We start from the raw sequence: 42,499 nt of genomic DNA, 5'->3' as shown, positions 1-42,499 counted from the left end.
ATGGTCTTGACCAGGCTGAAGATCGTCATCCTTGCTCCCAACGTTGGCTTTGACCAGTGCGTCGAGAGGCGAGACTGTCGCATCTCTAACTGGCCCAACTGTCGCATTACTAAATAGCCCTTACACATATATATCGCATAAGATAGATTATGGAACGTGCAGCCTAATGAAATAGCCTCTCAGACCGCTGAAGATGCGGCTATCGCCGATTGGCGTTACGATTTAGATATCAATGTGTTCGCTGGCGAAGTTACGATTTCGGTAGAGTATGAATTCGAGATTTCCCGATGTACAACTGTCGAGATGTCTTGCCTGAGGCTGCGCGTCCAATTCGGCATTACACACATCAGGTTTGATTGAGAACAGTCAGCATGCCTCCGAAATCGATCAAGGAACCCTTCTCTTGCAAGAGCACAATCCGGGACTCCACCAGTTCCTTTAACTGACTACTCGTTGACTTGAACCCAAGCCCGCGCGCGACCGCATTCACCGCCTGATCTACGGTGGCCCCGAGGCTCGTTCTGATGACTGTGATAAGCCCTTCGTCAATTTCCATCGGCGGCAGCATTTCGATCCGACGCAGGCTGAGAGACGTGACGCCGCTACGATCTCTGAGCGTGATGTCCTTGTCCGGCCAAAGCAGAAACCCTCCGTCGCGCACGATCTCCTGAGAATTCTGGGCGATCGTGATCGCCGCGCCGACATGGGCATCGATCCGGTTTCCCGCCCGCTGAAGACCCCAGGCCGACCTGATGCGGGTGACGACCTCGTCCTGATGCACTGGTCCTTCTGCTCCGACCGTTTGCTTTACCAGCGCGATCACCACGCCGATCGGCGCTTCGTGAAGTTCGCCTACGATATTCGGTCGCAGCACGGCCTCCTGATACAAGGTTGCGCTCGAAATTTCGTCGACGATAACCGGCTGCAGACCAATCTCTGTAACGTCCGCACGTTCGATAGTGACGACCTCGACCGGTACCGCTCGCCTCGACAGGTGTTCCTCTGTTCCCGACCTGACGTCGGCCTTGGCCCGCTCGATGGCGGCAACGAGGCGTTCAAGTTCCGCTTTGGGCCTTTGGAACCAGTCTGCACTCCAGATGCGATAGATATTCCAGCCATGATCCTCGAGGACCGCCTGTCGAAGCCGGTCTCGGTCACGAGCCGAACGCGAGTCATGGTATGCGGCGCCGTCGCATTCGATCCCCAGAATATATCTGCCCGGTATCTGCTCGTCGGCCACCGCCAGATCTATGAAGAACCCGGCGATTCCAACCTGCGGATGGACCTGATAGCCCCTCTCCTTAAGCGCAGCCATGACCTGTTCTTCAAAGACGCTGTCCATGCCACGGTCGGTGCGCTGGGTCATCGAAAGCCTGCCCGTCCGAGCGTAATGGAGAAACAGTTTGAATGCGAAGACGCCTTTGCCTTTTCCACGTTCGAGATCGATGTCCTCGTCGGTGATCGAAGCGTATACCTCGCAGCGCCGCTTCGCGCGGCTGATAAGAACATTGAGACGACGTTCGCCTCCCTCGGCTCCCAACGGCCCGAAGCGCATGCTCATTGGCGCGCCACTTGGCCCCTTGGCATAGGCGACGGAAATGAGGATGACGTCGCGCTCGTCGCCCTGAACGTTTTCAAGGTTCTTGATGAAGAAAGGCTCGCTCGGATGCGAGTGGAAGAACTCCTCGGTTTCTGGGTTGAGGCGTCGCAGCAGTTCCAACTGGTCCTGGATCTCTCGACGCTGCTTGATGGAGAATGCCGCGACGCCGAGCGACAGGCTCGGCGATTGAAGCGCATGCCGTATGATCGCTTCGGCGACGACCTTAGCCTCTACCTTGTTGACGCCATCCTCGAAGACGCCGCCAGGCACATGCTGAAAGCGGAGGCCCATGCCCGCCTCGGCCGTATAAGGACTCGGTACAATGAAAAGCTTGTTATCATAGAACTGGCTGTTTGAGACCGCGATCAGAGACTGATGGCGGCTTCGGTAGTGCCATCGGAGCATCTTTTCCGGAAGGCCTCGGGCGGAAAAGAGTCCCAGGATACTTTCAATATCTGACACCTGAGCGCCGTCCTGGGCGTCGTCGTCATCCGACGTGCTGGAGGTCATTTTCGAGAAGAAACGGGTCGGCGGCAACTGACGCTCGTCCCCAACCACGACCACCTGTTTAGCGCGGGCTACCGCTCCCAACGCGTCTACCGGCTGAATTTGACTGGCTTCGTCCATGACGAGGAGATCGAACTGCAGAAGACCGGGCGGCAGGAACTGTGCTATGGAAAGCGGGCTCATCATGAAGACTGGCTTAAGGGCCTGTATCGCTACGGACGCGCGCTGCATGAGCTGGCGGATCGGCATGTGACCGCGACGGCGCGCCATCTCTCCCCTAAGGACTCCGACAGGACCGATCCCACTGACGGCAGGAATTCGTTTGTGGTGAGCGCGGACGACCTCAAGACGGGATAGCGCCATTCTGCTCCGGTCCAATGTCGCGAATTCGTTCACGAGTCGCCCGTGCACCTCGCCGTCGAAACGAGATAATTCGGGGTCGGCGGAATGCTGATGTCTGAGGATCCCTTCGTAGATCGCCATCTCCACATATGGCACGACGTCATCCGGCTTCACCCGCCCATCTTCGAGGCGTTCAACAACAAGACCGACGCCGGCGTTCGCAGCGTCTTCCGCTCTTCCGCGATAGGCGGCCCATTTGGATAGGTGCTCCTCGGTCTCGACCCATTTCGCGAGCTTTTGCGCGACCGTCGCAAGCTCCGTCTGTCCGATTTCGTGCGCGCCGAACACAATCGACACATCCGCCTTCAGGAAGCCGAGCAAAGCTTGGAGATCGTGTTGAAGGATCGCTCCTCTCGCCAATGCATCGCGAGCTTTCACAGCCACCGCGGGGCGGTCGGATACGCGCGAGCTTAGCAGGCGGATGTCGGAGTTGTGTGAAATCCACTCAGTCGTGCGAGACAGCAGCGACCAGTCCGACTCCGTCCCCTTCCAAAGCGGACCGAAGGAAGCCCGGCCGAGGGAGTCCAGCCGCTCCAGCGTGGATTTCAGGCCGCGCGCCAATGCGAGCAGCTTCAATAGCGCAAGACGGTGTGCGTTGGTTTCCGGAACAGAGCGGACCAGCGTCAGGAAGACCTTGTGGGCATCGGCGATTTCGCGGGCGAATTGCGATGTCTGTGTAAGCGAGACGCCATCTGGGCCTGGAGCGTCCGAAAACAAAACTGACGCCTTCTCACCAAGATCCTTCCATAGACTGAGCAGAAGACGTCGCGACTCGTCCAGCAGCGCCCTCACCTGCTCACAACGGCCCGCTACCGACGTCCTGTCGGAGAGACGGCCGGCTATCAACCGTGCTTCGACACCGACACCGCGCAGGCTTCGCATCCAAAGTACGAGGTTTTCAAGCGGCTTCGGGTCCGACTTTTCTCCGCGCCAGTCCGCTCCGAAAGCAGATCTGCCGAGGCTGTCGCCGTCCTTGATCGCAGCGCGGGCGCTCTTGCCCTTCTGAAGAAGATCAAGGATTCGAACAGTTTCGTCGGGCGAAGTCTCGTTGGGCATCACGCTGCGCAGAAGCGCCTTTGCCTTGCGCCACTCACCGCTCATGAACCTGAAGAGACGCTTGCCATGGACGGCGACCGCTGCCCGCACCTGCATAAGGTCGATATCCCAGGCCTGCTCAGAGATCTTGCCTTCAAGCTCGGCACGAATACGCCGAAAGTCTCCCACGGCCTCAGCGAGATCGGAGGCCTGGTCAAGGCCTCGTTCCCAGATGGCGGCAACGAAGGCGTCGGGGCTCGCGTCCGGGGCTTCGGCTACGCGCTGTCCGATGACGATGAGCCGATCAATCGATGCCAAGGTCGGAGAAGCATTGACGCCGAGCAGGGTACGCAACGCGCCCGCGCCCGCCAGGAAGCGCGGCAGCACAGACGCAAGCTGTTCGATCGTGGCAAACCCGCTTTGTGAGAAGTCTGCAGAAAGACGGACGAATTGCGTGGCAATCGGCTCCGGATCAGATTCCCATGCGGACGGCGTCATGCGGGCCGCGACTTCGGCCGCGTATGTCGAGAATTCGGCGCCGCCAACGACAAGATCGCGTACCCGATCCAGTTCGGTCGCCCATGCGTCGTTTGCCAATGCCTCCGAAGATATCTCCGAAGGACACGAGGCGACCCTTTCCGCGGTCGACGCGATGTCCATAAAGTTTGCCAGCGAGTGAGGCGATGATAGTTCGAGCGTCTGCGATACGTCATCCATCTGGCTGCGCAATTCAGCCAGTTCCGTGGCCGCCGTTTTCAATCTCGTCGTCAGACGTTCAAGATCGAGCGGGGTAACTCCGGTAAGCCCGACGCCGTACCACGGATGGTGCTTTGGCAGGCCGATGTCCTTGATGCGTTCAGCAAGTTCCGTCAGCAGCGCCTTCGCCCGCTCGCGCACCTCTGGCGTCCAGTCCGCAGCAACCGGCAGCTCGATATCCGATGGAGCCATGCCCTCGCGACGCAGCCTTGCAAGGTGTCCCATGACTTGGAACGGGGAAAGCGAGTAGGGTTGATACACGCGGTGAATGCGTGCCGGATGGGCGTTAAGTAAATCGCGTGCGTCCGTGAGGCGCTGGTCGAGCGCACTGCCGGATTCCCCTTTGGGCGTGCCGAGCTCCCAAGTATGCTGCAGCTCTGCGAGGACGGCGCGCTTGTTCGCCTTGTTACTATGGAGTTCGAGGCAGGCTTCACCGACGCTCGCCTGGTCAAGGCGTCGTTTCACGACCTCGAGCGCCGCCATCTTTTCGGCTACGAACAGCACCGTCTTGCCGTCGGCGACCGCCGACGCGATAATGTTGGCGATTGTCTGGGATTTTCCCGTGCCCGGCGGGCCTTGAATGACGAGGTCCCTCCCTCGCCTGACTTCGTGGATCGCGGCCGTCTGCGAACTGTCGGCATCGACGATATGCGTCATCTCGGAAGGCGAAATGTGCTCGTCGATCTTGACGTCCTCGCCAAGCAGCTGTTCGCCGCCCTCGAAGCCATCGGAAACCAAACCGGTGATGAGTGGCAGCTCGGTGAACTTGGCATCCTTAGGCCAGAGCGTGGGATCAAGGTCTCTGTACATGAGGAATTTGGCGAAGCTGAAGAAACCGAGCACGATGTCGTCGGGTTGGACGGACCAGTTTGGCTTCATCGAGATGCACGCCGCCACCTTCGCGGCGTAGTCCTCGAATGTGAAGTCGTCGCTCGCCTCGAACGCCGGCATTGAGATCTGATGGACACGGTCGAGAAAGGCCTCGAGGGAGAGGTTTGAAGCGAGGTCCTCCTGGCGTGCTCGAAGCTTGAAGCGCTCGGCTGCGCTGCCACGCTCCAACGACACCGGCACGAGGATGAGCGGTGCGTAGCGGACGTTCTCCGCATTGTTGGGATCGATCCACTTCAGAGTGCCCAGCCCGAGGAACAGGATATTCACCCCCTGCTCTTCCTCTAATGTCCGGGCATCGAAGTAAAGGTCCAGCAGACGCTTCTGGAGAGCATTTGGCGTCATGCGGGTCTGGAGCTTGGTGTCGCCATGACGGACAAGCCGACCGTCGCCGTCGCGCTCATCATCGTCCGGGAGCGCGAGTTCGATCAGTTCGTCACCGTCGCCGTCATCCTTGGATTCCCGCCCCTTCGCCCCCGCCAGGAAAGTCATGGTCCTTCCATCGGTCACAAGGATCCGAAACACTTCGGACGACTTCTCGTCGACAACGTCGATGGTTTTCGCACTTTTCGAAAAGCGGGGAACGTTCAAAAGGCGGTTGCGCGCAGAAAGGTCAAGTAGTTCGGTTCTGGCCTTTTCGATCTTGGCTTCTACGGACAGATTACTTTGAAAGATAGACGTTTCATTTTGCTCAGATGCGCCGTCTGCCATGTCGATCATATTCTCGCTCCCTGCTAACCTTTAGATGCAGTAAATTGATCAATCAGTCTAGCAGGACGTGTAGTCATGTTAGGTCAGTTGGCTCTTCCCGGAGAGCGATTCGTGCGGCCGGTGCCGCCGGTTGGCAGCAATGTTCGGGCGGCGAACGACATTGGAATGGACTCCCGGACGCTCCCTGCTGGCGCTGGCGGCGCGCAGTATGGGCGGACCGCTGATGCGGCGAGCCGCCAGGAGGCCACTCTCGGAAGTTTGAGACCAGACCTATGTGTTGCTTTGACGGGATTTGATGGAAAGCAAGCACGTGGGGCTCGCCGCGGCTATTCCTCAAGTGTCGAGATGACTTTCGATGGTCTTTGCAGCTCCGAGGCGGCGGCGGTTGCCACTGCATCGGCGGGACCGCCGGAAACATGAACGGTCGGCGTTGCAAACTGGATGCCTTTTTCCGCGAATGTCTTCTTGAGCATGGCAAGGGCCTTTCGGCGAACGCCGAACTGTTCGCCGGGTTTCGTCATGAACTTCAGCCGTATCTGCACACCATAATCCGCCATCTGCTCGATCCCTTGCATTTTCAAGGGCTCGATGATGTTGGGCCCGAGCTCGGCATCCTCCAGAAGCTCAACGCCGATGCGCTTGATGGTCTTGCGCACCTCCTCGAGGTCGCTGTCATAGTTCAGGGTGAGCGTAATGATGTCGATGACCCAGTCGCGGCTCAGGTTTTGCACCGCGCCGAGTTCGCCGAAGGGAACGATGGTGACCGGGCCGCGGTGATGGCGCAAGCGGATCGATCGCAGCGAGAAACCTTCGACCGTCCCCTTATATTTCGCCGCCTGGATGTATTCGCCGATGCGAAAGGCATCGTCGAACAGATAGAAGACGCCGGAGATGATGTCCTTGACGAGTGTTTGGGCACCGAAGCCGACGGCTATGCCGACGACCCCGGCGCCCGCCAGCAGCGGTCCGATCTGAATGCCAACGGCATCCAGGATCATCAGGAAGCCGACAGCGCCGATCGCCAGGAACAGCACATTGCGAAGAATGGGAAGGAGGGTATTCAACCGCTGACGCCGACGCGCGTCGGGGCCATCCTGATGTCCCCCCTGCTCGCTTCGCGATGCCACCGCCATCTGGCTGTCGATCAACGTGCTTGCGAGCTTCCAGATTACGTCGGTCACCAGCAGCACGATAACGATGCGGATTCCTGCGCGGATCAAACGCGTGGTCACCGTTTCGGCTGCGGCGAGATCACTGAGATTGACATTCCACGCGCGGGCAATGAGCAGCGCGGCGACCACGATGAGGCCGTTCCGCAGCGTTTGCATGATGACAACAGACCATCCGACGATGGCCGGATCCTCGACCGCCTGCCCCTCCCCGGATTGAATAATGCGCCGAATGATATCACGAGCCACCGCAACGGTAAGAGGCAGAAGCGTAATGATGACCACCGTCCAGAATGCCCCGTGGAGCCCGGACACCCATAACAGCCACGATACTATGATGCTCACGCTGAAGCCGACACAGACCAGCCGGCTCACCGGCGGCCCGTCGGAACGAAAGTGCCGCAGCCAGATCATAACGATCAGAGCGATTGAAACGACACCGAGCCATGCTGCGGTAAAGAGGTCGACCAAGATGGGTGAAGCCCCGATCGTCCCGATCACTTCAATGGTGGCCCAGCCAGCCGCCAGCACAGCGACGATTCCGAGGAGCCAGTAGTACCAGAACCAGGCAAGTGAGGTGACCAACGTCAGAAGCCGCATATGCGGCAGACGGGCCCCTGGCGCGATGACAATACGGCCCACGAGCACGCCAAGGCGCACCATCAGCGCGGCTGATAGCAGGATGAGGGCGATATCGCGAAACACGGCAGGCCATGGAAAGAGCATAAACGCGCCGAGACTTCCGATCAGGTAACCGACCAATGCCAGAAGACCCATTGAAAGCCGGGCGGCGTGGAGCCTGATCCGCTGCCGGACTGTGTCGGCAGGCGCGTTCAGCACGAAATGGAGCAGCCCTCGCCCTGACCACCAGGCAAGGCGCTGCGCAACGAACCCGCCTGCGACGAAGAGTATGACCGCCAAGATCAGGCCGACCGGTTCGATACGATCATCCGTTTGGAAGACCCGGATCGCCGACTGGATCTGCCCGGGAAGGGTCGGAACGGCACCGACGAGTGTAAGCAACCTCTGGCGCAAATCCTGTAGTGACGTTGCAATCGACGTCGGTGCCGCCTCTTGCGAGACTGCAACCGGCTGCACCGGTTCCTGGTTGCTCGGAACGATCCGATTGACCAGCGCTCGTCCGGAATCATCATTCGGCAACTCGATAATAACCCGGATCGGCGCCGAGGAATTGGTCGGCTCAGCCGCCGATGCGGGGTTTGCACTCGCGAGCAGAAGCGTTGAAAATACCACCGTCAGGAATGCGCACACTCCTCGGCGGGGATGACGGTCGTCGTTGATGCGCATATAGCCGTGGTCCCCGCGACGGTGTCGTCGCTTTTGCTGGGTTGGTCGAAACTTCGGACTTTGTGAAGCGTTGCACGACCAACGTCAATCGACGAACCCGTCTGGCGGACGCAGACTGCGAACCAAGGGCCGGACGGCTTTAAGACCGCAAGCTTCTGAAGGCCTCCCTGATCTCCTGACTGAAGAGTTCTGGCTCCTCCCAGGCGGCAAAGTGACCACCCTTGGAAGCGCGATTGTAGTAGATGAGCGTCGGATAGGCTTTCGACAGCCAATGCCTTGGCGGCTTGTAGACCTCGCCGGGGAACACTGTGACGGCGACCGGGACTTTGACGGCCGTAAGCTTGGCGCCCGACATGACGTTTTCCCAATAGATCCGACCGCTGGAGGGGCCGGTATTCGTCAGCCAGTACAGCGTGATGTTGTCGAGGATCGCATCCTCGCCAAGAGCCTGTTCGGGATCGCCGCGTGTATACACCCAGTCGGCGATCTTGTCGTAAAGCCAGGCGGCGAGGCCGACTGGAGAATCCGAAATGCCGTAACCGATCGTCTCCGGCCGTGTGCTCATGATCGCTGCGTAGCCGAAGCCGTTGTTGAGGAAGTCCCGAGCCTCGTCGAAGACGACCTTCTCATCCTGAGACAAGCTATCGGGAGCTGGCCCTCCATTTTTGAGAGCCTGCGCTGCGTCCGCTGGAAACGTCGTGGCGCGTTCGACCCTGTTGACGTGGATTGCGAGCAGCCCATCCGGCGCCTGGCGACCCAAGGCGTCGCTGATGATCGCGCCCCAGTCGCCGCCTTGCGAGACATAGCGGTCATAGTTCAGTCGCTTCATCAGCACGTCCCAGGCAGCCGCTATCCGCTGGGGGTTCCAACCTGTTGCTGGTGGTTTGCCGGAGAAGCCGAATCCTGGAATCGAAGGGATCACCAGATGGAAGGCATCCTCAGCCGTGCCGCCATGCGCCGTCGGATCCGTGAGCGGCCCGATGACATTAAGCAGCTCGAAGACCGAACCTGGCCAACCGTGGGTCATGATCAGCGGCAGCGCGTTTTCATGACGGGAACGGACATGGATGAAATGGATGTCCAGTCCGTCGACAGTGGTGAGAAACTGCGGAAATGTGTTCAATCTGCTCTCCGCCTTCCGCCAGTCGTAGGACGACTGCCAGCAGCGCACCAGTTCCTTCAGCCTGTCGGGCTGCACCCCCTGCGAGCGATCCATGACGGTTTCGCCGTCGGGCCACCGGGTCGCGGCAAGACGCCGCCTGAGGTCTGTAAGCGCCGCCTCGGAGACATCAACCTTGAACGGTCGGATCTCCTCGGACGCGACAACGACATCAGCGGCGTCGGACGCGCGCGGAAGGAGAACAGCGGTTATGCCGGCCGCGGCAAAGCCTGACAGCAGCGAGCGGCGCGATACGTCGCGGTGTTTCAAAACGTTCAGCATTGCCATGATGCCGTGTCCTTTCGTGATATCGAGGAGGGGAAAACGATGGCCCTGCCCCGCTTCAATGCCGAAAACGTCAGGCAGCGTCGGCGCCGGAACGAAAGATCAGAAACTTGTTGCCTTCCGGATCGCGAAAATATGCGCAGTAAGGACCCGCACCGTTCTCGCCACGCGGACCAGGAGCCCCTTCGTCCGAGCCGCCCCCTGCCAATGCCGTTGCATGGGCTTCGTCGACCTTTGAACGGGACGGAGCTTCGAAAGCAACCATTCCACCGTTGCCGACGGTGGCAGGGCGGCCATCGAACGGCTTGATGATGCCGAATTCGAGCGTGCGATGACCGTAGTAGATGGCTCGGTTAGGCTGGACGAGGACTCGTCCGATCCCGAACACGGCCAGAAGTCTGTCGTAGAATACCGACGCGGCATCCAGATCATTCGTGCCGACAGTGGCGTGGCCAGGGAGGCTGCGGACCTTGTCGGGGTCGGCTGCCAGCTGTCTGCTTTGGGTAATGTCGTTCATATCAGTTCTTCCTTATATTGTCGCGGCCGACGCTCTGCCTTCCGCACGCAAACGCCAACGAGCTGTCTCAAATCGGCGGCTGGTGAATATTTGGGCGGGTCGACGGCCGGCCGGCACCTCGGGAAAGTGAGAGGCACCCTCTCGTTCAGATGTCAGCCTTGGGCAGCGGGTTGCAGCGCTGCCGCCGTCGAGAGGGTTCCTCTCGCTTTCTCCGGCTACCGCGAGCTGACGCCGTGCCCAATTATTTGTGGAGACAGCCGGCTCTTTGGGCTTTGGCTGATCGTCGTTCAGAAAGGACATCCTATGTCTAGGGACAAAACCGTAAATGCTGCCTCAGTCGCGACAACTCCGTCTTCCCACACGCCTGAAGCCTTCGCTTTTACGCAAGCCGCGCGCGACGCCGTCGGCTTCATCGAGATCAATGAGATCCTGACGCTGAGGAGGATGGTTGTCCGCACCGCCTCTCCAAAAGGTACCGTGCTTTTCCTGCATGGATTTCCGGAAACACTGACGGTGTGGAAGGACATCGCGACAACGCTTGCTCTCGACTACGACGTCCATGCCTTCGATTGGCCGGGCTACGGGCAGTCGTCGCGCCCGGCTTCGGGACGGTTTTCCTATGCGCCGAGGGCGTACGCCCAGGTGTTGAAGGCCTATATCGAACGGGCAGGCATCGATCGGTCGAACCTCTTGATCTACGCGACTGACATCGGTGCCCTGCCCGTCCTGCTGCTTGCTCTCGACGAGCCGACGATCGCCAGGCAGATCATCGTCGGAGACTTCGCGCCGTTCGATCGGCCGCAATACATGTGGGAGAACCTGCAGAACCTCAAAGCCGAGCCGACCGCTTCGCCGACCCGTGCCTACATGAATAAGACCAGCGACGAGATCCTCGAGAACGTGCACAGGCGCGGCCTCTCACCCGCTGAACAATTCGATCTGCCGATCGACGTCCAGCAGGACATGACCCGTTCGTGGAGCCTTGACGGGATGACTTCAGCGGATGCCTTCGCTCATTACTACGCGAATTTCACCCGCGATCAGCACTATCTCGAGGCCAACCTCACCCGGCTGAAGACGCCCGTGAAGGTGATCTGGGGCGAGAAGGACATCTATATCAGCAGCGAGATGGGCATCGAGTTCGCTGGCAAAATCGGTGCACAACTCGACGTCCTGCCAGGCATCGGCCACTTTCCGCATCTTCAGGCTTCGAAACAAACGGTTGAAGAAATCCGTACATCATTCAGATAATGTTTGTTATTTTTGATGACGCGCGCAGCCGCGGCAATGCCCAGTCGACGAAAGCCCGTACCTTCAAGGCGAGAATCCCCTGGCGGGCGTAGACGATATGAATAGGCTGCGGCGCACCGTCGAAATCGCGGAGGATGGGAACAAGCGTGCCGGACGCCAGCTCGTCGGGAACCTGATAGTCGAATAGCCGCGCGATCCCCGCCCCGCCGATGGCCGCCGCAACACAGTTCGCCGCCGTATTCACCTCGAGCCGGTTGCGGGGCACCGCCTCAATCGGCGTGCCGTCGACGTCGAAGGTCCAGAAGAATGTCCGCTTGTTGAAGATGATCCCGTCGCGATCGATGAGATCGCCGGGACGCTCCGGCATGCCATGCCGCTCGAGATAGGCAGGGCTCGCGCAGGTCATCAGACGGAATTCCCCGACCTTGGCGGCATGGAGCGAGCTGTCGGCGAGGTTGCCGAGACGGATCGCGATATCCACCTGCTCGGCCACGAGATCGACCGTGCGGTCGAGCGACAGTAGGTTCAGCGATACCTCGGGATATTTGTCCATGAAGCTCAGAGCAACGGGCAGGACGTAGCGGCTCCCGTATTCGACCGGCATCGTGATCGTCAGCACGCCTCTGGGTGTCTGGTATTCCCCGGACGCCCTTCGCTCGGCCTCCTCCAGATCCGCCATGATCTTTCGGGCGGCGTCGACATAGTCGCGCCCCGCATCGGTAAGCTGAAGATTACGGCTGGTGCGAACGATGAGGTTCGCCCCAAGATGGCGTTCAAGTTCGGCCACCTTGCGACTGACGCTGGGTAAAGGCGCGTTGAGCTTCCTGCTGCCGGCCGAGATGCTTCCGGCGTCGACGACGGCCAGCAACATGCGCATCGCTTCGAGACGATCCATCGGACACCGCCAATACCGCTTATGTGCAACCCAGCCTAAGGCTAGGCTTTAGAACATGATGCCAAAAAGTGTGCGCGTTTTCGAACGGCATCATGCTCTAACTCTCAGATTTAGAACAGGATTCAAATTTTAGGTCGACCGGCCCAAAATCATCCTGTTCTAGTCAAGCAGCTTGCGTATGGCCATGATCCCCTTTGCGGCATCCGACCAGGATTGACGCCAGATCAAAATGCCGACGCTCAGGATGGTCGCAACAGCGAAGGGGATTGGCCCGAGAAACCAGAAGGCGGCTGCGAAGGTGAAGTAATAAGACCGGACGCCGACACTGAACGATCGAAGCGCCGGGTTCAAAACCAGGGTCAGGGCGTTCGTCCAGCCGGCGATGTCCCTCTCTTCATCGCGGGATGGGCTGGCCCCGATCGCCGCCAGGCAGTAGTTGATCTGCCGGACCGCCCAGATGAAATCGGATAAGCCCCGCAGCAGCGTCGCTATGATCAGGAGGACCTTGCATTGGAAAAACCACGCCGGGTCCTGGGCCGCAAACATCGCGATCAAGCCACCACCCGATCCGTAGTTCGGCTCCATGAATAGCGCGCCGCTGAGCCCGACGATGACGATGAGATTGGCGGAGCCGAAGAAGGACGCCGAATTGATCGTGTGCCCAAGGATCGCGGCATCACCGATGAAGTTGTTGTCGCGCGTCAGAACCTCCCGCATCCAGGCGGCGCGAATGCGCACCATGTCAACGGAAAGGCTGTCGTTCTTCCTCGGCCACCCCGCTGCCATCAAAGGCTCGACCGCCACCCAGACGAGAAGGAAGAAAACGATCGCCGCGATGTTCAGAAAATCCATGGTGCCCCCGAACCGAATGTGGATTTTTTCTGAACAGTACTTCGAGCTAACGGCAGCTCCAAGCGTCTATCGCCGCTTTACCCTTCAGATCGACACGTCTATGTTCGCGCGTCATGGTCCATCGCGGACTGCCGCGAGGTAACGGGACATCGTCGCAGCACGAAGCCGAATGTGCTCGATCGCCTGTTGCGGCGTCACGGCCAGGAAACCGACGTGGTCGCGTGGGCGCAGTTGGACGAAAGCGTCCAGATCCGAATCCACCACCGTGGCGATCTTGGGATAGCCTCCGGTCGTCTGGTGATCGGCCAGCAGAATGGTGGCGACGCCGTCTCCGGCCACCTGCACCGAACCCCGCACGATCGCTTCCGACGGCATGTCCAGCGCAGCACTTGGTGCAAGCGACGGACCTTGGAGGCGTACGCCCATGCGGTCATAGGCGTCGCTCAGGCGGAAAGGCGATGAAAGGAAATTCGACAAGGTTTCTTTCGAGAAGAACCGATCCTGTGGACCGACCACCACACGCAGCTCGGATCGCGGTCTTGCGATGACCGGACATGTGATCGGACCATTTCGATCATCCCGCACGTCCGGATCGGCGAGAGTGACCGTCTGACCGGCTGCAAGGCGCCCTCCGCCGAGGCCGGAAAGACTGTGAGTCGACATGCTGCCCAGCCAGGTCTTCGCCTCGATATGACCGGCGAAGGCCAGATACGTCCAGCTTCCCCAATGTCCCGGGCGGATTGCCAGCCGCTCCCCGGCCCTCAGCGTGGCGACCATCCATGCGCCGCGCTTGTCGCCGGCATGCTCTACGATGAAGCCTCCTCCGGCGACGGCAAACGTAACGTCTCCCGACAGGCAGTCGAGAACCAGGCCGCCCATGGAGACTTCGATTGCGGGCTGACCGGCAGGATTGCCGACGGCGACGTTAGCGGCGGCAAACGAGATCCTGTCCATCGGACCAGAGGGCGGAACGCCGTAACGCATCAATCCGTGGCGTCCTCCGTCCTGGACCGCGACGTGAGGACCCGCGAAGTTGATTGCAAGGACGGCTTGGCTCATGCAAGGCACCTCGCGTCGAATTCGGTCCTCGATATGCGGCGGAAACGCACCGTGTCGCCGACGTCGAAAAGGAACGGACGGTCGTTGGACGCGGCATCGAGGATCTTCGTCGGCGAGCGGCCGATGATCCACCAGCCGGCCGGCATGGTGAGCGTGCTGACCAGGCACTGCGGACCGGCGATTAGCACGCTTCCGGCGGCGATGCCGCGAATAGGCGCCGGCTTCCTCGGCTGCTGAATGGCTTTGGGCACGCCTGCAAGGTAAGCGTATCCCGGAGCGAAGCCGTACATGAAGACGCTGTAGTCGCCGGAGAGATGGGCGGATATAACGTCTTCCGGCGATAATCCGCTTGCCTCGGCGATGGAGGCAAGATCGGGCGCAAGATCAGGATCGTAGCAAACTTCGACTTCGCGCATCGCTCCAATCGTCTCTGGAACCTCGGCCCCCAGAAGCTCGGCAATGGCCACCTCCGTCGTCCGGTGATCGGCCATAAGCGGATCGAAGCATACGAGAATGCTGGCATAGGCCGGGACAGCTTCGACGAATCCTTCAAAGGGTGCCGCCTTCAAGGCGGCATCCAACTTGACGACCTGATCGTGGATCCGCTTATCGATGGTCGCGCCAAATTCGACGAGCAACGCGTGCCCGCCCACCGGGCGGTAGTTCGGAACGCTGCCGGACGATGCGGAGGGGTCCTGTGACACGTCAGTCGGCGCCTTCGATCAGAATGAAGTCCGCATCTGCGGCCGGCGCGCAGGTCCCATAGGCGTCCGGATCGGTAACGGTAACCTGGGCGACGAGGTTGCCTTTGGCCATCACCTGTTTTCCTGTGTCGGTTGGAGGAATGGTGCCACCTCGATGCCTGCCTTCTGCAATTCCCGGCGTACGTGGACAGCCATGGCAAGTGCTCCTGGGCTGTCCCCATGAACGCAAATCGAGTGCGCATTAAGAGGGATCGGAACGCCGTCGACCGTCGGCATGAGGCCGCTGGACAGGTATCCGATCAATCTCGCTGCCGCCTTTGCGGGATCATCGATCATCGCTCCCGGCAAGTTGCGCGGAACGAGCCGACCCGTGGATAGGTAGCCGCGGTCGGCAAAAATCTCGCTAAAGACGGTCATCCCGGCATCGCGGGCCGCATGCTGCAGCTCTGTCCCGGAGATCGCCAGTATGGCAAGTTCCGGCGAGACCGCTCGGGTTGCGCGGATGATGGCGTCGGCGACCGGCCGTTCGTCGGCCGCCCAATTGGCGAGTGCGCCGTGCGGTTTGATGTAACGGACGCGGGCGCCCGCCAGGGCTGCAGCTCCCATCAGCGCCCCTGTCTGCGTTGCGACAAGCTGCTCCACTTCCCGGATGCTCAAGGGGATCAGCCGTCGTCCGAAACCCTCGCGATCTGCAAAGCCCGGATGGGCTCCGGCGACGACACCCCGCTCGCTTGCGAGGGCAAGCGTCTCCACCATGGTCGCTGGATCCCCGGCATGCCCGCCACATGCGATGTTCGCACTGGTGACGACTTCAAGGATCGCCTTGTCATCGCCCATGCGCCAAGGTCCAAACGCCTCCCCCAGATCAGAATTGAGATCGATTTTCGTCATGATTTCCGTCAACCCTTCGCGCTGGTCTTGTCAGCTTCGTCGCATGCTGGAACGTCGAAGCCGAGGTGGAGCACACCTTCGCCGTGCGCGTCAAGAAAACGACGCTGCTGGCCGCGCGCCACGAGCATGTTTGGCGGTCTGGGCTCCAAATGTCCTTGCAGTTGCGTCCGATGGAAACGCGGCTAAGATCGGGAATGAATGGTCGACCGCCCTGTCATTGATCGAGCGCGTCGGTTTCTCTCAAGAACCGGGGGACCTAGCCACCCGGCGGCATTGGCGTGCAGACCGGGGATACGAAATGAGTCTTGTCAACAGAGCTTTGGGAACGTCCGAATTTTCCTTTACCGACGAGCCGGGCATTTTCACCTGGGAGCTGGCGACCGACAAGGTTTATGCGGATTCGGCGCTGGCAAACCTCTTTGGGCTTGATCCCGAAGAGACTCTCACGGGGCTGCCGGTCATAAGATACCTCGACCGGATTCATCCGGACGACAAGCCATCTGTCGCCAAGGCGATTTCAGAATCGGTGATCACCGGAAATCCGTATCGCTGTGATTATCGGGTATTTGATCGAAGCGGGCAAATAGTCGCCGTGGCGGCCTTGGGCCGCTGCTTCAGGGATGAAGCCGGAAACCCGTCGCAATATGCGGGCATCGTATTTCCGACGAATGATCACGGGGAGAAAGACGAATTGTCCGCTCACTGCAATGCGGCACTGAAAATTGCGCGGTCATCCGGTCTGCAGACGACGGCCGATGCGCTTGAAGCGATTCTCAAAGAGCTTGCCAAGCCGATGCCTTCAGACGTCGCGCAGGTTCATTGATTCCTTCCAAAGCGTTGATTGTGGCATCAGACTTTCGATGATGGCGATATTGCTACTATCGGCAACGCGCCGCGCGCACCGCAGTTAGTGGCAAAGGACAGTGGGCATTTCGAGGCGTGTCAACAGCGATCGTGTGATCCCTCCCAAGATGAATTCGCGCAGCCTCGAATGGCCGTATGCGCCGGCGACCAGCAAATCTGCCTTGCGTTCCAGGGCTGCGCCTTGAATGACGCTGGCCGGTGAGTCTCCCTTCGCTTGCACTGCTGCGATTTCGACAGCAAGACCAGCCTTCCGAAGCGCAGCCGCAAGGTGATCTCGACTGCGCTCGTCAATCTGCTTGTCATCGGTGACGGAAATCAGGACGACACGCGAAACCCGTTCAAGCAAGAACCTGGCACCCGCCAGTGCCCGCGCGACAGTGGCTCCTCCATCCCAGGCGACGGCGACAGCATCGATCCGGTTGCAGAAATTGTCTGCGGGAAAAAGCAGGAGGGGTCGTCCGCTTTCAAACAGTACGCTCTCGATCAGCGGTCTCATCAGTTCAGATGCTTCCAAAATGGAAAGATCGTATGCGCGCGACAGCACGGCAAGAGTTTGTGCGACAAACGGCTGCCTGACATCGAATGGCTGGATCTCGACCTCGACCTCGGCTTTTTTCGCATAATCACGGAGCGTCTGCCCGAGAACGGTTCCATTGTCTTTACTCAAGCGCTCCGCCTCCGCACGCATTTTGTCGACGTCAAGGAGTGATGGAAATCGCGGCTGAACGGGTTCGATCCTGATCTGCGGTATACTTGCCGTTAAACCGGCCTTTTGGTGAAGGGAAACATCGACAGCATTCTGAAGGAGCGAGAAGGAGCTTGCGTCTGGATAGGTGGCCAGCGGTAAATGGAATTGCGCTTTCATGGCTGAAGTCCTCCCAATGGTTGGAGGTATCATAGCGTAAAGGTGTCTCCCGCGCCTTGATGAAGATCAAGGTCGTTCCACCGCGAAAGCGCGAGCGTGATATTGAACGTCCTCATGAGGAAGGAAGCGGAATTCATAGGGCGAAGCGGCAAAGATCTATGCTAAGCGATGAAGTGCGATCAGCGATTGAATATCAGCACTTCGCGGAGCAGACCCGTCCGGACGCCGCCGGGCAGCAGCTTGCGGATGAACAGCAATGGCATATACGGCGCAGCTGCCTTCGATGAAACGGCCGGCGCGCCTGGACCCATCGGATGATGACATCATTGGTGACGACAGAAGCATTCCAGCGCCTCAGTCTGGCGCTTGCAATCGGCATTCTTGTCGGTATTGAGCGCGGCTGGCAGGATCGTGAGGCTGCTCCGGGCAAAAGAGTAGCCGGTATCCGCACCTATGGCCTGTCAAGTTTCCTCGGCGGCTTCTGCGGTTTTCTGCAGCCTCTGACAGGGCCGATTCTGCCGACAGCCATCTTTATATTCTTTTGCATCACCGTTCTCCTCTTCAGCCTCATGCAGGCGGCACAAGAAGAGGATTACAGCGCCACCGGCACCATTGCGGCCCTGGCGGTTTTTGCGTTGGGCTTTGGCGCGGTCGTGGCGGATATGACGGTAACGGCCGCAAGCGCTGTGGCCATAACGGCCCTTCTTGCAGCGCGGGAGCCGTTGCATGGATTTCTTCGCCGTTTGACCTGGCTTGAACTCAGGGCCGCTCTGATCCTTTTGACGATGACCATCGTCATCCTCCCTATCCTTCCCAATAGGCCGATTGATCCTTGGCAGATAATCAATCCTTTCGAGCTTTGGATGATGACAATCCTGGTGGGAGCCGTTTCCTTTGCCGGTTATATCCTCATCAGGCTGAGCGGCGCCCGCGCCGGAATACTGCTGACGGGGGCCAGCGGCGGCATCGTTTCCTCGACGGCCTTGACGCTTTCCTTCGCCCGTCAGTCGAAGCAGATGCCTGGCCTCTCGCCACTCCTCTCAGCGGGAGCAATGCTGGCGGGAGCCGTTTCTCTCGCCCGCGTGCTTTTGATTTGCGGCGTCATAGCACCGGCAGTTTTCAGGGAGCTTGCTCCATCACTCGCTCCGGCTGCTGCCACCCTCGCCATAGCAGGCGGCTTTGCCGCATTGCTGCAACGCCCGGATGACAGCACCGATTTTTCACCCCGAAACCCGCTCGAGGTGATGGTCGTGCTGCGCTTCGCACTCGTTCTCGCCGTCGTGACAGTCCTGACGCGAATGACCTTGATCGGCTTTGGAACTCAGTCGCTGATCGCCCTTGCATTTATCACAGGACTGGGCGATCTCGATGCGATAACGCTTGCTGTTGCGAAACTGTCATCCGTCCAGCTGCCTGCAGACGAGGCCGCTCGAGCCATAGCGGTCGCCGCTTTCGCCAATCTTCTCGCGAAAACCGTTCTTGCAGCGAGTATGGGGAGCATCGCTTATGCGGTTCGTTTTGCGATCGCAGGTAGTGTCGCGACCTTGGCCGGAGTTGCCGGCTTGGTTTTGGCATGAGCGCATCGGTGTCTGGAACGATATTCGTCCGCATCAGGCAGTCACCATCAACGATCGTCACCGCGGTCTCGCCTCGGAGAAATGACCGGCAAATCCCGCAAGCATGGCCCCGAGCGGAAGACGCCGAACCAGCCTGGCTGCAATGAAGGTTGCGCCGATCGCCGCGGTAAGTTTCAGCCAAGGATATTCGCCGAGCTGGACATGGGCACTTGCATCGACCGATGTGGCTTTGGCTTTGAGCGCCGCTTCGGCATCCTCGCGCAGCGCGCCGATGCGGGCATTCAGCAGCCTGACCTCATGTTGCAGGGCGTTCAGGCTCTCGTCGGCCTTTTCACGCGCAGTTTGCTCAGCGGCGTCGGCGAAGGGTGGATCGCCTTCCGCGATCAGTTCGTCGGGGTCAGGCGCAAGGCCGTGGCGGTTGATGGATGATTGCATCGACGTATCCTCGAATAGGTGAGCGAGAGATGAGGCCCGGCGTTGCGGCCGGGCCTCATGATTTCAATGGTCGCGCCGGAAACCCTGGCTCTGGTGAGATCCACCTTGCGATTGGGTTTGGGACTGGTCTTGACATTGGCGATTGGTTTCGTCCGATGACGTGGTGCCAGGCTCGGGGAAGGTATAGGCACGCACCTTGGCGCTTCCATGCGCGGTGTCCCGCATTGCCACCGGGCGCGCATCGTCAAATGCGCTCTCGGACACGGCGAGGTTTTCCGAGGCTTTGCCGCCCTGCGCCGATCCGACAAACCCGGTATTGGATGCTCCTTGCTGTCTGCCCTCCAACGACCAGAGATCAGCGCGTTCATCCATGTCGATGCTCCCCTCGTCGTCCAGAATATCGTGGACGGTCTCGTAGAGCGCGTCATCAATATCATTGACCTGGACGAGGAAGCCGCCTCGTCGCAGGCCTTCTGCAAAGACCGCGCGATCCTCGTCGGGGAAGAAGAAGTCCGCCAGCGCGTCGAAGAAGCCGCTGCGGTCTTCGCTCGTTGCGCCGGCATTTTTTCCATCCGCCTCATATCCGGGCATCAGCCTTATTCTCGCAACCGGCACGCCTGCGTCCTCGAGACGGGAGACGGCGGATTCGGCCTCCGATCGGTTATCGAAAAATGCGGCAAGGCTGCTGCCGCCTGTCGGGCCTGAAAAGGCCGGGTTGGTATCGTTGTAAATGGTGCCCATGGGACTCTCCTCTCGATGTGCAGATCCAGCCGCCAATACGAAATTCGGCCGGGCGTCTGGCTTCCTGACTTGAAGAACCGGTGGCTGAGTTGAATGTTCCAAGGGAATGGCGATGCTCCGCCGTATCGCCCGCTGTTTCATTGCCGCCTGCCATTTCGGCGCGCAGAGTCGCAAATTGCGCCGCTCGCGAAATCCCTCAGCGGTTGACGGAAAACCTTCGAGACGCTAGCACGGCTTTGATGCATTGGGGATAATTCACATGGACATCTTTACCGCGGCCGGTCTGACGGCTTTGCTGCAGGTCATCGCTATCGACCTCGTTCTCGCCGGCGACAATGCCGTGGTTATCGGTCTTGCCGCTGCCGGCCTCGAGGCCACGCAACGCCGCAAGGCGATCATCGTCGGCATTGTGGCCGCGACCGTTCTGCGTATTCTCTTTGCCAGCGTCGCGGTCTATCTGCTGGCGATCGTCGGCCTGCTGCTGGCAGGCGGCCTGCTGCTGCTCTGGGTCTGCTGGAAGATGTGGCGCGAGCTTCGCGCCGGCCATGGCGAGAACCACGAGGCGGCAGGTGCCGAAGGCGCGCCGAAAAAGACCTTCTTTCAGGCGGCGACCCAGATCGTCATCGCCGACGTCTCGATGTCGCTCGACAACGTGCTCGCCGTTGCCGGTGCAGCGCGCGAACACCCGAGCGTACTGGTCATCGGTCTTGCCCTGTCGATCGCGCTGATGGGTATCGCCGCAAACCTGATCGCCCGCCTGCTCACCAACCATCGTTGGATCGCCTATGTCGGTCTGCTGATCATCCTCTATGTCTCGCTCGACATGATCCACCGCGGCAGCGTCGAAGTGCTGCCTTACGTGCAAGCGAGCGGGTTCAAGCTTTAAACCTGACCTCGGTCTCGAAGCTCATCTGGTCATACGCCGGCACCACATGGTCCGGCGTCTCGGCCATCACTACGTCGTAGTCGAGCGGCGTGTGCATATGGGTGAGGATCGCCTGTTTCGGCTTCAGCCGGCCGATCCAGTCGAGCGACTGTTCCAGCGACAGATGGCTCGGATGGTAGGTATATTGCAGCGCGTCGATGATCAGCACGTCGAGGTTCTGAAGCTTCTCGACGGTCTGCGGCGGGAAATCGCTGATATCGCTGCAATAAGCCACATCGCCGATCCGGAAGCCGAGCGAGTGGATGTCGCCATGCTGCTGGATATGGGGATGGAAAGCGATCGTGCCTCCGGGACCGTGAATTTCCAAGGGCGCGTCGAGGTTTTCGATGACGATCGGCAGCACGATCGGCGGGTAATTGCTGCCCGGCGGCGTTGCCAGGCAGTAGCCGAAGGCTTCCCGCAGCCTGTCCATGGTAAATTGGTCGGCAAAGATCGGCACCCGGCGGCGGGTATTGTGAAAATAGCCGCGCAGATCGTCGATGCCATGAATATGATCGGCATGCGGATGGCTGTAGAGCACGGCATCGACATGGTCGGCCCCTGACCTGATCATCTGCTCGCGAAAATCCGGCCCGGTGTCGATGACGACGGTGGTGACACCGCCATCGGGTGCGAATTGCTGCACCATGAAGGCTGCGCGCGTGCGCCGGTTCTTCGGATTGTCGGGATTGCAGGCGCCCCAGTCGCCGGTGATGCGGGGCACGCCCGGTGACGACGAACAGCCGAGAATGGTGAAACGCCGCCGGTAGAGCACGCCGCTAGATCCTCGGCATCTTCGAGAACAGGCGGAAAGCGTTCTCCGTCGTGATCCGCGCGACCTCTTCGGTGGAAAGGCCGATCGTATCGGCGAGCACCTCGGCCGTGTTGACGACATAGGACGGCTCGTTGCGCTTGCCGCGCCAGCGCTTCGGCGCCAGATAGGGCGCGTCCGTTTCCACAAGCAGCCGCTCATGCGGGATCGTCCTGGCGATCTCGCGCAGCTCTTCCGACTTCGGGAAGGTCAGGATGCCCGAGAAGGAGATATAGCCGCCGAGCGCGACGCCGGTCTTGGCCAGCTCCGGTCCTGCGGAAAAGCAGTGGAGAATGAAGGGGAAGGCCCCCTTCCCGCTTTCCTCGGTCAATATGGCAGCCATGTCCTCGTCGGCGCTGCGGCTGTGGATGACGAGCGGCAGCTGGGTCTCGCGCGCCGCCGCAATATGCCGGCGAAAGCCGGTCTGCTGATCCTCGGGCTTCTGCGTGTCGTAGAAATAGTCGAGGCCGGCCTCGCCGATCGCCACCACCTTCTTATGGGCATTGGCGAGACGCACCAGGTCTTCCGTCTCAATATCCAGCTCTTCGTCGGCATTGTTCGGATGCGTGCCGACCGAGCAGAACACCGAAGGATATTTCTCTGTGATGGCAAGCAGCGTCTCGAGCTTACGCACCCGCGTCGAGATCGTCACCATCTGCGCAACACCGGCCTGATGGGCGCGCGCGACAATCTCGTCCCGCTCCGCCTCGAAGTCGGCGAAATCAAGATGGCAGTGCGTGTCGATTAGCACGGCCTCAAGCCTCCGGAGCCACGTAGCGCGGGAAGACCGGCGTCGGCGCTTCGAGGGTCGTTCCGGCAGTGAGACGGCCGGCTTCGCCGAGGGCAGCAAAATCGCGCTTGTCTGCAGGTGCCGCGACCAGATCGAGCAGCTTGCCTGATGAATCCGGCATGAAGGGTTGCAGCAGGATGGCAATCTGGCGCACGACTTCGGCGGTCACATAGAGCACCGTGCCCATACGCTCCGGATCGGTCTTCTTCAGCGCCCACGGCGCCTGGCCGGCGAAATAACGGTCGGTCTCGGAGACGACCGAAATGATCGAGGCGAGAGCCCGGTGGATCTGCTGCTTACCCATTTCCTCGCGGGTCGATGCATGCAGCGCGTCGACCTCAGCCAGCATGGCCTTGTCCTCATCGCTGAGCGCCCCGCATTCAGGGATCTTGCCATCGCAGTTCTTGACGATCATCGACAGCGAGCGGCTGGCGAGATTGCCGATACCGTTGGCGAGATCGGAATTGATGCGCGTGCCGATCGCCTCTTCGCTGTAGCTGCCGTCCTGGCCGAAGGAGACTTCGCGCAGGAAGAAATAGCGCACCTGGTCGAGGCCGAAATGGTTCACCAGATTGACCGGATCGACGACGTTGCCGAGCGACTTCGACATCTTCTCGCCCTTGTTGAGCAGGAAGCCGTGGGCAAAGACCCGCTTCGGCAGCGGCAGCTTCGCCGACATCAGGAAGGCCGGCCAGTAGACGGCGTGGAAGCGGATGATGTCCTTGCCGATGATGTGCACATCGGCCGGCCAGTATTTCGCCCGCGGGCCGTTCTTGTCCTCGATATAGCCGGTCGCGGTGATGTAGTTGGTCAGTGCGTCGACCCAGACATACATCACGTGGGCGGGATCGTCCGGCACCTTGATGCCCCAGTCGAAGGTCGTGCGCGAGACCGAGAGGTCCTTGAGGCCCGACTTGACGAAGGAGATCACCTCGTTGCGACGCTCGGCCGGACCGATGAAATCAGGGTTTGCCTCGTAATGCGCAAGCAGCTTCTCCTGGTATTCGGAGAGCTTGAAGAAATAGCTTGCCTCTTCCACCCATTCGACGGGCGTGCCCTGCGGCCCGTAACGCACGCCGTCGGCGCGCAGCTCGGTCTCGTTTTCCTGGTAGTAGGCCTCGTCGCGCACCGAATACCAGCCGGCATAGCTGTCCTTGTAGATGTCGCCATTGTCGGCCATCAGCTTCCAGATGTTGCGCGACGTCTCGTGATGGCGCTCCTGCGTGGTGCGGATGAAATCATCGTTGGAAGCGTTGAGCAGCGTCGCCATCGCCTGGAATTCGCCGGAGTTGCGGTCGGCGAGCGCCTGCGCGGTGATGCCCTCGGCGCGCGCCGTCTGCTGCATCTTCTGGCCGTGTTCGTCGGTGCCCGTCAGGAAGAACACATCCTTGCCATCCAGGCGCTGGTAGCGCGCCATCGCATCGGTCGCGATCAGCTCATAGGCATGGCCGATATGCGGCTTGCCGTTAGGGTAGGAAATCGCGGTGGTGATGTAGAAGGGTGTCTTGTCTGTCATGGCGGCCAATGTCCGGCTAACTCTATAAAAATGGTCAGCCGCTCTTAGCGCATGTCACCGTCAAGCGAAACCTCAAGTTTCGCCGCCGCCAATGATTTCCGGACGATGGGGGCGTGAACTTGACTCAGCTTCTCGCCCAATCTACCCGTCTTGGGAAAGAGGGCGGGACAAGAACGAAGTGCCAGTTTTCATCTATCGGAATGGTCGTGCCCGCGCGCCGTCAGGTGCGCTTGCTTGACATTCGAGCCGCTCTATTCGCTTTCCGGCCTGTTCGTCGGCGCCCTCGTCGGTATTACCGGCGTTGGCGGCGGTTCGCTGATGACGCCCCTGCTGGTGCTGCTCTTCGGCGTCCATCCCGCCACCGCCGTCGGCACCGATCTTCTTTATGCGGCGATCACCAAGACAGCCGGTACCGCTGTTCACGGCATGCATGGGCGGGTAAACTGGAAGATCGTCGGCAGCCTCGCAGCCGGCAGCCTGCCGGCCGCCCTGCTGATGCTCTGGCTGCTAGCCGGCGTCGATCGCAAAAGCATCGGCGTGACCAATACGATCACCACGGCACTCGGCTGGCTTCTCGTCATGACCGCGATCATGCTGGTCTTCCGAGGCCGGATCCTTGAGCTGGCACGCCGCGCCATCGGCGATCGAACGCCGCCGAAGCCGACGACCATACTCGCCCTCACCGTCATTCTCGGATTCGTTCTCGGCATCCTCGTCACCTTGACCTCGGTCGGCGCCGGCGCGCTGGGGGTGACGATCCTGCTGGTCCTCTATCCCAGGCTCGATGTGCGCGAAATCGTCGGTTCCGATATCGTCCATGCGGTACCGCTGACCTTGATCGGCGGCACGGGCTATTGGCTGATAGGCGAGATCGACTGGCCGATGCTGCTTGCCCTGTTGATCGGCTCTATCCCCGGCATCATCATCGGAAGCCTTCTGGCGCCGAAACTGCACGAACGCACCATCCGCATCGTCCTTGCCGCCACGCTTGCTGTCGTCGCATTGAAGCTGCTGACCGGCTGATCAAAGCGCGATGCCGAAAAATGTCAGCGGTGACGCGCTTTAAAGGCCCGGCTGCTTGATATCGGCGAGAATGCTGATGATCGTCTGCTTGCGGTCGAGGTTGTAGCCATCGGAAATGGTCAGCCGCTCGGTGATCTCGGAATAGAGCCGCGCCAGCCGCTCCGCCGTCGCGATCCGTCCCTCGCCGGCCGCTACGCGCGCGCGGTTCATGATGTCGTCGCCGACATGGCTGACGAAGAAATCGAAGATCGTGTCGCTTTCCCGACCTGAAAGTGCATCGGCCAGCCGATGCATTGCCTTGCGGGCTGTCGGTCCCTCGGCGGCAAACATCTCGTCATAGGCAGCGATGATCTCGCCGCCGCCGTAGTTCAACAGTTTCAGCGCCTCGCCGACGCTGCCCTTGGCAGCCGAAAGCACCGCCTCGCCTTCGCCTGATATGCCGAGATGGGCAAGAGCCGCGACGAGCTCATCGTCGGCAAGCGGCGCCAGTTTCAGTGGCAGGCAGCGCGAGCGGATCGTCGGCAGCAGCCGTCCAGGCGCATGCGAGAGCACCAGGAACAGCGCCCGCTTCGGCGGTTCTTCCAGGATTTTTAGGATGGCGTTGGCCGCATTGCGGTTCATGTCGTCGGCCGGATCGATGATGACGATCCGCCAGTTGCCGGTGCCTGAGGTCTGCGAGAAGAACTTGCCGGCGCGGCGCACCTCGTCGACGGTGATCGCCGATTTCACCTTGCCGGTCTTTTCATCCACCGGCCGGGCAAGGTGCAGCAGATTATGCGAGGCGCCCGAGGCAATCTGCCGGCTGACCGGAGAGGCAGGATCGGGATCGCCGATCGTCTCCGGCGCTGTCTGGGGATCAGGATGCGAGAGCACGTGATTGGCAAAGCGGAAGGCGAGCGTCGCCTTGCCGATGCCCTCCGGCCCCTCGATCAGGATGGCGTGGTGGCCCTTGCCGGACCGGTAGGACTGCGCAAGGAAGGCTTCTGCCTCCGCATGGCCGAACATCCTGGTATTTTCTCCCGGCCAGATGGCGCCGTCGAGCAGTCCGGGCCTTTCCTCACTCATAATGGGCTTCACTCATGATGGGCGGCTTCCGGCATTCGCGCACGACCTGCGGGCGACAGCAGTTGTTGGACGATCGCCAGGATCTCGGCGGCGATCGCCTCCTCGCTCTGCATGGCGTTGACCACGTGGCAGCGCTCCGGTTCGCGGGCCGCGATATCGAGAAAGGCTTCGCGCCGTTTTTCGTGCGTTTCCAGCCGTTCCTTCTCGAAGCGATCGGGAGCATCGGCCGCGGCGCGCTTCTGCGCCCTCTCCAGCCCGACCTTGGCAGGGATGTCGAGGATCACGGTGCAATCCGGCATGACGCCGTTGATGGCGATGCGCTGCAGCGTCTCGATGAAATCAGGCTCGAGATTGCCGGTGATGCCCTGGTAGACGCGGGAGGAATCCATGAAGCGGTCGCAGAGCACGACCTTGCCCGATGCGAGGGCCGGCCGGATCACCTCTTCGACATGGTCGTTGCGCGCCGCGGCAAAGAGGATCGCCTCCATCCGCGTGCCGAAGGCTTCGGCAGCTCCCGACAGCAGCACATGGCGCACGGCTTCCGCGCCGGGCGATCCGCCTGGTTCGCGCGTCATCAGCACATCGTGACCTTCGCCCTTCAGCGCCTCGGCGAGGCGGCGGATCTGCGTGGATTTCCCCGCGCCTTCCCCGCCTTCAAACGTAACGAACAATCCCGTACCGGATGACAATGACAACTTCCCGCATTCCAGGCGCCGCAAGCGCCTCGTTCCTTCTATCTATCCGAAGATATCACGGAGGAAAACCTTTCGCCGCGGCGACATATTCACCTTTCCCGGCTAATTGCGTTGGAAACAGCTGCTCAGACGGGCGCGGGCTTGTCCCAGAGCCAGGAGAAGAACAGCGATTCGCCGAGTTCCAGCATGGCGTCGACCGCCCGGCTGCTGAGCGAGCCTTCGCCGACTGCCTGCACGGTATAAAGCGGTACTTCTCTGAGCAGCCGGCTGCCTGCAAAAATCCTCAGCGTCCCTGCCTGGGTATCCGGCTTGACCGGCGCCGTCAGCGGCCAGCGATAGATGATGCGCGCCGACAGCCGATCGGGATTACTGATCGGAATATAGACGCTGACCGGCGCCTTGGCGACGAGATCGACGGTGCGCGTCGTGCCGCCATAGACGCTGGCAGCACCAATCACTTCCTTGTCGGCGAAGATCTGCCGGTTCTCGAAGGCCGTCAGCCCCCATTCGAGTACGCGTTTCGCTTCCTCCGTCCGCTCCTTGTCGGAGGCGATGCCGGCAAGCGCCACAAACAGCCGCCGGCCGTCACGCTCAACCGAAGCGACGATCGAATAGCCCTCGCCCTCGGCAAAGCCTGTCGCCAGCCCATCGGCGCCGAGATCGAGCCCGAGCAGCGGATTGCGGTTGCGCTGGAAGATCTTGTTCCACTCGAAATCCGGCTGCGCGAAATAGGGATAGAGGTTCGGATAGGTCTGCTGGAGGGCGGCGGCGAGCGTCACCATCTCGCGTGCCGTCACCTTGCTCTTGCCGTCGGGAAGGCCGGTGGAATTGCCGAACTCGGCCCTCTCCATGCCGAGCTCGCGGGCGCGCCGCGTCATCGACGCGGCAAATTGCTGCTCGCTTCCGGCCATGCCTTCGGCGAGGATGATGCAGCTGTCGTTGGCGCCCTGGATGGCAACGCCCTTGATCAGGTCCTCGACTCGTACGTGTGATTTGAGGCTGGCAAACATTGTTGCCGTCCGCGACGGCGCGCCGCCGGTCCGCCAGGCATATTCGGAAACCGGATATTCGGTATCGAACGTGATCTGGCCCTTGGTCACTGCCTCGAAGACCAGATCCATTGTCATCAGCTTGGCGAGCGAAGCCGGCGAAAAGCCTTGGTCCTCGTTCTTGGCGAGAAGCACCGTGCCGGTGGCGGCCTCGATCATATAGGCCTGCGCCGCCTTGGTGGCGAAGCCGGCGGCACCGCCATCGGCTGCAAAGGCTCCGGTGGCGAACGGCATCAGGCATGCAAGCAGGCGAAGCGCGGGCTTCAGCATCGCAATTTCCATTTATGGAGCGGCGTATGTCGGGAGGTTAGAGCGAGGGGGAATCCGATGCAATGCCATGCTCAGCGCGCGGCGGACTTTGCGTGCTGGCGCTTGGCCGAGGCAAGGATGGACTCTTGCGTCAGCCCGTCATTGCGCACCATCACCGCGTCGAAGGCGAGATCGACGGTCACCGTCTTCACCTCTTCGTTCTGGTAGCCGAGGGCCAGCGAATTCTGGGGCCGCTCATAGGGCATCGGACCGATTTCCGGCAGCACGACCATCTGGTCCATGGCCTGCGCGCCATTGTTGAAGGACGGCGCTGATGGCGCCACCAGAACATGGGCAGCCGGTGCCAGAGCTGGTGCTGCTGCGGCTGCCGCATTGTTGCGGGCGCTCGGCGTCGAGCCGGCATAAGAAGTCGCCGACCTCGGCACCGGCACGTTGGCCGGCGTCTCGTAGTCTTCCGAACTCTGCAGCTGGTCGCGGGTGATCTTGCGGCTGTTGGAGGCGACCATGACGCCGGTTGCGATCTGGCCTTCCGGATTGACGCCGGGAAGGCGGCTGCCCTTCGGCGCGTAGGAGGCCATCAGATAGGGCATGTCGTGGCCGTCCATGCGGGCGCGGCCGACATATTGCACGCGCACTTTGCCGGTGCCGCTGTGCTGCAGATCCAGCATGTCGGCCGTCTTGTTCGAAAGGTCGATGATACGGCCTGCATGATAGGGGCCGCGATCGTTGACGCGCACGATGACGGAGGAGCCACTTTCGAGATTGGTGACGCGCGCATAGCTCGGCAGTGGGAAGGTCGGATGCGCAGCTGAAAGATGCATTTGGTCGTAGACTTCGCCGTTGGCCGTCAGGCGCCCATGAAAGGCCGAACCATACCAGGAGGCGACGCCGACCTTGTTATAGGCGAAATCTTCCTTCGGATAATACCACTTGCCCTTCACCTCGTAGGGGTTGCCGACGATGTAGCGGCCGCCGCCCTTCGGGATATTGTTGCCGGTAGCGACCCGCGGGCTCGCCTTCACGCCGTATTCGGATTCGGAGAAGTATTCTTTGCCGTGGGATTTTTTCTTCGGCACCGCCTGTGTCGTGCCGCACGCCGCAACCGTCGCACACATCGCCGAGATCGCCAGCCACCGTGCTGTCGTTGCGAAAGACGCCGCCCCGTAATCCAGTTTCATATGCCCCACGCCGCTCAAAGATCGTTATGGTTAAGGAACCTTGCCCCATCGTGGGCCAACAACGCCTTATTCCCACCCGCCTAACGAGGCTTTAATCTTGCTAACTTCGTGGCAAATTTACGAACGATTTCGCAGCGATAGCGACAATTCTAATGATTATGGTTTATAAATCACTAACAAAAGCCCCGCCGCCCTGCCCTTTCGCCGCCGCAATGAAGCCCGAAATCATCGTGCCGATGCGGAGCATATGGTGAACATCCGGGCGGTTCCGGACGGCCCAAATGCTCCATACTGAAACGCGCTCTGCGCGTATTTGATGCGCCGCAGCGGCGACGCTTCGTTCTGCATGGGAACGAATTGTCCGCCACGGGCTTTGAAGGTTTAGACCTTTGGAGGATCACCATGAACGATGAAACCCTGACGCAGCTCGACACGATCAGCCATCAGTTGCATGCCCGATCTCGCCAGCTTTCCCAGCCGGATAAAGATAACGACATCGCAATCCTGATGTCGGCCCTCGCCGTGACGATGGAGGCGGTTCGATCTCTCGGCGGGGATATGAACCAGCTCAACGGTCCAAAGGGCCTTGGATCTGACGGAAGCTAAGTCTGTTATGTCCGCAGCAAATCACACAAAGCCTGTGCCGGGAACGATACGCGCGACGCGCTCATCTTCGACGTGGATGGGAAGCCGTGGGCGCCGCCTATGCTGCCGGTGGGCGATAGCGAATCGACTTCGCCTTTTCCAAGGCTTCGATCGTATCCTCGACGCTGAGGAGGACAGTGGTCTCCATGGAACTGAGCGCGCCTCCTGCGCCGATCGCCAGCGCGACAGCCGCCATCGATACGTTATCAGGCGCCTCCCACAGATTCCAACCATCATGCTCGCCGAACGCGTACCAGAAGCCATGGAGCTTTCCGCCCACGGATTCAATGTAACTACGTGCCGCCTCTCGGCGATCCTCGGGGTTTTCGATCATCCGTGCCCAGGTCTCGGGCGTGTAGCTGAAGCGCGTGAGATACATGGCCATGGTTTGTTTCCTCCGCCAGAACAGCACAGTTAACGCTCAAGTCGGGGAGAACGCGAGTCATTTCCAATATATGGAACGGGCTCCCAACGGTCTCGGTCGGCAGTCTCCAGAAGAGCAGCGAGTTCCGCCGTCAGAAGGTCGCGCGGCGTTCATCGAAAAGTAGATTTTAGCAGTTATTCGGACCCCGCTTCTCATCTCACATCGGGTTCCGGCAATGGATCTTGCGACAGTCCTTCTTCTACACAAGTCTTCCTTCATCGTCGGAGCGATCTGCTTCTTCTATGTGAGATGGCGTTCCGGAGCGACGCCGGGGCTCGGCGTACTTGCCGTGGGTTTTACTTTGCTCGCGATCGCCTCAACGCTGGCAGGGTGGGACGAGAGCCTTCACATGTCCGATAATGCCAGGACGTTCTGGAGTTTTTCACTGGGCGCCAATGGTTACGGGCTGATGGCGGTTGGTCTTTTCGGCCTCAGCCGGCGTCAGAATTCTCTACGAGACTGGTGGCCGTTGCTCCTGCCCGTCGTCCTGATGCTGAGTGCGGCGATCACGCCATGGTATTTGAACAATGGATCGAGAGCATCCGTGTTCAATGGCAACGCCACCATCCTGCTTGCCTTGTCAGGTTTCGTGATCGCCCGCGACTTCTTCCACGAGCGTCTTACCGCGCGGCTCGGCCTCTCCGCTTCAATTTGGGTGGCGACGTCTCTCTCGGCTTTGGTCGTCGTTGGTTTCATCTTTCCAGACGATGCGCCTCTTCCCCCGCGCTACGCTTTCTTTCTGCTGATCATCTGTCATTTCGCAGTGGCTCTGTTCGTGCTCGTCCTCGTGCAGGAAAGAGCCGAAGAAAAGCTTATCAGGCTTGCAAATACCGATATGCTGACCGGCATTCCCAACCGGCAGCATTTCTTCAATTCCCTTCCGAAAAGCCTCGGCTCCGGAGACGCCTTCATCCTCATCGATATCGACTTTTTCAAACGTGTTAACGATATGTATGGACACGACAAAGGCGATGTCGTTCTCATAAATGTTGCTCGGACGATTGCTCTGAGTGTCCCCCCTTCCTGTGTGTTCGGCCGGCTGGGCGGCGAGGAGTTCAGCCTCTTTTTTCGCGGCCAAACGGCAGCCTCTGCTTTTGCGCTCGCTGAGCGGATACGCGAGGCTGTCAACGCCGTGAGCCTTGTCTTGGAGGGAAATCAGGTCACCCCTTCCGTCAGTGCAGGTGTGGCTCTTTGGGAAGCGGGCCTGACCGAACAAGACATTCAGAAGCGTGCAGATCAGGCGCTCTACATTGCCAAAAACAAGGGTCGCAACAGGGTTGAGTTGTTCAGCAGCGTCGGGTTGACCTCCAGCGTCCTTGCGCCCTACCCGCTACCGGCTCGCGCGGGCTGAAGAACAGCGGAAGCGCGGCTCTCTCGAGCTAGTTGCACGTCATGGCGAAGATGCTGGCAAATGCTGCAGAGCACGTTGACGCTGCTAACAAAGCTGCTAAAAAGCCAGCCATCGAGTGATTTGGTCGCAAATCGGTAGCAATGGCCGGTTCGTAGACATCGACAGCATGTTGATGTCTCAACCTTTTCAATCAGATGGAAGAGTGTCCGAGTGGTTTAAGGAACCGGTCTTGAAAACCGGCGTGCGGGAAACCGTACCGTGGGTTCGAATCCCACCTCTTCCGCCATATTGTATTGATTTTGTTGTATAATTTCTACTTTCCGCCTGAGAATTGCACGCTTGTCATAACCCCGCTTCTGGTATGAAAACCGCCGGCAGGTGAGGCCGGCGGCGCATTTGTTGAGCACCAAGGTTGGTTTCCGTGGCACTGCCGGCTAAAAATCGAAATACACGGTCACACCTGACCGACGACGATCGGGGTAACGGTCGCGATAGCCGTAATAGTCGCGACTGCCGTAATACCGCGGACGATAGCACGAGCCGTAATACCGACAGTCGCGGTAAGCGTACCGGTGTTTCTTCCGGTGGCCATACGCATGTCCATTACCGTGGCTCCGGTGTTTGACCTGCTCGACGTCGGGGGTATGCATATGTACTGCGTTCGGCACAACGATCGGCGCGGCGTTCAGCGGCAGGGCGAAAGATGCAGACAAGATCATGGCTGCAAGTGAGGAAAAAAGCATCTTCATCGGCGCATCCTTTCAGGCTGCGATTCTGGGTTAATAAGCATTAACCTCCGATGAACAGCTGCGAGCATCCCAGAAAACACCGGCCGGCGCGCCGCTGGTGTGGTCGCGGGTGGTGATCGCGCCGGCTTATGGTGTTGGTCCCGCCGCCGATGCGGCTCGGCAGCGCCGCGCTCTTCGTTGCTATGCTTGCACGCCAAAGCGATGTTGTCTCGATTGTTGCGGCCGCCATTAGAGCGGCGCCGCAGGTGCTCAAGGGTTTCGGCATTCCGCGGCTGTTTATGAGGCGGTTTGTCACTCAAAACCATAGGCCGGAGGCACTAGCCGCAGCGGCCGCCCTGTTTCTCGCGTATCTTGATGCGGTTCTGAATGTGGCGGGTCATGATCAGCCGGTGATAGGTTCGATGGCCGGGCCAACGACTGTTCGCCGCTGCCTGCGTGAGCTGAGCTAAGAATTTTGATGTCGTAGAGTTCGCGACCCTTCCGCCATCCGTCGTTTTCCTAAAATTGCGGTTTTGTACCTCAGGAAGGTTGGCCTTCCCTGAGGGCAACAGATGAGTTTCAGCCTCCTCCTTTGCGTTGACGATAAGATGATATACAGGCAGCAACAGGACGCGACCGCCATTAACTTAAGAATGGGGTCGGGCGGCAGATTGACGTCACGTCGCTGCCACGAGATCACGTGGCCGTCCTCTGGTCGGCATGCGCGCAGCTTGACGCTGCACGAGCGCAGCAGTCGCCCATCTCGACTGATTTGATATTATTGGGCCGCAACGGCAAGGGAAGTGACTTTGTCAGCAGCGCCCCCAGGTCATCAGGTTTCCAATTTGGTATGCCCGGTGTCTTAAGCGGCCCAACAAGCGCGAGGCTCCTTTTATGATCGTCCAAGCTTGCATCAACGGCGCGCGGCCGAGCGATTTCCATCCCCTCCTTCCGCTGACGATCGATGCCATGGTGCGTGATGCCACGGCTTCGGTCGCAGCCGGCGCTGCGGAGCTTCACGTCCATCCGCGCGGAGCCGATGGCAAGGAGAGCCTTGCCGCCGTCGACGAGACGGTTGGTGCAATCCGCTGGGCCTGCCCGGGAACGCTGATCGGTGTGTCCACCGGCGCCTGGATCGAAGGCGACCGTGAGAAAACGCGGGAAGCCATCCGCCGCTGGGATGTCGTGCCGGATTATGCCTCGGTGAACCTCTCTGAAGACGATGCGCCCGGAGTCATGCAGCTGCTGCGGCAGAAGGGTGTCGGCATTGAAGTCGGACTGGCATCGGTCGCCGATGCGGAGCGCTACATCGGCCTCGATGATCAAGAGCAGGTCTTTCGCGTGCTCATCGAGCTCGATGACGAACAGAATTTGCAGCGCGCATGCCATATTGCGAACGGCATTATCAAGGTGCTCGGGGATAGCCGGGTCAATCGGCCCATTCTTCTGCACGGTTTCGACGATACCGTCTGGCCCTTCGTCAGGTTGGCGCGCGAGCTGCGCTACTCCACCCGTATCGGTCTGGAAGATGGCAAGCACCTCCCGGATGGGACGACTGCCAACGACAATGCCACGCTGGTCACTGCGGCCGTTGCAATCTTCCGTGGCCAATCAAACTGATCCGATGTGTCGGCGGTCAGGCGGCAATTCGGTATCTATTCCACGCCATCGGCCGGTATCTTCAAGGCGCAGAATGCTTCGAAATACGGGCTCGACGATGTCGATGTCTCGCCGGACAGCTCTCACGAGAAGTACGAGTATATCAGGACGCCGATAGAACCCCAGAAGATAAGCGGCGTCAGTATCATCCCCGCAACGAACATTTTAGTCACAGCCAAACTCCGAAACCTCCACGCATGCCGCAAGGACCTATCGCGTTGACCGAAAGTTGCTATGGGCACGAAGTCCGGGATGGATCGGACCTTGGTCCGGGTTTCGCTCGCGCGGCCTGCCGCGCTCAACTCTCCCCGAGCGCTCGGCGGCGGTAAGTCCCGACCGCAATGGCGAGCGCGACGATAATCAGTGCTGCCGCAACGGCGAAGGTGACCCGCATACCTGAGGCGACGGCCTCGGGATGCGCCGCTGTGATATCGGGTGCTCCCGAAGAGAGCGCGAAGACGGCGCCCATCACGGATGCGCCGGTAATCAGCCCGAGATTGCGCGACAGGTTGAGCATGCCGGAGATGACGCCTCGCTGGTCGGGACGGACATCCGCCATGACGGCAGTGTTGTTGGCCGCCTGGAACAGCTGATAACCGGGTGTCAGCATGGCGATGGCGGCGATGTAGCCTGATATCCCGGGCAGCACGGCCATGGCGACGGAGGCTGCCGCCATGGCAACGAGCCCTGCGACAACCACGAAGGACGTGTCCAGACGGTCGACCAGGCGGCCAGCCGGGACCCCGCTCAAGATGGAGATGACGGGCCCGATCGACATGACGATGCCAACGAGAGCTTGATTGAGCCCGAGCGCATGGGAAAGGTAGAATGGCGCCACCACCAGCGTCGCCATCATCACAGTCGAAACCAGCGCGTTCATCGCCAGGCTGGCGCTGAGGACGCGATTGCGAAATTCCGTCAACTGGATCAGCGGCGATGCCGCTCTCGCCTCGGCTAAGACGAACAAACCGGTGCCGAAGACGGCGGCCGAGAGCAGAGCGACGTTCAGCGGCCCAAAGCGGCCGTGCCCGATCGTCATCGCCAGCGCATAGGCCGAAAGCGTCAGCGCAAGCAGCAGTGTGCCCGCCAAGTCGAAGCCCTTCCGATCCGTCTTCCCCTTGCTGATATCGGCGGGCAAATGGCGATAGGCGAGAACGAAGGTCAGAACGCCGAGCGGCACGTTGACGAGAAAGATTGCCGGCCAGCCGAGCCCGGCGATCAGCAGGCCGCCGAGCGAAGGCCCAAGAGCGGTGCCGATCGCCGACATCGTTCCGAGCAGCCCCATGACGCTCCCGGTTTTTTCCTTCGGCACCGTTTCGCCGACAAAGGCCATGGTGAGCGCCATCATGATGGCCGCACCCAGCCCCTGCACGGCGCGCGCGGCAATCATCAGCCATAAAGTCGGCGCGACGCCGCAGAGGATCGAGGCCAGCGTGAAGAGCAGGATGCCGATGAGCAGCAGCCGGCGTCGGCCGGTGATGTCGCCGAGCCGTCCGACGCTGACGACCAGGGTGGTGATGGCAAGGAGATAGGCGAGAACGATCCACTGCACATCCTGGAAGGACGCATTGAACGCTTGCGCCAAGCTCGGCAGGCCGACATTGGCGATGCTGGTGCCGAGTGACGGCAACAACATCGAGAGGGAAAGACTGGCAAGCGCCCATCGTACGGAGGGTGACTGTTCGGCGATGGCCTCGCTTCGCTCTGCAATGATCGATTTCACCACGTGAACTCCGTTTTCTCTTAGTTCCCCAAATGGAACTGGTGAAAACCTAGTCCTATGTTTGATATGGCGGAAGGCGCATGATTTTCACTTCATTCATGCGTTTGGCGCCACATCACGATGAAAGCGTGTTATAGCTGATGCATGTCGACACCCGATCTCAACTCGCTGGTCACTCTCGATGTGCTGCTTGCCGAGGGCAGCGTTGCGCGTGCGGCACAAAGGCTGCGGCTCAGCCCGTCGGCGATGAGCCGGGCCTTAGCGCGATTGCGCGAAACGACGGGCGATCCGCTGCTGGTGCGCGCCGGCCGCGGCCTCGTCCCCACGCCGCGCGCGCTCGAACTGCGCGAGCGGGTCGGCCGGATTGTCGAGGACGCGCAGGCGGTCCTGCGTCCTGCCGAGGCGCTTGATCTTCAACGCTTGGTCCGGACGTTCACCTTGCGCACCAGCGAAGGCTTTGCCGAGAGCTTCGGACCTGATCTTATCGCACGCCTCGGCCGGCAAGCGCCCGGCGTGCGGCTGCGCTTCGTGCAGAAGCCGGACAAGGACAGCGCCCCGCTTCGCGACGGGACCGTCGATCTGGAAACCGGCGTCGTCGGCGGGACGACCGGGCCGGAGGTGCGGGCGCAGGCCTTGTTCCGCGATCGTTTCATCGGCGTCGTGCGCTTGGGGCATCCGCTTTGCGAGCGCGAGTTGACGCCCTCCCTTTATGCCGCCGGCCAGCACATCTACGTCTCACGGCGCGGGCTCGACAAGGGACCGATCGATGAAGCCTTGACCGCGCTCGGGCTGGAGCGGCAGATCGCCACCATCGTCAGCGGCTTTTCCACGGCACTGGCGCTCGCCCGAACCTCCGATCTGATCGCCAGCGTGCCCGAACGGCACACCGGAGCCTTGCGCGCGGGAATGCATAGTTTCCCCCTCCCCGTCCCGACGCCCGAGATCACGGTGTCATTGCTCTGGCACCCCAGGATGGATGCCGATCCCGCGCATCGCTGGCTGCGCGGCTGCGTTCGGGACGCCTGCGCGCGCGCTGATTGAAGGAGTGCGTAGGATCTGAGGTCGGGCCGATTGATCCGTTCGTGTGGTTGACTATCCCGCGTCGCCATGATTTCCCGTCGGGATCACCAAACGGGGACGTTATGACCGACATCATTGTAAAAGACAGCAACGGAAGCCAGCTGCACGACGGCGATTCCGTGACGCTGATCAAGGACCTCAAGGTCAAGGGAACCTCGGAGACGTTGAAGCGTGGAACGCTGGTCAAGGGCATTCGCCTGACCGACAATCCGGGCGCGATCGAGTGCAGCACCAAGCAGGTCAAAGGCCTGGTGCTGAAAACCGAGTTTTTGAAGAAGGCATAGGATCTGCCTCGCCTGCGATGCTCGGTCGACGCTTCGTAAGTCCGACTCCGACGATCAATCGGCTTTCATCGCCTCCTGCGGCACTTCCTCGGTGATCACCTCGAAACGGGAGAGTGTAGCCGGGCCGAAGGCTGTCGACATCGCGACGTCGGTGGCGTCGCGGCCGGTCCCCATCAGGATCCGGCCGATGCGAGGCGTGTTGTGGCGGGCATCGACCGTATGCCAATGACCGCCGAGAAAGACCTCGAACCAGGCACTGAAATCCATCGGATTGGGATCGATCGGAACGCCGATATCGCCGAGATAGCCGGTGCAATATCGTGCGGGAATATTCATGCCTCGGCAAAGCGCGATGGCGAGATGGGCAAAGTCGCGGCAAACGCCCGCCTTGTCGGTGAAGCCGCCATGCGCGGTCCTGAGCACGTCGGCCTTCAGGTAATCGAAAGTGATGTGGTCATGGACGAAATCGCAGATCGCCTGGACACGCGCCCAGCCGAGCGGCGTCGACGAGAACCTTGCCCAGGCGAAATCCGCAAGCCTGTCGGTGTCGCAATAACGGCTGCCGAGCAGGAAGACCAGCACATCGTCCGGCAGATCATTGATCCCGTGCTGGACGGCATCGTCGGGAACGATGTCGGGTTGGCCGCTGTCATAGATCTCGAACTCCGTGGAGATCGTCGTCAGCCCGGGCGGAGCGACGATCCGGCTGCAGGCATTGCCGAACCCATCTGTATAGCCCCAGGCCTCGATCGGCCGGTCGAATGTCAGGATCTGATCGCTGAGAAGATCAGCGCGACGGGAGGGATGGATGTTGAGGACGAGCAGCATCGGCGTCGGCTGCGTGCATTCGTAGCCCAGATGAAACCCGGCGCGTATCTTCATTGTGGCTTCCTTCTCGCGTCTCCGCATCGGTGGAGGTGAGTAGGGAACGTTGATCGCGCGACCCGGTTCCCATGGCTGCGGGCGGCCAGGCCGGAGTAATCCAAGATTACCTCAGACGTAGTCGAGATCACCTCGTGGTGACGTTGACCTGCACCGTCATGCTGTCGAAATCCTTCCCGTCCCCATCATAGCTGCCGCTCAACGGGACGGCCTGGCGCGGATCTCGGGCAACCGCGACACGAATGAGATCGCGGTTGCCGACGATGCCGTTGGTCGGATCGAACTCCGTCCAGCCGGCGCCTGGAAGATAGACCTGGCACCAAGCATGCGTGGAACCGCCGCCGAGCACGGTGGAACCGTCCCGGTCGGGAACATAGACATAGCCCGTGACGAACCGCGCCGCGAGGCCAAGCACCCGTGCCGCCTCCATCATCAGAAGCGCAAAATCCCGGCAGGTGCCGGAGCGAAGCTGCAAGGTCTGCAACGGCGTCTGGGTTCCATGTTCCTGGCGCCGCGCGTAGACGAAGCTCTCGCGGATGGCGTAACAGAGCGTCATCAGCAGATGCCCGGTCTCCGTTGGACGCCCCTGGCGCACGAACTGGCGTGCCCAGCGCCCGACCTCGTCGTTCGGGTCGGGATAATGGCGCTGCATCGCCGGCGTCAGATCGGCAATTTCGTCCTTGTCGTAGGAGAATGGATAGGTCAGGGCCGCATCGTCGACCTTGAGATCCAGGGCGACCTGCGGCGTATGATCGAGCGTGATCCAGGTTTCGAAACGAAGTTCGGACGCCGGCCTCGAAAAATCGACGAGCGCCACGCAATTGCCGAAAACATCGTGGATCCAGCGCACATGGCTTTCCTCAGGATAGATCGTCAACGACGCTTCGATCAGCCGCTGGTCGAAACTGTCGCGCGGCCGGAACATCAAGCGATGCTCGCCGAAATCGACGTCCCTGACGTAACGATAGGACGTGATGTGGCGGACAGAGAAAATCGTCATAAGCCGCCGTCGAATCTGTTCACTTTGCTGCTCCAAGGCGGCAACGCCGCCTCTCCTCTGCGGAAGCGCCCTGCCGGCTTTCCCGCTCATCCCGATTTCTTGTCATATAAGCACGTTCGAAAGATTGCTATTGTATCTTCACCGATCGGCGGCGGGGCCGTCCAACCTAAGAGGATAACATGCATATCATCTGGGACGTTCTGACGCTTCTGCTGACAATCGGCTCCCTCTATGGCGGTCGCGAATACCGGATTATTCGCGCTCGTGCCCGCGCTCAGAACTGGGGCAACTTCTGATTCGATCCGGACATCTCTGATTCGATTCCGAATCCTGGCCGCATTGGTCGTTGCCGATCGCCATTACGTCGAATGACGTAAAGTCATGCGCTTAAGAAAATGCTTTATTAGTCGAGGCGGAAGCCTATCCGCCCATTCTCCCTGTTAATCCTAAGCCCGCCTCACCCCAGGCGGGCTTTTTTATTCCATCGCCTGCATCACTTCTTGGCGCCGGCCGAAAGCACCCGATGTGTTGCATTGTCCATTGCGTGGCTTGCTTCCTGTCCATCCTTCTTCAGCCCGTATGCGGTATTGCCGCAGCCGGAAAGTGTCAGCAAGCCGATGCAGGCGATGGCGATTGCAGCTTTTGGCATCAAGTGGTCCCCTTGGCTGAATGGCGATTCAGAGCATGATCGCGAAAAGTGTGAGCGGTTTTGACATCATGCTCTAACTCTTAATTTGCAACAGGATTCAGATTTTAGGTCGACTGGGCCTAAAATCATCCTGTTCTAGGGAAAATGATACACTCCTCGACAAAATCAATCGGCAGGCGATAAGCGCGAGTGGCGGTATGGAACTCCCTGACGCGGATCGGCGTTTAGGGGTGCCATCCAACCGGGTTAATGACATGGATTATGAGCTTGCCTTCGCCGCGACGGTCGCAACAGCGTCTTTCCTCGTCTTTATGCTGATCGTACACCGGACCTGATCGCCCGCGACGCGGATTGCCCGACGGCGCGCGACAGCGCCGGCCCGTTCTGCGGCCGCGTGTCTGAGAGCCAGAGAGACTGCATCTCCAGCTGCATCTAAAGCATCTCGCGCCAAAGGCGACGAGCCGGCAGAGTGTGGAAGGTCTGGAGCGAAAGTAGCATGATCCGCCAGCAGACACGGCAGGGCTGCAAAAATAAACGTTTTGACATCCGAAAGTATTACGACGTCAGCGGATGTATTAAATTTTAACTAATTGCCATGCTTAACTATCTGTTAACAATATTCTTGCGCTCCTTCCGCTTCCGCTTATGCTTTACGCAAACGGGAGAGGAAAGATGTTTAGCAAAAGCTTGATTATGCCTTTTGGCTTCGCATTGCTGGCCATTGCTGGCCTCCTGTTTCAGATCGTCGCATACGCGGTGCACTCCCCGGTCACCCTGCTGCAGCCGTGAGTCACATAAGTTGCTGAACCCGCAAAGCAATCTCAGTAACTAGGAGTGGAACTTCGTTTCGTTTCGTGCATTCTGTGACTCGTTTTGCCAGGAGGGAGATAACCATGGAAAGCGCAGGCGTGGGTTGGATTGCAGCCATCATTATCGGCGGTGTCGCCGGATGGCTGGCGGAAAAGGCAATGCGCAGCAGCATGAGCCTGCTCATGAACATATTGCTCGGCATCATCGGCGCTATTGTCGCCAACTGGATACTGGGTCTTTTGCACATCCAGCCGCTCGCCGGTTGGCTGGGTTATCTGATCACCGGTTTCGTCGGTGCCTGCATCTTGATCGCGATCGGGCGCGTCATCCGCCGCTGACTTGGTCGCGCCAACTGAGCCCGGTCGCGTCAGCCCGGCTACTTTTGGACGGATGCAAACACTAAAAGCCGGGCGTTCATGGCGCCCGGCTTTTCTTCACTCTGAATTGCCGTTCAGCGGCGGCTGAGCAGGCCGAACACGTAGGCAATGCCTGCCGTCACGGCGAGTGCCACGAGCGGTTCTTCGCGTACCTTGTCGCGCAGCCGTTCCGTCATCACCGAAGCCTCGTCGGTCACCGCCGACTTCGCCCCCTGCCCCAGCGCGACCACGCTTTCCGTTAGCCGGGAGAGATCGTTGCGAAGGGCTGCGACCTGCGCCGACAGATCGTCTGCTGCTATATCAGCCTTGACGCGCGCAGCGGTGGATTCGGCGGAAGCGGTTTTCAATTCTGCCATGGTCTGCTCCTGTTTCATGGGATGCCGCTTCAACGAAATGGCGGCCCGAAAGGTTCCGTCGCAACCGATCTTTTGTTCTCCGCAAAGCCGCCGCGGCGGAGCGGTCGACTTGTGCAGCTTTTCGCGTGACAAACCCTTCATTTCCTGTCGGGTTTGTTTTAAGGAACGTCGAATGTCCGCCCGCGCGCGGGTCAATGATACTGCGAGGTTTGCGTTTCTATGTTCCATATCCTGAGAAGAGCTGCTCAGACCTGGGTTGCCAAGCTGCTCCTGCTTCTGCTCGTCGTGTCTTTCGGCGCCTGGGGCGTGTCGCATCAGCTGCTGACAGGCGGTAACAGCACCACGGTCGTGACCGTTGGCGATCAGCATGTGGACGTCAACGAATTCCACCTCGCCTATCAGCGCCAGGTGGCAAACCTCAGCCAGCAGTTCGGCACGCGCCTCACCCCCGAGCAGGCCCGCGCCTTCGGCGTCGAGCAGCAGGTGCTCGCCGAGCTCGTCGCCGGCGCCTCGCTCGACCAGCTCGCCGAAGACATGAACCTCGGCCTTTCCGAAGATCGCCTCGCCCAGCTGATCGCTGACGATCCGGCTTTCAAGGCCGTCAACGGCCGGTTCGACCGCGAGCTCTTCATCTCGCGTCTGCGCAATGCCAACATCCGCCAGGACGATTACATCAAGGAGCGCAGCAAGGTCGCTGTCCGCAGCCAGGTGGTCGATGCCATCTCGAATGGTTTCACC

At 60.3% G+C, this 42,499-nt stretch carries 40 protein-coding genes and 1 tRNA gene (1 of these 41 running past the window's edge); 14 read left to right on the top strand and 27 right to left on the bottom strand.

Going from position 1 to position 42,499, the window contains the following annotated elements; all coding sequences use genetic code 11:
* Positions 1-346 precede the first annotated feature (346 nt).
* From ACM5SV_RS26990 to ACM5SV_RS26975, 4 genes are all read right to left on the bottom strand, one after another.
* Positions 347-5,908 (bottom strand): DUF3320 domain-containing protein, encoded by a 5,562-nt coding sequence (locus ACM5SV_RS26990; RefSeq protein ID WP_222017143.1) that lies wholly within the window; start codon positions 5,906-5,908, stop codon positions 347-349.
* A 317-nt stretch (positions 5,909-6,225) separates the two neighbouring features.
* Positions 6,226-8,376 carry a mechanosensitive ion channel family protein gene (locus ACM5SV_RS26985; RefSeq protein ID WP_222017145.1) on the bottom strand — a complete coding sequence of 717 codons (2,151 nt, stop codon included), beginning with the start codon at positions 8,374-8,376 and terminating at the stop codon, positions 6,226-6,228.
* 139 nt (positions 8,377-8,515) lie between these two features.
* Positions 8,516-9,823 carry an epoxide hydrolase family protein gene (locus tag ACM5SV_RS26980; protein WP_113545074.1) on the bottom strand — a complete coding sequence of 436 codons (1,308 nt, stop codon included), beginning with the start codon at positions 9,821-9,823 and terminating at the stop codon, positions 8,516-8,518.
* Positions 9,824-9,893: 70 nt separating this feature from the next.
* A complete protein-coding gene (locus ACM5SV_RS26975) occupies positions 9,894-10,337 on the bottom strand; it encodes a VOC family protein (RefSeq protein WP_012757481.1) in 444 nt (147 codons plus the stop codon).
* A 303-nt stretch (positions 10,338-10,640) separates the two neighbouring features.
* Here ACM5SV_RS26975 and ACM5SV_RS26970 point away from each other — a divergent pair, with 303 nt between their 5' ends.
* Positions 10,641-11,588: an alpha/beta fold hydrolase gene (locus tag ACM5SV_RS26970; RefSeq protein ID WP_222017147.1), complete on the top strand. Its 948-nt coding sequence runs from the start codon at positions 10,641-10,643 to the stop codon at positions 11,586-11,588.
* Here the strand turns inward: ACM5SV_RS26970 and ACM5SV_RS26965 are convergent.
* The 5 genes from ACM5SV_RS26965 to ACM5SV_RS26945 all read right to left on the bottom strand — a co-directional run bounded on the left by ACM5SV_RS26965 (position 11,581) and on the right by ACM5SV_RS26945 (position 15,989).
* The gene (locus ACM5SV_RS26965) at positions 11,581-12,483 is read right to left on the bottom strand and encodes a LysR family transcriptional regulator (protein ID WP_222017149.1); all 903 of its coding nucleotides are present in this window, start codon (positions 12,481-12,483) and stop codon (positions 11,581-11,583) included. The genes ACM5SV_RS26970 and ACM5SV_RS26965 overlap by 8 nt on opposite strands.
* A 159-nt stretch (positions 12,484-12,642) precedes the next feature.
* Positions 12,643-13,335, bottom strand: a complete 693-nt coding sequence (locus ACM5SV_RS26960) for a DUF599 domain-containing protein (protein ID WP_017994095.1) — start codon at positions 13,333-13,335, stop codon at positions 12,643-12,645.
* Between the two features lie 111 nt (positions 13,336-13,446).
* Positions 13,447-14,403 carry a biotin-dependent carboxyltransferase family protein gene (locus ACM5SV_RS26955; RefSeq protein WP_113545071.1) on the bottom strand — a complete coding sequence of 319 codons (957 nt, stop codon included), beginning with the start codon at positions 14,401-14,403 and terminating at the stop codon, positions 13,447-13,449.
* Positions 14,391-15,098: a 5-oxoprolinase subunit B family protein gene (locus tag ACM5SV_RS26950; RefSeq protein WP_222017150.1), complete on the bottom strand. Its 708-nt coding sequence runs from the start codon at positions 15,096-15,098 to the stop codon at positions 14,391-14,393. Before ACM5SV_RS26950 ends, ACM5SV_RS26955 begins: the two co-directional genes overlap by 13 nt.
* Before the next feature lie 111 nt (positions 15,099-15,209).
* A complete protein-coding gene (locus tag ACM5SV_RS26945) occupies positions 15,210-15,989 on the bottom strand; it encodes a LamB/YcsF family protein (protein WP_222017152.1) in 780 nt (259 codons plus the stop codon).
* A gap of 298 nt (positions 15,990-16,287) precedes the next feature.
* Between ACM5SV_RS26945 and ACM5SV_RS26940 the strand changes: the two genes are divergently transcribed.
* A complete protein-coding gene (locus ACM5SV_RS26940; RefSeq protein WP_017994098.1) occupies positions 16,288-16,812 on the top strand; it encodes a PAS domain-containing protein in 525 nt (174 codons plus the stop codon).
* 84 nt (positions 16,813-16,896) lie between these two features.
* Here ACM5SV_RS26940 and ACM5SV_RS26935 read toward each other — a convergent pair whose 3' ends face one another.
* Entirely contained in the window at positions 16,897-17,718 is an 822-nt protein-coding gene (locus ACM5SV_RS26935) for a universal stress protein (RefSeq protein WP_222017154.1), read from the bottom strand.
* Between the two features lie 314 nt (positions 17,719-18,032).
* On the opposite strand from ACM5SV_RS26935, the gene ACM5SV_RS26930 reads away from it, so the two are divergent.
* On the top strand, positions 18,033-19,295 hold the full coding sequence (locus ACM5SV_RS26930; RefSeq protein ID WP_222017156.1) for an MgtC/SapB family protein: 1,263 nt from the start codon (positions 18,033-18,035) through the stop codon (positions 19,293-19,295).
* A gap of 57 nt (positions 19,296-19,352) precedes the next feature.
* Here the strand turns inward: ACM5SV_RS26930 and ACM5SV_RS26925 are convergent, their stop codons facing one another.
* Together ACM5SV_RS26925 and ACM5SV_RS26920 are read right to left on the bottom strand one after the other, a co-directional pair.
* On the bottom strand, positions 19,353-19,730 hold the full coding sequence (locus ACM5SV_RS26925; RefSeq protein ID WP_017994100.1) for a hypothetical protein: 378 nt from the start codon (positions 19,728-19,730) through the stop codon (positions 19,353-19,355).
* Between the two features lie 63 nt (positions 19,731-19,793).
* Complete coding sequence (locus tag ACM5SV_RS26920; protein WP_017994101.1) at positions 19,794-20,471, bottom strand: hypothetical protein; 678 nt, start codon at positions 20,469-20,471, stop codon at positions 19,794-19,796.
* Positions 20,472-20,730: 259 nt separating this feature from the next.
* On the opposite strand from ACM5SV_RS26920, the gene ACM5SV_RS26915 reads away from it, so the two are divergent.
* A complete protein-coding gene (locus tag ACM5SV_RS26915) occupies positions 20,731-21,357 on the top strand; it encodes a TerC family protein (RefSeq protein WP_012757495.1) in 627 nt (208 codons plus the stop codon).
* Here the strand turns inward: ACM5SV_RS26915 and ACM5SV_RS26910 are convergent.
* From ACM5SV_RS26910 to metG, 3 genes are read right to left on the bottom strand one after another with little or no spacing between them, the layout of a single operon-like run.
* Positions 21,347-22,171 (bottom strand): MBL fold metallo-hydrolase, encoded by an 825-nt coding sequence (locus ACM5SV_RS26910; protein ID WP_017994102.1) that lies wholly within the window; start codon positions 22,169-22,171, stop codon positions 21,347-21,349. The two genes, ACM5SV_RS26915 and ACM5SV_RS26910, sit on opposite strands and share 11 nt — an antisense overlap.
* 4 nt (positions 22,172-22,175) lie before the next feature.
* The gene (locus ACM5SV_RS26905) at positions 22,176-22,958 is read right to left on the bottom strand and encodes a TatD family hydrolase (protein ID WP_113545067.1); all 783 of its coding nucleotides are present in this window, start codon (positions 22,956-22,958) and stop codon (positions 22,176-22,178) included.
* Between the two features lie 4 nt (positions 22,959-22,962).
* On the bottom strand, positions 22,963-24,513 hold the full coding sequence (metG, locus tag ACM5SV_RS26900; protein ID WP_017994104.1) for a methionine--tRNA ligase: 1,551 nt from the start codon (positions 24,511-24,513) through the stop codon (positions 22,963-22,965).
* A 234-nt stretch (positions 24,514-24,747) separates the two neighbouring features.
* Between metG and ACM5SV_RS26895 the strand changes: the two genes are divergently transcribed.
* Complete coding sequence (locus tag ACM5SV_RS26895) at positions 24,748-25,536, top strand: sulfite exporter TauE/SafE family protein (protein WP_222017159.1); 789 nt, start codon at positions 24,748-24,750, stop codon at positions 25,534-25,536.
* A gap of 39 nt (positions 25,537-25,575) precedes the next feature.
* On the opposite strand, the gene ACM5SV_RS26890 is transcribed toward ACM5SV_RS26895, so the two are convergent.
* From ACM5SV_RS26890 to ACM5SV_RS26875, 4 genes are all read right to left on the bottom strand, one after another.
* Positions 25,576-26,601 carry a DNA polymerase III subunit delta' gene (locus ACM5SV_RS26890; RefSeq protein ID WP_113545066.1) on the bottom strand — a complete coding sequence of 342 codons (1,026 nt, stop codon included), beginning with the start codon at positions 26,599-26,601 and terminating at the stop codon, positions 25,576-25,578.
* Between the two features lie 8 nt (positions 26,602-26,609).
* Positions 26,610-27,290, bottom strand: a complete 681-nt coding sequence (gene tmk, locus ACM5SV_RS26885; RefSeq protein WP_113545065.1) for a dTMP kinase — start codon at positions 27,288-27,290, stop codon at positions 26,610-26,612.
* A 131-nt stretch (positions 27,291-27,421) separates the two neighbouring features.
* Positions 27,422-28,615: a D-alanyl-D-alanine carboxypeptidase family protein gene (locus ACM5SV_RS26880; protein ID WP_419425450.1), complete on the bottom strand. Its 1,194-nt coding sequence runs from the start codon at positions 28,613-28,615 to the stop codon at positions 27,422-27,424.
* A gap of 71 nt (positions 28,616-28,686) precedes the next feature.
* The gene (locus tag ACM5SV_RS26875; protein WP_113545063.1) at positions 28,687-29,793 is read right to left on the bottom strand and encodes a septal ring lytic transglycosylase RlpA family protein; all 1,107 of its coding nucleotides are present in this window, start codon (positions 29,791-29,793) and stop codon (positions 28,687-28,689) included.
* A 402-nt stretch (positions 29,794-30,195) separates the two neighbouring features.
* Between ACM5SV_RS26875 and ACM5SV_RS26870 the strand changes: the two genes are divergently transcribed.
* Positions 30,196-30,399: a hypothetical protein gene (locus ACM5SV_RS26870; protein WP_012757504.1), complete on the top strand. Its 204-nt coding sequence runs from the start codon at positions 30,196-30,198 to the stop codon at positions 30,397-30,399.
* Positions 30,400-30,496: 97 nt separating this feature from the next.
* Here ACM5SV_RS26870 and ACM5SV_RS26865 read toward each other — a convergent pair whose 3' ends face one another.
* Positions 30,497-30,823, bottom strand: a complete 327-nt coding sequence (locus ACM5SV_RS26865; protein WP_011652042.1) for a GYD domain-containing protein — start codon at positions 30,821-30,823, stop codon at positions 30,497-30,499.
* Positions 30,824-31,037: 214 nt separating this feature from the next.
* Between ACM5SV_RS26865 and ACM5SV_RS26860 the strand changes: the two genes are divergently transcribed.
* Positions 31,038-32,213: a GGDEF domain-containing protein gene (locus tag ACM5SV_RS26860; RefSeq protein ID WP_113545062.1), complete on the top strand. Its 1,176-nt coding sequence runs from the start codon at positions 31,038-31,040 to the stop codon at positions 32,211-32,213.
* A 196-nt stretch (positions 32,214-32,409) separates the two neighbouring features.
* Positions 32,410-32,499 (top strand) — tRNA-Ser (locus ACM5SV_RS26855).
* A gap of 148 nt (positions 32,500-32,647) precedes the next feature.
* On the opposite strand, the gene ACM5SV_RS26850 is transcribed toward ACM5SV_RS26855, so the two are convergent.
* Both ACM5SV_RS26850 and ACM5SV_RS26845 read right to left on the bottom strand, forming a co-directional pair.
* Positions 32,648-32,962, bottom strand: coding sequence for a hypothetical protein (locus ACM5SV_RS26850; RefSeq protein WP_012757507.1), 315 nt, complete (start codon positions 32,960-32,962; stop codon positions 32,648-32,650).
* The gene (locus ACM5SV_RS26845) at positions 32,959-33,207 is read right to left on the bottom strand and encodes a hypothetical protein (RefSeq protein ID WP_409936800.1); all 249 of its coding nucleotides are present in this window, start codon (positions 33,205-33,207) and stop codon (positions 32,959-32,961) included. The genes ACM5SV_RS26850 and ACM5SV_RS26845 overlap by 4 nt, the downstream gene beginning before the upstream one ends.
* Here ACM5SV_RS26845 and ACM5SV_RS26840 point away from each other — a divergent pair.
* Together ACM5SV_RS26840 and ACM5SV_RS26835 are read left to right on the top strand one after the other, a co-directional pair.
* The gene (locus tag ACM5SV_RS26840; RefSeq protein WP_222017161.1) at positions 33,091-33,411 is read left to right on the top strand and encodes a hypothetical protein; all 321 of its coding nucleotides are present in this window, start codon (positions 33,091-33,093) and stop codon (positions 33,409-33,411) included. The two genes, ACM5SV_RS26845 and ACM5SV_RS26840, sit on opposite strands and share 117 nt — an antisense overlap.
* Positions 33,412-33,835: 424 nt before the next feature.
* The gene (locus ACM5SV_RS26835) at positions 33,836-34,561 is read left to right on the top strand and encodes a 3-keto-5-aminohexanoate cleavage protein (RefSeq protein WP_222017162.1); all 726 of its coding nucleotides are present in this window, start codon (positions 33,836-33,838) and stop codon (positions 34,559-34,561) included.
* A 337-nt stretch (positions 34,562-34,898) separates the two neighbouring features.
* On the opposite strand, the gene ACM5SV_RS26830 is transcribed toward ACM5SV_RS26835, so the two are convergent.
* A complete protein-coding gene (locus tag ACM5SV_RS26830) occupies positions 34,899-36,323 on the bottom strand; it encodes an MFS transporter (RefSeq protein ID WP_222017164.1) in 1,425 nt (474 codons plus the stop codon).
* Positions 36,324-36,467: 144 nt separating this feature from the next.
* Here ACM5SV_RS26830 and ACM5SV_RS26825 point away from each other — a divergent pair, with 144 nt between their 5' ends.
* Both ACM5SV_RS26825 and ACM5SV_RS26820 read left to right on the top strand, forming a co-directional pair.
* Positions 36,468-37,364 carry a LysR family transcriptional regulator gene (locus tag ACM5SV_RS26825; protein ID WP_222017166.1) on the top strand — a complete coding sequence of 299 codons (897 nt, stop codon included), beginning with the start codon at positions 36,468-36,470 and terminating at the stop codon, positions 37,362-37,364.
* 101 nt (positions 37,365-37,465) lie between these two features.
* Complete coding sequence (locus tag ACM5SV_RS26820) at positions 37,466-37,687, top strand: alkylphosphonate utilization protein (RefSeq protein WP_012757513.1); 222 nt, start codon at positions 37,466-37,468, stop codon at positions 37,685-37,687.
* A 54-nt stretch (positions 37,688-37,741) separates the two neighbouring features.
* Here ACM5SV_RS26820 and ACM5SV_RS26815 read toward each other — a convergent pair whose 3' ends face one another.
* From ACM5SV_RS26815 to ACM5SV_RS26805, 3 genes are all read right to left on the bottom strand, one after another.
* Positions 37,742-38,569, bottom strand: coding sequence for a transglutaminase-like domain-containing protein (locus ACM5SV_RS26815; RefSeq protein ID WP_419425449.1), 828 nt, complete (start codon positions 38,567-38,569; stop codon positions 37,742-37,744).
* A 127-nt stretch (positions 38,570-38,696) separates the two neighbouring features.
* Positions 38,697-39,569 carry a transglutaminase family protein gene (locus ACM5SV_RS26810; RefSeq protein ID WP_012757515.1) on the bottom strand — a complete coding sequence of 291 codons (873 nt, stop codon included), beginning with the start codon at positions 39,567-39,569 and terminating at the stop codon, positions 38,697-38,699.
* A 493-nt stretch (positions 39,570-40,062) separates the two neighbouring features.
* Complete coding sequence (locus ACM5SV_RS26805; protein WP_003539802.1) at positions 40,063-40,218, bottom strand: hypothetical protein; 156 nt, start codon at positions 40,216-40,218, stop codon at positions 40,063-40,065.
* A gap of 893 nt (positions 40,219-41,111) precedes the next feature.
* On the opposite strand from ACM5SV_RS26805, the gene ACM5SV_RS26800 reads away from it, so the two are divergent.
* A complete protein-coding gene (locus ACM5SV_RS26800; RefSeq protein WP_003539804.1) occupies positions 41,112-41,366 on the top strand; it encodes a GlsB/YeaQ/YmgE family stress response membrane protein in 255 nt (84 codons plus the stop codon).
* A 113-nt stretch (positions 41,367-41,479) separates the two neighbouring features.
* On the opposite strand, the gene ACM5SV_RS26795 is transcribed toward ACM5SV_RS26800, so the two are convergent.
* Entirely contained in the window at positions 41,480-41,761 is a 282-nt protein-coding gene (locus tag ACM5SV_RS26795; protein ID WP_003539806.1) for a hypothetical protein, read from the bottom strand.
* 219 nt (positions 41,762-41,980) lie between these two features.
* Here ACM5SV_RS26795 and ACM5SV_RS26790 point away from each other — a divergent pair, with 219 nt between their 5' ends.
* Positions 41,981-42,499 carry the start of a peptidylprolyl isomerase gene (locus ACM5SV_RS26790; protein WP_222017168.1) on the top strand. 1,374 nt of this gene lie beyond the right edge of the window, so 519 of the gene's 1,893 nt are visible here — the first part of the coding sequence; the start codon lies at positions 41,981-41,983; its stop codon lies off the right edge, out of view.

Origin of the sequence: Rhizobium sp. CRRU65 (assembly GCF_048551595.1) — a bacterium.
GTDB lineage: Bacteria > Pseudomonadota > Alphaproteobacteria > Rhizobiales > Rhizobiaceae > Rhizobium > Rhizobium leguminosarum_J.
This window is presented reverse-complemented; position numbering and strand designations above follow the sequence as displayed.

What these genes read in the sequence shown, in the direction of transcription:
- ACM5SV_RS26980 (WP_113545074.1), bottom strand. Translation starts at nt 9,823, where the DNA reads ATGGCAATGCTGAACGTTTTGAAACACCGCGACGTATCGCGCCGCTCG.
- ACM5SV_RS26945 (WP_222017152.1), bottom strand. Translation starts at nt 15,989, where the DNA reads ATGACGAAAATCGATCTCAATTCTGATCTGGGGGAGGCGTTTGGACCT.
- ACM5SV_RS26865 (WP_011652042.1), bottom strand. Translation starts at nt 30,823, where the DNA reads ATGGCCATGTATCTCACGCGCTTCAGCTACACGCCCGAGACCTGGGCA.
- ACM5SV_RS26970 (WP_222017147.1), top strand. Translation starts at nt 10,641, where the DNA reads ATGTCTAGGGACAAAACCGTAAATGCTGCCTCAGTCGCGACAACTCCG.
- ACM5SV_RS26815 (WP_419425449.1), bottom strand. Translation starts at nt 38,569, where the DNA reads ATGAAGATACGCGCCGGGTTTCATCTGGGCTACGAATGCACGCAGCCG.
- ACM5SV_RS26795 (WP_003539806.1), bottom strand. Translation starts at nt 41,761, where the DNA reads ATGGCAGAATTGAAAACCGCTTCCGCCGAATCCACCGCTGCGCGCGTC.
- ACM5SV_RS26960 (WP_017994095.1), bottom strand. Translation starts at nt 13,335, where the DNA reads ATGGATTTTCTGAACATCGCGGCGATCGTTTTCTTCCTTCTCGTCTGG.
- ACM5SV_RS26940 (WP_017994098.1), top strand. Translation starts at nt 16,288, where the DNA reads ATGAGTCTTGTCAACAGAGCTTTGGGAACGTCCGAATTTTCCTTTACC.
- ACM5SV_RS26965 (WP_222017149.1), bottom strand. Translation starts at nt 12,483, where the DNA reads ATGGATCGTCTCGAAGCGATGCGCATGTTGCTGGCCGTCGTCGACGCC.
- ACM5SV_RS26870 (WP_012757504.1), top strand. Translation starts at nt 30,196, where the DNA reads ATGAACGATGAAACCCTGACGCAGCTCGACACGATCAGCCATCAGTTG.
- ACM5SV_RS26835 (WP_222017162.1), top strand. Translation starts at nt 33,836, where the DNA reads ATGATCGTCCAAGCTTGCATCAACGGCGCGCGGCCGAGCGATTTCCAT.
- ACM5SV_RS26840 (WP_222017161.1), top strand. Translation starts at nt 33,091, where the DNA reads ATGGTGTTGGTCCCGCCGCCGATGCGGCTCGGCAGCGCCGCGCTCTTC.
- ACM5SV_RS26825 (WP_222017166.1), top strand. Translation starts at nt 36,468, where the DNA reads ATGTCGACACCCGATCTCAACTCGCTGGTCACTCTCGATGTGCTGCTT.
- ACM5SV_RS26800 (WP_003539804.1), top strand. Translation starts at nt 41,112, where the DNA reads ATGGAAAGCGCAGGCGTGGGTTGGATTGCAGCCATCATTATCGGCGGT.
- ACM5SV_RS26860 (WP_113545062.1), top strand. Translation starts at nt 31,038, where the DNA reads ATGGATCTTGCGACAGTCCTTCTTCTACACAAGTCTTCCTTCATCGTC.
- ACM5SV_RS26930 (WP_222017156.1), top strand. Translation starts at nt 18,033, where the DNA reads ATGATGACATCATTGGTGACGACAGAAGCATTCCAGCGCCTCAGTCTG.
- ACM5SV_RS26880 (WP_419425450.1), bottom strand. Translation starts at nt 28,615, where the DNA reads ATGCTGAAGCCCGCGCTTCGCCTGCTTGCATGCCTGATGCCGTTCGCC.
- ACM5SV_RS26990 (WP_222017143.1), bottom strand. Translation starts at nt 5,908, where the DNA reads ATGATCGACATGGCAGACGGCGCATCTGAGCAAAATGAAACGTCTATC.
- ACM5SV_RS26975 (WP_012757481.1), bottom strand. Translation starts at nt 10,337, where the DNA reads ATGAACGACATTACCCAAAGCAGACAGCTGGCAGCCGACCCCGACAAG.
- ACM5SV_RS26935 (WP_222017154.1), bottom strand. Translation starts at nt 17,718, where the DNA reads ATGAAAGCGCAATTCCATTTACCGCTGGCCACCTATCCAGACGCAAGC.
- ACM5SV_RS26820 (WP_012757513.1), top strand. Translation starts at nt 37,466, where the DNA reads ATGACCGACATCATTGTAAAAGACAGCAACGGAAGCCAGCTGCACGAC.
- ACM5SV_RS26890 (WP_113545066.1), bottom strand. Translation starts at nt 26,601, where the DNA reads ATGAGTGAGGAAAGGCCCGGACTGCTCGACGGCGCCATCTGGCCGGGA.
- ACM5SV_RS26850 (WP_012757507.1), bottom strand. Translation starts at nt 32,962, where the DNA reads ATGAAGATGCTTTTTTCCTCACTTGCAGCCATGATCTTGTCTGCATCT.
- ACM5SV_RS26810 (WP_012757515.1), bottom strand. Translation starts at nt 39,569, where the DNA reads ATGACGATTTTCTCTGTCCGCCACATCACGTCCTATCGTTACGTCAGG.
- metG (WP_017994104.1), bottom strand. Translation starts at nt 24,513, where the DNA reads ATGACAGACAAGACACCCTTCTACATCACCACCGCGATTTCCTACCCT.
- ACM5SV_RS26805 (WP_003539802.1), bottom strand. Translation starts at nt 40,218, where the DNA reads ATGCCAAAAGCTGCAATCGCCATCGCCTGCATCGGCTTGCTGACACTT.
- ACM5SV_RS26875 (WP_113545063.1), bottom strand. Translation starts at nt 29,793, where the DNA reads ATGAAACTGGATTACGGGGCGGCGTCTTTCGCAACGACAGCACGGTGG.
- ACM5SV_RS26920 (WP_017994101.1), bottom strand. Translation starts at nt 20,471, where the DNA reads ATGGGCACCATTTACAACGATACCAACCCGGCCTTTTCAGGCCCGACA.
- ACM5SV_RS26985 (WP_222017145.1), bottom strand. Translation starts at nt 8,376, where the DNA reads ATGCGCATCAACGACGACCGTCATCCCCGCCGAGGAGTGTGCGCATTC.
- ACM5SV_RS26925 (WP_017994100.1), bottom strand. Translation starts at nt 19,730, where the DNA reads ATGCAATCATCCATCAACCGCCACGGCCTTGCGCCTGACCCCGACGAA.
- ACM5SV_RS26915 (WP_012757495.1), top strand. Translation starts at nt 20,731, where the DNA reads ATGGACATCTTTACCGCGGCCGGTCTGACGGCTTTGCTGCAGGTCATC.